This window comes from Novosphingobium sp. NDB2Meth1 (genome assembly GCF_900117425.1).
Taxonomy (GTDB): domain Bacteria; phylum Pseudomonadota; class Alphaproteobacteria; order Sphingomonadales; family Sphingomonadaceae; genus Novosphingobium.
Genome location: NZ_FPEH01000011.1, coordinates 330,237 through 386,910, shown reverse-complemented (window position 1 = coordinate 386,910; position 56,674 = coordinate 330,237). Strand labels below are relative to the sequence as shown.

Annotated in this window: 50 protein-coding genes and 1 pseudogene (1 of these 51 running past the window's edge); 31 read left to right on the top strand and 20 right to left on the bottom strand. The window is 66.4% G+C overall.

From position 1 onward, the window contains the following. Positions 1-122: 122 nt before the first annotated feature. The 6 genes from NDB2M1_RS02110 to NDB2M1_RS02085 all read right to left on the bottom strand — a co-directional run bounded on the left by NDB2M1_RS02110 (position 123) and on the right by NDB2M1_RS02085 (position 6,791). Complete coding sequence (locus NDB2M1_RS02110; RefSeq protein ID WP_054121972.1) at positions 123-380, bottom strand: ATP synthase F1 subunit epsilon; 258 nt, start codon at positions 378-380, stop codon at positions 123-125. A 50-nt stretch (positions 381-430) separates the two neighbouring features. Then, positions 431-1,888: a F0F1 ATP synthase subunit beta gene (atpD, locus tag NDB2M1_RS02105; protein ID WP_072379144.1), complete on the bottom strand. Its 1,458-nt coding sequence runs from the start codon at positions 1,886-1,888 to the stop codon at positions 431-433. Positions 1,889-1,912: 24 nt separating this feature from the next. Continuing rightward, positions 1,913-2,785, bottom strand: a complete 873-nt coding sequence (locus tag NDB2M1_RS02100; RefSeq protein ID WP_072379142.1) for a F0F1 ATP synthase subunit gamma — start codon at positions 2,783-2,785, stop codon at positions 1,913-1,915. A gap of 121 nt (positions 2,786-2,906) precedes the next feature. Next, positions 2,907-4,436, bottom strand: a complete 1,530-nt coding sequence (gene atpA, locus NDB2M1_RS02095; protein WP_072379141.1) for a F0F1 ATP synthase subunit alpha — start codon at positions 4,434-4,436, stop codon at positions 2,907-2,909. Positions 4,437-4,477: 41 nt separating this feature from the next. Further along, positions 4,478-5,032, bottom strand: a complete 555-nt coding sequence (locus tag NDB2M1_RS02090; protein WP_054121976.1) for a F0F1 ATP synthase subunit delta — start codon at positions 5,030-5,032, stop codon at positions 4,478-4,480. Positions 5,033-5,222: 190 nt separating this feature from the next. Continuing rightward, positions 5,223-6,791 (bottom strand): S1 family peptidase, encoded by a 1,569-nt coding sequence (locus NDB2M1_RS02085; protein ID WP_072379139.1) that lies wholly within the window; start codon positions 6,789-6,791, stop codon positions 5,223-5,225. Positions 6,792-6,911: 120 nt separating this feature from the next. Between NDB2M1_RS02085 and NDB2M1_RS02080 the strand changes: the two are divergent. Both NDB2M1_RS02080 and NDB2M1_RS02075 read left to right on the top strand, forming a co-directional pair. After that, positions 6,912-7,445 (top strand): annotated as a pseudogene (locus tag NDB2M1_RS02080) (methylated-DNA--[protein]-cysteine S-methyltransferase); the annotation flags it as partial. A 130-nt stretch (positions 7,446-7,575) separates the two neighbouring features. Beyond that, entirely contained in the window at positions 7,576-8,079 is a 504-nt protein-coding gene (locus NDB2M1_RS02075; RefSeq protein ID WP_072379134.1) for a ferritin family protein, read from the top strand. Between the two features lie 13 nt (positions 8,080-8,092). On the opposite strand, the gene NDB2M1_RS02070 is transcribed toward NDB2M1_RS02075, so the two are convergent. Further along, complete coding sequence (locus NDB2M1_RS02070; protein WP_072379132.1) at positions 8,093-9,724, bottom strand: family 43 glycosylhydrolase; 1,632 nt, start codon at positions 9,722-9,724, stop codon at positions 8,093-8,095. 105 nt (positions 9,725-9,829) lie between these two features. On the opposite strand from NDB2M1_RS02070, the gene NDB2M1_RS02065 reads away from it, so the two are divergent. Then, on the top strand, positions 9,830-10,735 hold the full coding sequence (locus NDB2M1_RS02065) for a kinase (protein WP_253185741.1): 906 nt from the start codon (positions 9,830-9,832) through the stop codon (positions 10,733-10,735). On the opposite strand, the gene NDB2M1_RS02060 is transcribed toward NDB2M1_RS02065, so the two are convergent. After that, complete coding sequence (locus NDB2M1_RS02060; RefSeq protein WP_072379129.1) at positions 10,720-12,885, bottom strand: primosomal protein N'; 2,166 nt, start codon at positions 12,883-12,885, stop codon at positions 10,720-10,722. The genes NDB2M1_RS02065 and NDB2M1_RS02060 overlap by 16 nt on opposite strands. A 127-nt stretch (positions 12,886-13,012) precedes the next feature. On the opposite strand from NDB2M1_RS02060, the gene fsa reads away from it, so the two are divergent. The 9 genes from fsa (at position 13,013) to cysS (ending at position 23,287) form a co-directional block, all read left to right on the top strand. After that, the gene (gene fsa / locus NDB2M1_RS02055) at positions 13,013-13,666 is read left to right on the top strand and encodes a fructose-6-phosphate aldolase (protein WP_054121688.1); all 654 of its coding nucleotides are present in this window, start codon (positions 13,013-13,015) and stop codon (positions 13,664-13,666) included. Positions 13,667-13,693: 27 nt separating this feature from the next. Continuing rightward, positions 13,694-15,511, top strand: coding sequence for a cobaltochelatase subunit CobT (gene cobT / locus NDB2M1_RS02050; protein ID WP_072379127.1), 1,818 nt, complete (start codon positions 13,694-13,696; stop codon positions 15,509-15,511). 99 nt (positions 15,512-15,610) lie between these two features. Further along, positions 15,611-16,402: a hypothetical protein gene (locus NDB2M1_RS02045; RefSeq protein WP_072379124.1), complete on the top strand. Its 792-nt coding sequence runs from the start codon at positions 15,611-15,613 to the stop codon at positions 16,400-16,402. Beyond that, positions 16,399-17,610, top strand: coding sequence for a M48 family metallopeptidase (locus NDB2M1_RS02040; RefSeq protein WP_072379122.1), 1,212 nt, complete (start codon positions 16,399-16,401; stop codon positions 17,608-17,610). The genes NDB2M1_RS02045 and NDB2M1_RS02040 overlap by 4 nt, the downstream gene beginning before the upstream one ends. Before the next feature lie 10 nt (positions 17,611-17,620). Continuing rightward, the gene (locus NDB2M1_RS02035) at positions 17,621-18,211 is read left to right on the top strand and encodes a hypothetical protein (protein WP_253185740.1); all 591 of its coding nucleotides are present in this window, start codon (positions 17,621-17,623) and stop codon (positions 18,209-18,211) included. Positions 18,212-18,265: 54 nt separating this feature from the next. Then, complete coding sequence (locus NDB2M1_RS02030; RefSeq protein WP_371328179.1) at positions 18,266-18,937, top strand: nitroreductase; 672 nt, start codon at positions 18,266-18,268, stop codon at positions 18,935-18,937. A 75-nt stretch (positions 18,938-19,012) separates the two neighbouring features. Further along, positions 19,013-21,061, top strand: coding sequence for an adenylate/guanylate cyclase domain-containing protein (locus NDB2M1_RS02025; protein WP_072379120.1), 2,049 nt, complete (start codon positions 19,013-19,015; stop codon positions 21,059-21,061). Next, positions 21,048-21,791 (top strand): hypothetical protein, encoded by a 744-nt coding sequence (locus tag NDB2M1_RS02020; RefSeq protein ID WP_054121693.1) that lies wholly within the window; start codon positions 21,048-21,050, stop codon positions 21,789-21,791. The genes NDB2M1_RS02025 and NDB2M1_RS02020 overlap by 14 nt, the downstream gene beginning before the upstream one ends. A gap of 47 nt (positions 21,792-21,838) precedes the next feature. Beyond that, a complete protein-coding gene (cysS, locus tag NDB2M1_RS02015) occupies positions 21,839-23,287 on the top strand; it encodes a cysteine--tRNA ligase (RefSeq protein ID WP_072379117.1) in 1,449 nt (482 codons plus the stop codon). Between the two features lies 1 nt (position 23,288). Here the strand turns inward: cysS and NDB2M1_RS02010 are convergent, their stop codons facing one another. Beyond that, positions 23,289-23,942 (bottom strand): TonB-dependent receptor, encoded by a 654-nt coding sequence (locus tag NDB2M1_RS02010; protein WP_253185739.1) that lies wholly within the window; start codon positions 23,940-23,942, stop codon positions 23,289-23,291. 114 nt (positions 23,943-24,056) lie between these two features. On the opposite strand from NDB2M1_RS02010, the gene NDB2M1_RS02005 reads away from it, so the two are divergent. The 7 genes from NDB2M1_RS02005 to NDB2M1_RS01975 all read left to right on the top strand — a co-directional run bounded on the left by NDB2M1_RS02005 (position 24,057) and on the right by NDB2M1_RS01975 (position 38,384). Then, on the top strand, positions 24,057-24,995 hold the full coding sequence (locus NDB2M1_RS02005) for a D-2-hydroxyacid dehydrogenase (RefSeq protein WP_072379113.1): 939 nt from the start codon (positions 24,057-24,059) through the stop codon (positions 24,993-24,995). A gap of 148 nt (positions 24,996-25,143) precedes the next feature. Next, a complete protein-coding gene (locus NDB2M1_RS02000; protein ID WP_072379111.1) occupies positions 25,144-26,805 on the top strand; it encodes an acetolactate synthase large subunit in 1,662 nt (553 codons plus the stop codon). Between the two features lie 134 nt (positions 26,806-26,939). Further along, entirely contained in the window at positions 26,940-28,376 is a 1,437-nt protein-coding gene (locus NDB2M1_RS01995) for an aldehyde dehydrogenase family protein (RefSeq protein WP_171955302.1), read from the top strand. 282 nt (positions 28,377-28,658) lie between these two features. Beyond that, a complete protein-coding gene (locus NDB2M1_RS01990) occupies positions 28,659-30,005 on the top strand; it encodes a multiheme c-type cytochrome (RefSeq protein ID WP_072379107.1) in 1,347 nt (448 codons plus the stop codon). Positions 30,006-30,058: 53 nt separating this feature from the next. After that, on the top strand, positions 30,059-31,885 hold the full coding sequence (locus NDB2M1_RS01985; protein WP_253185763.1) for a heme-binding protein: 1,827 nt from the start codon (positions 30,059-30,061) through the stop codon (positions 31,883-31,885). Between the two features lie 26 nt (positions 31,886-31,911). Next, complete coding sequence (locus NDB2M1_RS01980; protein ID WP_072379105.1) at positions 31,912-33,822, top strand: hypothetical protein; 1,911 nt, start codon at positions 31,912-31,914, stop codon at positions 33,820-33,822. Beyond that, positions 33,822-38,384: an LVIVD repeat-containing protein gene (locus tag NDB2M1_RS01975; protein ID WP_072379102.1), complete on the top strand. Its 4,563-nt coding sequence runs from the start codon at positions 33,822-33,824 to the stop codon at positions 38,382-38,384. The genes NDB2M1_RS01980 and NDB2M1_RS01975 overlap by 1 nt, the downstream gene beginning before the upstream one ends. A 135-nt stretch (positions 38,385-38,519) precedes the next feature. On the opposite strand, the gene NDB2M1_RS01970 is transcribed toward NDB2M1_RS01975, so the two are convergent. Then, positions 38,520-38,912: a hypothetical protein gene (locus NDB2M1_RS01970; protein WP_072379100.1), complete on the bottom strand. Its 393-nt coding sequence runs from the start codon at positions 38,910-38,912 to the stop codon at positions 38,520-38,522. Between NDB2M1_RS01970 and NDB2M1_RS23380 the strand changes: the two genes are divergently transcribed. The 3 genes from NDB2M1_RS23380 (at position 38,911) to NDB2M1_RS01955 (ending at position 40,790) form a co-directional block, all read left to right on the top strand. Then, the gene (locus NDB2M1_RS23380) at positions 38,911-39,240 is read left to right on the top strand and encodes a hypothetical protein (RefSeq protein WP_171955301.1); all 330 of its coding nucleotides are present in this window, start codon (positions 38,911-38,913) and stop codon (positions 39,238-39,240) included. The genes NDB2M1_RS01970 and NDB2M1_RS23380 overlap by 2 nt on opposite strands. A gap of 7 nt (positions 39,241-39,247) precedes the next feature. After that, positions 39,248-39,913, top strand: a complete 666-nt coding sequence (locus NDB2M1_RS01960) for a S24 family peptidase (protein WP_083554600.1) — start codon at positions 39,248-39,250, stop codon at positions 39,911-39,913. A 190-nt stretch (positions 39,914-40,103) separates the two neighbouring features. After that, positions 40,104-40,790: an MBL fold metallo-hydrolase gene (locus NDB2M1_RS01955; protein WP_072379096.1), complete on the top strand. Its 687-nt coding sequence runs from the start codon at positions 40,104-40,106 to the stop codon at positions 40,788-40,790. Between the two features lie 6 nt (positions 40,791-40,796). Here NDB2M1_RS01955 and NDB2M1_RS01950 read toward each other — a convergent pair whose 3' ends face one another. Further along, positions 40,797-41,195 carry an MAPEG family protein gene (locus tag NDB2M1_RS01950; protein WP_171955300.1) on the bottom strand — a complete coding sequence of 133 codons (399 nt, stop codon included), beginning with the start codon at positions 41,193-41,195 and terminating at the stop codon, positions 40,797-40,799. Between the two features lie 242 nt (positions 41,196-41,437). Here NDB2M1_RS01950 and rpmF point away from each other — a divergent pair, with 242 nt between their 5' ends. From rpmF to NDB2M1_RS01925, 5 genes are all read left to right on the top strand, one after another. Continuing rightward, entirely contained in the window at positions 41,438-41,617 is a 180-nt protein-coding gene (gene rpmF / locus NDB2M1_RS01945; RefSeq protein WP_054121704.1) for a 50S ribosomal protein L32, read from the top strand. Positions 41,618-41,646: 29 nt separating this feature from the next. After that, a complete protein-coding gene (gene plsX / locus NDB2M1_RS01940; RefSeq protein ID WP_072379094.1) occupies positions 41,647-42,723 on the top strand; it encodes a phosphate acyltransferase PlsX in 1,077 nt (358 codons plus the stop codon). Beyond that, the gene (locus NDB2M1_RS01935; RefSeq protein WP_072379092.1) at positions 42,720-43,697 is read left to right on the top strand and encodes a beta-ketoacyl-ACP synthase III; all 978 of its coding nucleotides are present in this window, start codon (positions 42,720-42,722) and stop codon (positions 43,695-43,697) included. The genes plsX and NDB2M1_RS01935 overlap by 4 nt, the downstream gene beginning before the upstream one ends. Before the next feature lie 149 nt (positions 43,698-43,846). Further along, the gene (locus NDB2M1_RS01930) at positions 43,847-44,146 is read left to right on the top strand and encodes an integration host factor subunit alpha (protein ID WP_054121707.1); all 300 of its coding nucleotides are present in this window, start codon (positions 43,847-43,849) and stop codon (positions 44,144-44,146) included. Further along, the gene (locus tag NDB2M1_RS01925) at positions 44,133-44,582 is read left to right on the top strand and encodes a MerR family transcriptional regulator (RefSeq protein WP_371328182.1); all 450 of its coding nucleotides are present in this window, start codon (positions 44,133-44,135) and stop codon (positions 44,580-44,582) included. The genes NDB2M1_RS01930 and NDB2M1_RS01925 overlap by 14 nt, the downstream gene beginning before the upstream one ends. 34 nt (positions 44,583-44,616) lie before the next feature. On the opposite strand, the gene NDB2M1_RS21915 is transcribed toward NDB2M1_RS01925, so the two are convergent. The 4 genes from NDB2M1_RS21915 to NDB2M1_RS01910 form a co-directional block, all read right to left on the bottom strand. Continuing rightward, on the bottom strand, positions 44,617-45,102 hold the full coding sequence (locus tag NDB2M1_RS21915; RefSeq protein ID WP_143146591.1) for a hypothetical protein: 486 nt from the start codon (positions 45,100-45,102) through the stop codon (positions 44,617-44,619). A 72-nt stretch (positions 45,103-45,174) separates the two neighbouring features. Beyond that, on the bottom strand, positions 45,175-45,720 hold the full coding sequence (locus tag NDB2M1_RS01920) for a SixA phosphatase family protein (RefSeq protein WP_072379091.1): 546 nt from the start codon (positions 45,718-45,720) through the stop codon (positions 45,175-45,177). Then, complete coding sequence (locus NDB2M1_RS01915) at positions 45,717-48,479, bottom strand: ATP-dependent DNA helicase (RefSeq protein ID WP_072379088.1); 2,763 nt, start codon at positions 48,477-48,479, stop codon at positions 45,717-45,719. The genes NDB2M1_RS01920 and NDB2M1_RS01915 overlap by 4 nt, the downstream gene beginning before the upstream one ends. Positions 48,480-48,535: 56 nt before the next feature. Beyond that, complete coding sequence (locus tag NDB2M1_RS01910; RefSeq protein WP_072379086.1) at positions 48,536-49,180, bottom strand: glutathione S-transferase family protein; 645 nt, start codon at positions 49,178-49,180, stop codon at positions 48,536-48,538. A 151-nt stretch (positions 49,181-49,331) separates the two neighbouring features. Between NDB2M1_RS01910 and NDB2M1_RS01905 the strand changes: the two genes are divergently transcribed. Then, entirely contained in the window at positions 49,332-50,213 is an 882-nt protein-coding gene (locus NDB2M1_RS01905; RefSeq protein WP_054121744.1) for a flagellin N-terminal helical domain-containing protein, read from the top strand. A 63-nt stretch (positions 50,214-50,276) separates the two neighbouring features. On the opposite strand, the gene NDB2M1_RS01900 is transcribed toward NDB2M1_RS01905, so the two are convergent. Together NDB2M1_RS01900 and NDB2M1_RS01895 are read right to left on the bottom strand one after the other, a co-directional pair. Then, positions 50,277-50,864 carry a hypothetical protein gene (locus NDB2M1_RS01900; protein ID WP_072379083.1) on the bottom strand — a complete coding sequence of 196 codons (588 nt, stop codon included), beginning with the start codon at positions 50,862-50,864 and terminating at the stop codon, positions 50,277-50,279. Positions 50,865-50,898: 34 nt separating this feature from the next. Beyond that, the gene (locus NDB2M1_RS01895) at positions 50,899-51,579 is read right to left on the bottom strand and encodes a nitroreductase (protein WP_072379081.1); all 681 of its coding nucleotides are present in this window, start codon (positions 51,577-51,579) and stop codon (positions 50,899-50,901) included. Positions 51,580-51,682: 103 nt separating this feature from the next. Between NDB2M1_RS01895 and NDB2M1_RS01890 the strand changes: the two genes are divergently transcribed. Then, positions 51,683-53,326, top strand: a complete 1,644-nt coding sequence (locus NDB2M1_RS01890) for a lysine--tRNA ligase (RefSeq protein WP_072379079.1) — start codon at positions 51,683-51,685, stop codon at positions 53,324-53,326. A 36-nt stretch (positions 53,327-53,362) separates the two neighbouring features. On the opposite strand, the gene NDB2M1_RS21910 is transcribed toward NDB2M1_RS01890, so the two are convergent. Continuing rightward, positions 53,363-53,554 carry a hypothetical protein gene (locus NDB2M1_RS21910; protein ID WP_143146590.1) on the bottom strand — a complete coding sequence of 64 codons (192 nt, stop codon included), beginning with the start codon at positions 53,552-53,554 and terminating at the stop codon, positions 53,363-53,365. Positions 53,555-53,659: 105 nt separating this feature from the next. Further along, the gene (locus NDB2M1_RS01885; protein ID WP_072380016.1) at positions 53,660-54,337 is read right to left on the bottom strand and encodes a prolyl hydroxylase family protein; all 678 of its coding nucleotides are present in this window, start codon (positions 54,335-54,337) and stop codon (positions 53,660-53,662) included. A 294-nt stretch (positions 54,338-54,631) separates the two neighbouring features. On the opposite strand from NDB2M1_RS01885, the gene NDB2M1_RS01880 reads away from it, so the two are divergent. Next, positions 54,632-55,033, top strand: a complete 402-nt coding sequence (locus tag NDB2M1_RS01880; RefSeq protein WP_231624963.1) for a winged helix DNA-binding protein — start codon at positions 54,632-54,634, stop codon at positions 55,031-55,033. 24 nt (positions 55,034-55,057) lie between these two features. Here NDB2M1_RS01880 and NDB2M1_RS01875 read toward each other — a convergent pair whose 3' ends face one another. After that, a complete protein-coding gene (locus tag NDB2M1_RS01875; RefSeq protein WP_072380014.1) occupies positions 55,058-56,488 on the bottom strand; it encodes a glutamate ligase domain-containing protein in 1,431 nt (476 codons plus the stop codon). A gap of 52 nt (positions 56,489-56,540) precedes the next feature. Here NDB2M1_RS01875 and NDB2M1_RS01870 point away from each other — a divergent pair, with 52 nt between their 5' ends. After that, a protein-coding gene (locus tag NDB2M1_RS01870; protein ID WP_072379077.1) for an LD-carboxypeptidase crosses the window boundary here: on the top strand, positions 56,541-56,674 show its 5' portion. Its footprint extends 691 nt past the window's final position; 134 of the gene's 825 nt are visible here — the first part of the coding sequence; its start codon is at positions 56,541-56,543; its stop codon lies off the right edge, out of view.

The window sequence follows — 56,674 nt, the reverse complement described above, 5'->3', positions numbered from 1 at the left end:
GGTGAGCGCGGCGCACCCCCACCCAGCCTCCCCCGACCGGGGGAGGGGCAGGTTGTGCGATCCCCCAAACGCAAAAGGCCGGCCCAAACGGACCGGCCCCTTGGCTAGGCTCTGGCTGGAAATCAGCCCTCGACGTGCTCGGCGAGGACCGTGAGACCCTTCTCGCTCACTTCGGCAAACCCGCCGGTGATGCGGATGTCCTCAGGCGCGGCACCATTGGTGCGGTAGACCCGAAGGGCGCCGTCCTGGATCGTCGACATGAACGGCGCGTGGCCTTCCAGCACGCCGAAGTTACCTTCGGAGCCGGGGACTTCGACCATGAAGACCTCTTCCGAACGGACGAGGCGGGCCGGGGTGACGAGTTCGAAGTGGAGCGACATGTCGGGTTCCTAAGGCCCCCTCCCGCCAGGCGGGAGAGGGCAAAGCAAAATCAGGCTTCTTCAGCCAGCTTCTTGGCCTTGGCGATCGCATCGTCGATGCCGCCGACCATGTAGAACGCGGCTTCCGGCAGGTGGTCGTACTCGCCGTCGACAACCGCCTTGAACGAGCGGACGGTGTCTTCGACCTGCACGAACTTGCCCGAGATGCCGGTGAACACTTCGGCGACGTGGAAGGGCTGCGAGAGGAAGCGCTGGATCTTGCGGGCGCGCGCGACGATCAGCTTATCCTCTTCCGAAAGCTCGTCCATGCCGAGAATGGCGATGATGTCCTGCAGCGACTTGTACTTCTGCAGGGTTTCCTGGACGCGGCGGGCGGTTTCGTAGTGCTCCTGGCCGACGACGGCCGGGGTGAGCACGCGGCTGGTCGAGTCGAGCGGGTCCACCGCCGGATAGATGCCGAGTTCGGAGATCGCGCGGTTCAGCGTGGTCGTCGCGTCAAGGTGCGCGAACGAGGTCGCCGGTGCCGGGTCGGTAAGGTCGTCCGCGGGCACGTAGATCGCCTGGACCGAGGTGATCGAACCCTTGGTGGTCGAGGTGATGCGCTCCTGCAGCGCGCCCATGTCGGTCGCGAGGGTCGGCTGGTAGCCCACCGCCGAAGGAATACGGCCGAGCAGCGCCGACACTTCCGAACCCGCCTGCGTGAAGCGGAAGATGTTGTCGACGAAGAACAGCACGTCCTGGCCTTCCTCGTCACGGAAGTATTCGGCCATGGTCAGGCCCGAAAGCGCGACGCGCGCGCGGGCGCCCGGCGGCTCGTTCATCTGGCCGAACACGAGCGCCACCTTCGACCCTTCCGGGGTCGGGTTGCCGTCGGCGTCCTTGGCGATAACGCCGGCGTCGAGGAACTCGTGGTAGAGGTCGTTGCCCTCGCGGGTGCGTTCACCGACGCCCGCGAAAACCGAAACGCCGCCGTGGCCCTTGGCGATGTTGTTGATCAGTTCCTGGATGAGCACGGTCTTGCCGACGCCCGCGCCGCCGAACAGGCCGATCTTGCCGCCGCGCGCATAGGGCGCGAGCAGATCGATCACCTTGATGCCGGTGACGAGAATGGCCGCTTCGGTCGACTGGTCGATGAACTCGGGGGCCTTGGCATGGATCGGCGCCGACTTCTCGGCATTGACCGGGCCGCGCTCGTCGATCGGCTCACCGATCACGTTGAGGATGCGCCCCAGCGTCATCGGGCCGACCGGCACCGAGATCTGCGCGCCGGTGTTGGTCACCGGCTGGCCGCGGGTCAGGCCGTCGGTCGAGTCCATCGCGATCGTGCGCACGGTGTTCTCGCCGAGGTGCTGCGCCACTTCGAGAACAAGGCGGTTGCCGTTGTTGTCGGTTTCCAGCGCAGTGAGAATCGCCGGCAGCTCGCCGGGGAAGGTCACGTCGACGACGGCGCCGATGACCTGGCTGATCTTGCCAGTGGTGGTCTGGTTGAGGACGGCTGCGGTGGCCATGTTGGTTTCCTTACCTTGAAAGTCTTACAGCGCTTCGGCGCCAGCGATGATTTCGATGAGTTCGGTCGTGATCGCGGCCTGACGGCTGCGGTTGTACTGGATGGTCAGCTTCTGGATCAGCTCGCCCGCGTTGCGCGTGGCGTTGTCCATCGCGGTCATCGAAGCGCCCTGTTCGGAAGCTTCGCGCTCGAGCAGCGCTCCAAAGATCTGCGTGGTGACATAGCGCGGCAGCAGCGCTTCGAGGATTTCCTCCTCGCCGGGTTCGTACTCGACGACCGCATCGCCGCCCGCCGTCACGACTGGCGCGGGAACGGGGATCAGCTGCTGCGTCACGGGTTCCTGCGTCAGCGCGTTCTTGAACACGGGCGAGACCAGATGGGCGACGTCGAACTTGCCGCCCTCGAACATGGCGATGAGCTCGTGCGCGATGGCGCTGGCTTCGTCGAAGCCGGGCGTGCGCACGAGGCTGGTGTCATATCCGGCGGCTGCGGCAGCCGGAAAGTCACGCCGGATCGGGGCACGGCCCTTCTTGCCGACGAGGTAGAAGCTCACCGTCTTGCCGGCCGCTTCAAGCGCGCGCGCCTGAAGCTTGGCTTCCTTGACGATGTTCGAGTTGAGACCGCCGCACAGGCCCTTGTCGGTGTTGACGACGACAAGGAGGTGGCGCTGGTCAGAGCCCGTGCCGCGCATCAGCAGCGGCGCGCTGTCCTGGCCCGCAACCTTGCTGGCAAGGCTGGCCATCACTTCGGCAAGGCGGCTGGCATAGGGACGCGCCGCTTCCGCCGCCGTCTGCGCCTTGCGCAGCTTGGCCGCCGCGACCATCTGCTTGGCCTTGGTGATCTTCTGGGTCGACTTGACCGAGTTGATCCGGCCCTTGAGTTCCTTCAGCGAAGCCATCGAATGTCCCTTGCGGGGGCCGGAAGAAAATAGGGACAGTCCCTATTTATCGCCATCCGACCCTGAGCAAACTTCCAAAACAGCGTATTCGATAAATAGGGACTGTCCCTATTTTCTTTCCTTACGCGAACTGCTTGCCGAACGCGTCGAGCGCGGCCTTCAGCTTGCCCTTGGCCTCGTCGCCCAGATCCTTGGTGTCGCGGATCAGCTTCAGCAGGTCGGCATGGCTGGAGTGCAGATAGCTCAGCAGCTCGGCCTCGTATTCGCCCACGCGGTTCACCGGAATACCGTCGAGGTAGCCGTTGGTGCCCGCGAAGATCACGCAGGTCTGCTCTTCGAAGCCCAGCGGCGAGAACTGCGGCTGCTTGAGCAGCTCGGTCAGGCGCGCACCGCGGTTCAGCAGCTTCTGGGTCGAGGCGTCGAGGTCGGAACCGAACTGCGCGAAGGCCGCCATTTCGCGGTACTGCGCAAGCTCCAGCTTGATCGAGCCGGCGACCTTCTTCATCGCCTTGGTCTGCGCCGACGAGCCCACGCGGCTCACCGAGAGGCCGACGTTGATGGCCGGACGGATGCCCTGGTAGAACAGGCCGGTTTCAAGGAAGATCTGGCCGTCGGTGATCGAGATCACGTTGGTCGGGATGTACGCCGAAACGTCGCCCGCCTGCGTCTCGATGATCGGCAGCGCGGTCAGCGAGCCGTTGCCGTTCTCGTCGTTCATCTTCGCCGCGCGCTCGAGCAGGCGGCTGTGGAGATAGAACACGTCGCCCGGGTAGGCTTCGCGGCCCGGCGGACGGCGGAGCAGCAGCGACATCTGGCGGTAGGCCACGGCCTGCTTCGAAAGGTCGTCGTACACGATCACGGCGTGCATGCCGTTGTCGCGGAAGAATTCGCCCATCGTCGCACCGGTGTAGGGCGCGAGGTACTGCAGCGGCGCGGGCTCCGAAGCGGTCGCGGCGATGACGATGGAGTATTCCATCGCGCCGTTCTCTTCGAGCTGGCGGACGATCTGCGCGACAGTCGAGCGCTTCTGGCCGACGGCGACGTAGATGCAGTAGAGCTTCTTGCTCTCGTCATCGCCTGCGTTGACGGCCTTCTGGTTGATGAAGGTGTCGATCGCGACGGCGGTCTTGCCGGTCTGGCGGTCGCCGATGATCAGTTCGCGCTGGCCGCGGCCGACGGGAACGAGCGCGTCGATCGCCTTGAGGCCGGTCTGCACGGGCTCGTGCACCGACTTGCGCGGGATGATGCCGGGCGCCTTGACTTCGACGCGGGTGCGGACGGCGTCCACGATCGGGCCCTTGCCGTCGATCGGGTTGCCCAGTGCGTCGACCACGCGGCCGAGCAGGCCCTTGCCGACGGGGACGTCCACGATGGTACCGGTGCGCTTGACCTGGTCACCTTCCTTGATCTCGGCGTCCGAGCCGAAGATCACGACGCCGACGTTGTCGGCTTCGAGGTTGAGGGCCATGCCCTTCACCCCGTTCGCAAACTCGACCATCTCGCCGGCCTGGACCTGGTCGAGGCCGTAGATGCGGGCGATACCGTCACCGACCGACAGCACGGAGCCGACTTCCGAGACCTGGGCCTCGGTGCCGAAGCTGGCGATCTGGTCCTTGATGACCTTCGAGATTTCAGCGGCGCGGATTTCCATTTTCAGCCTTTCATGAAGCCTGTTGGCTTAGCCCTGAGTCCTTAGCCCTTCATGGCCTGGGCAAGCGAATTGAGACGAGTACGGATCGAGCCGTCGATCATGCGGCTGCCGATCTGGACGACGAGGCCGCCCAGAATAGCCGGATCGACATGGGCCTTGACCGTGACGGAGCGGCCCTCGCGGGCCTTGAGCTTTTCGGCCAGCTGCGCGAGCTGCGCTTCATCGAGCGGGTGCGCGGTGGTCACTTCAGCGGTCACTTCGCCGCGGGCGGCAGCTGCGATAGCGGTGAAGGCGCGCACGACGTCGGGCAGCGAGGCGAGGCGGCGGTTGGCCGCCAGCACGCCGAGGAAGTTGCGAGTGAGGCCCGAGACCTTGAGATAATCGGCAACCGCATCGATCGTCTTCGCGGCGACATCGCGCGAAACTTCGGGGTTCTTGAGCAGCGCAGCCAGATCGGCCGATTCGCGCACTGCGGCACCAAGGGTATCGAGGTCGGTCTCGACCGCCGTCACAACCCCCTGTTCGCCCGCCAGATCATAGAGCGCGGCCGCGTACCGTCCCGCCAAGCTGGCCGTAATCCCGCCGGAAATCTCCACGCGCCTTGGTCCCCTTCATCCAGGATGGATCGCAAATGGTGTTTGCATGGGCCATGGTGCCGTGCACAAAACACAGCGGCCCGCAATGGGGGCGCGCCTAGCAACCAAGTCCCGGCCTGACAAGATGCCAGATGCCGATTCCATGGGGCATTGGGGCAGCGGGGGTGAAATCCCCCGATTCAAGCTCCGATCAGGGTGCTGGATGGCAGTTGTAGCGCAGTCGCTCGTTGGGTTCCGGGGGGAGCAGCGCGCGGATGCTGCCTTGCGCTTCGCCCAGCGCGCGGGCCGCCGCATCGTCTGCCCCGCAGGCCGGGGCCTTGAGCCTGGTGCGCGCCTCGCGCAGCGCGGTCATCGCATCGAGGCCCATCAGATAGCGCTCGACGGTATACTCGCGGCGGTCGGGATCGAAGCGCGTGATCGATACCGTCGCTTCGCCCTGCGGCACCAGCACGCGGCTCCAGCCGTCGCCGGCGAGGCCGTACTGGGTCTTGCCGTTGACGCAGCCGCCCGGCGCCCAGGTCAGCGGGACATCGGTCACATCGGAGACGGTCACCCGGCTGCGCTGCGGATCGAGCACGCAGACCAGCTTTTGCGGAGCTTCCGGCGCCGCGCTGCTGGCATCGGGCGCGGGAGCGGCCTCGTTCTTCGCCTTGGCTTCGGCAATGATGTCCTTCGCGCGTTCGTCGATCAGGCTCAGCGGCGGCCGCAGCAGCCATGTGCCCACCGCCGCCACCAAGAGCAGCCCCGCCGCGCCGCCCGCGATCTTGAGCTGGCGCTGCTTGCCGCGCTGGTAGAACACGAATGCCGCGGCCCCCGCCGCGAACGAAGCCAGCAGCAGCACGGCAGCAATGGCAAGGCCGTTGTCCCGCTCGGACAGGATCTGCAGTTCGGCATCGTGCTGCGCCTTCGCGGCAAACTCCGCCTGCGCCGCCTTGCGCGCGTCCGCCTCCGCTGCCAGCCGCGCCTGATCTTCCGCCCCGCGCGCCGCGTCCGCCCGGTCGAGATCGGCGAGCGACGTGCAGGGCGTGCCGCTGACATGCGGGGTTACGCCCGCGCCCTGCAGAAAGGCCGCAAGCTCGCGCATCGAGATCGCGAAGTAGAATGCCGAATCGGTGGTGTTCTCGCTCACGGTGCCGAAGCTGTTGACCCCGAGCACCCGCCCGCAGGCGTCGAGCAGCGGCCCGCCCGAATTGCCCGCCCCGATCGGCGCGGTGTGCAGGATCGTGTCGTATTCGCGGCTGGAGCGTCCCGCCGAGATGTAGCCGCGCGATTTCACCGCCGCTTGCGGGCTGACGAGGTCGGCCATCGAAAGCCCCTCGGCCATGTCGACATTGCCGGGATAGCCTGCCGCATAGACTTCCTGGCTGTCTGCCGGCGCGCCGGAATAGAGCGTCAGCGCGGCAAGCGACGTGCCGGGTTTGAGCTTGAGCAGGGCGAGATCGCGCTGCGGCGAATAGGCGGCAATCGTCGCGGCAAAACCGCCGCGCCCTTCGGACGGCACGACTCCCGCCACGATCCCGTCGCTGTCGCGCAAGTCTTCCACGACATGCGCGTTGGTCACCACGAGATCGGGCGCGATGGCAAAGCCGGTGCCGTGGCTGACGAGCTGCGCCGCGCCGCCATCGTAGCGGATCAGCACGACCCGCACGACGCCCCGGCTGGCGGCGGCGATATCGGCCGGGTCAGCCGTGACCGCAGCGGGCAGCGCGGCGATCAGGAATGCGGCAAGAAGGGCGAGCAGGCGGCGGAGAGTAGGCATCGACGCCGGTTCTTGCCGGGAATCGATTGGACCGCAAGCGGCGGGAAGCGTAGTCACGCCACTGCCGCTATCGCCGCCATACACCGCAGCAGGAGCAGAGGCATGAAGCAGACCGATCCCACCCCATCCGCCTGGACCGATGGCGGCCGCGGCACGGTGATCCACTGGGGCGTGGCACAAACCTCGCTCGGCCCGATGCTCGTCGCCGCGAGCGCCAAGGGCGTCGTGCGGCTTTCATTCGGTGAAGACCCCGCTGTCCTCGCCGAGCGCTTCCCGAATGCCGAACTGGTGCAAGGCGGTGCCTCGTTCGCTGCACTGCTCGCCGAAATCATCAAGGCCGCCGAAGCCCCCGGCGAGACGGACTTCGACCACATCCCCGTCGACGTCTCCGGCACGCCCTTCCAGCAAAGCGTGTGGCAGGCGCTGCGCCGCATTCCCAAGGGCGAGACGCGCACGTACGCCCAGCTCGCCGCCGAAGTGGGCCGCCCGGGCGCGGTGCGGGCAGCAGGCTCGGCCAACGGCGCCAACCACGTCTCGCTGCTGATCCCCTGCCACCGCGTGATCCGCAGCGATGGCAGCCTCGGCGGCTATGCCTGGGGCCTCGAGATCAAGGCCAAGCTGCTCCAGCGCGAGGGCGCGCTGCTCCTTCTATAGCCCTCTCCCCTTGAGGGGAGAGGGCCCGCGTGAGGGGACTACCCTTTTAGCCGAGCGATTAAATCGCCTTCCCATCGGGGGCGGGGGTGATGTATCTTCCGGTGGAATCAGAAACACCGGGAGATAGCCAATGACCACCGTCACCCTCGAGCCGGGCATGCCGCAAACCATCGGCGAGGCCTTCGCCCACATCGGCACCGTCACCGCGCCGACCGTGACGGACATCAAGGTCATGTGCCTCGTCGAAGCCGCCAGCAAGGAACTCTACCGCGCGACCGCCGCCAATGCCGAAAACCCGGCGGTGGCAGACCTGCTGCGCACCAATGGCGACGAGGAATTCCTCCACGCCCGCCGCGCTGCCGCTGTGCTCAAGGTACTGACGGGCGAGGACTTCACGCCCCCCGAGGCCGACGCCAACCCCTATCTCGCCGGCGGCGCGTTCCCCATTGGCGAACTGACGCCCGAAGCGCTCCGCAAGCTCGCCCAGACCGAATTCGATGGCGAAACGCTCTACGAAGGCTGGGCCGCCAGCATCGGCAACGATGAAGCCGCCGCCCTCCTGCGCGCCAACGGCAAGGAGGAAACCGACCACGGCAACCGCCTGCTGCAGGCGGCGGCGCTGCTGGAGGGGTAGGGGAGAGGGGAGCTCACCCCAGCGCGCGATAGCGGAAGCCGCGAAACCGCACCGCGCCGTCACCCGCCGCAAACAGTGCCGGGCGCAGGCTGAGGAGGTTGTCGACCGTATTCGCGTTATAGCCGGAAACCTCGCTGCGCACGCCGTGGCGTGTCCAGGCCTTGCCGTCGAGGCTGTAGTGGAAGGTCGCGATCTGGTCTTCGCAGGAGATGCGCAGCCACATCCGCCGCGCGGGCCGTGCGGGTTCGGGCCAGTAGGAGGCCTTGCCGCCGCGATAGCTGGTCATGCGCTGGCCATCGATGCCCATGCCGAGGAACAGGCGGTCGTCGAAGAACAGCAGCAGGCCGCCGGTCGCTGCGCCGTCCAGTTCGACCTCGACGGTGATCTCGTAGGCCCGGTCGCCCACTTGCTGGGTCAGCACGGTGCCGTCCGCCGGGCCTTTGCCCTCTGCCTCCAGCACCAGCGCACCGCCGCCCGCGTGGACCCGCTTCGCCTCACCGGGCGCGCTGCCATAGAGGTTCCACAAGGTGCCCAGCCGGTCGCTGGTGAAGTCGTCCGAATGCGGCATGCCGTGCGGTACGCCTTGCGCCAACGGCTTGGGGAGGGGCTTCGACAGATCGCCGCCTCTGGCCCGGAACCAGCCGTCCGCCGTCCATTCGATCGGCTCGAGCAAGGTCTGCCGCCCGAGTGTGAGATAGCCGTTCTCGAAGCCGTGATAGACCATGTACCACTGCCCGCCCGGCCCTTCGACGCAGGTCGCATGCCCGCGTGACCACCACATCTCGGCGCGCGACTGCGTGCGCTGGATCGGATTGTGCGGGCAATGCTCCCACGGTCCGTTGATGGATCGGGAGCGGGCGGCGACGATCATGTGCCCCGTCGGCGGGCCGCTCGTGCCGCCGACCGCGTTGACGAGGTAGAAGTACGCGCCCCGGCGGAACAGCTTGGGCCCTTCCGGCGAGTACGCCTCGGTGATCCAGTCATCGGGATAGCGCCAGGCCTCGTAGACCGTCTCGACCGGCCCTGCGGTGGCGAGCCCATCCGGTGTCAGCTTCACCCGCTTGCCATCGTTGAAGAACAGATAGCGCTGGCCATCCTCGCCCACCACGTGACCCGGATCGATCAGACCGCCGATCTTGAGGTCGATCGGCTCGCTCCACGGCCCCTCCATCGATGGCGCGCGGATCACGTAGATATTGGCAAAGCTCGGCAGGCCCTCCGACCACGGCGCCTTCATAAAGGGGATGTAGATGAAATAGCGCCCGTCGTGCTTGGCGATATCGACCGCGAAGACCGTGCCCAGCGGGCGGGGGAGGGCGGGCTTCAGCGGCTGCCAGTTCACCAGATCGCGCGAGTGCCAGATCAGCAGTCCCGGCGCGGAATCGAACGACGAATGCGTCATGTAGTAGTCGTCGCCGTCCTTGAGGACGGAGGGATCGGGGTAGTCCCCGGAGAGGACGGGATTGAGATAGGTCCCGTTGCCGAGATCGGCCCGGCGCTGCCCCTCGATGCCGCGCGCCCATTGCGGCGGCGCCGAGCAGGTCGGGGTGAGCGGCCCCGCCTTTGCGGCGCGCGGCGCGAACCCGCTGCCACTCGCAACCGCGCCGGCCAGTCCCAGTTTCATGATGTTTCTGCGCGATTCCATCCCGGCCATCCTTTTATTAGAATGTTGGTTCTATATTCAGCGGGTGACACGCTGGCAACCGACGTCAAAATGGAGTTTACCTTTCGTGGAGGAGGGACGTCATGCGTGTCGAAACCTGAGCAGGCTGGCCTGTCCGAAACGCTCGACGCGCTGGTTGCGACGGATGGACTTCCTGCCAGCTACCGCAAAACCATCGATCAGCATTGGCGCTCGCTGGCCGTTTATATCGCGGCGCGCGCGGCAGTGGCGGGTGGTCCGCTGATCGTCGGCGTCAGCGGCTCGCAGGGCAGCGGCAAGTCCACGCTGTGCCGCATGCTCGAAGTGCTGCTCCTGCAGGAACACGGACTGCACGCCGCGACGCTTTCCCTCGATGATCTCTACCTCACGCGCCGCGAACGCATGGACCTTGCGCGCGAAGTCCATCCGCTGTTTGCCACGCGCGGCGTACCGGGGACGCATGATGCCGCGCTCGGCCTCGCGCTGTTCGATCGGGTGCGCGCCGGGCAGGCAGGCCTCAAGCTGCCGCGCTTTGACAAGGCCATCGACGACCGCGCGCCGGTGCGAGAATGGCCCACCCTGACCGCTCCGGTCGATATCCTCCTGTTCGAAGGCTGGTGCGTGGCCGCGCGCCCGCAATCGGAAGACAAGCTCGGCCCGCCGATCAACTGGCTCGAAGCCGAGGAGGATACGGCGGGCATCTGGCGCCGCCATGTCAACACGGCGCTTGCCGGACCCTACCGGCCATTGCTCGATGGGACGGATCTTGTGATCATGCTGCAGGCGCCTGACTTCAGCGCCGTGCTCGGCTGGCGGCAATTGCAGGAGGCCAAGCTGCGCGCGCGCACCGGCAGCGGGATGTCGGACGCCGAAGTCGCCCGCTTTGTGCGGCACTATGAACGGTTGACGCGGCATCTGCTGGCAGACTTGCCGGACCGGGCCGATGTGGTGATCCCGCTCGGCGCGGACCACAGCATCGGCGCGGTTCGCTACGCGGCTCAGACGAACGAATAGGGGTCGATATCGACCGCCACCCGCACCCCCGGCGGGAAGCGCAGCGGGGCGAGCCAGCCCTTGATCAGCTTCTGCACTTCGGCCGTGCGGCGCGCCGCGATCAGCAGGCGGTAGCGGTGCCGGCCGCGCAGCAGGGAGAGCGGCGCCGGGGCCGGACCGAGGATGAGGACGCCCGGCTCCCTGGGCTGGGCGCCGCCGATGGCGCGGGCCGCATCGCGCGCTTCGGCCTCGTCCTCGCTCGAGACGATGATCGCCGCCCAACGCCCGAACGGCGGAGCACCCGCCTCGCGCCGCGCTTCGGTTTCGGCGGCGTAGAACGCATCGCGGTCGCCGCTCGCGAGCGCGGCGATCACGGCGGCCTTGGGATGCCGCGTCTGGATCAGCACTTCGCCCGGCTTGGCCCCGCGTCCGGCGCGGCCTGCGACTTGGGCGATCTGCTGGTAGGTGCGCTCCGCCGCGCGCAGGTCCCCGCCATCGAGCCCCATGTCCGCATCGACCACGCCGACCAAGGTCAGCTCGGGAAAGTGGAACCCCTTGGTGACGAGCTGGGTGCCGACAATCACGTCGATCGCTTTCGCCTCGGCCTGCGCGACGAACTCCGCCGCCGCCGCTGGGCTGGCAAGCGTATCGGAGGTGACCACCGCCACGCGGGCACCGGGCATCAATTCGCCCACTTCGTCGGCAATGCGCTCGACCCCCGGTCCGCAGGCGACCAGGCAATCGGGCTCGCCGCATTCCGGGCAGACCGGCGGCGGCGGCACTTCGTGCCCGCAGTGATGGCAGGCAAGCCGCTGCGAGAGCCGGTGCTCGACCAGCCATGCCGAGCAGTTGGGGCACTTGAAGCGGAAGCCGCAGTGCCGGCACAGCGTCAGCGGTGCATAGCCTCGGCGGTTGAGGAACAGCAGGCTCTGCTCGCCCTTGTCCAGCCGGTCCGCCAGCGCTTCGACCAGCGGCGGCGCCAGCCAGCGCCCGCGCGGCGGCTGCATTTCGGTGAGGTTCACCACCGCGATCTTCGGCAGCAGCGCTCCGCCGAAGCGGCTCGGCAGCACCAGCCGCGTGTAGCGTCCCGCCTCGGCCATCTGCAGGCTTTCAAGCGCGGGGGTGGCGCTTGCCAGCACCACCGGCACCGCTTCGAAGTGCCCGCGCATCACCGCGACATCGCGGGCATTGTAGCGCACCCCGTCGTCCTGCTTGAACGCGATCTCGTGCGCCTCGTCGACCACGATGAGCCCGAGATCGGCAAACGGCAGGAACAGCGCCGAGCGCGCGCCGACCACCACTCTGGCGCCGCCGAACGCCACCTGCCGCCACGCCCGCCGCCGCTCGGATGCCTTGAGCGAGGAATGCCAGGTGACCGGCTGGGTCCCGAACCGCTTTTCAAACCGGCTGAGAAAGGCTGCCGTCAGCGCGATTTCGGGGAGCAGCACCAGCACTTGCCGCCCCGCCTCCAAGGCTGCCGCCACCGCTTCGAAATAGGTCTCGGTCTTGCCCGAGCCGGTCACGCCGTCGAGCAGGAACGGCTGGAACCGGTGCGCCTTGACAGCCGCCACCATATCCGCCGCCGCAGCGGCCTGCTGCTCGGCGAGATCAGGCGCGGCGAACTGCGGATCGGGCGCGGGGTAGGGCCGGTCGCTGTCGACCAGTACCGGCTCCAGCAGGCCTTGTCCCAGCATCCCGCGCAGCACGGCTTCGGAGACCCCGGCGATTTCCGCCAGTTCGCGCATCGTCGCCTGCTCGCCCTGCAGCAGATCGAGCGCCTGCAGGCGCTGCGGTGTCATCCGCGCGGGTTCTTCGCCAGTGAGGCGGTATTCAGTGACGGTCCCGCCGCCCTTAAGCGCCGCGCTGCTGGAGAGCGCCATCCGCGCCACGGCGGACAGAGGTGCGAGGTAATAGTCCGCGCACCAGCTGATCAGCCGCCGCAGCGGGGCCGGAAGCGGCGGTACCGGCAGCACTTCGAGCACGGCGCGCAGCTTGTGTTCCGGATAGTCGTCGCCCGGCAGCTCGCCTTCGTCCCACACAAGCCCAAGGATCTGGCGCGGCCCCAGCGGCAGCACGACCACGCTTCCCGGCGGCGCGTCCATCCCGGTCGGCACCCGGTAGTCGAGCGCGCCGAGGGCGGCGTTGAAGACGATGCAGCGGACGCGGGTCATTGGCACCATCTAGGCATTCGCGCCCTTCGGGGCAAAGTCTCACCGACACCCGCTTGGGGAAGAATGACAGGTACAAAGCGCCGCCACCCGCGCTATAGGGTACGGGAATCAGCCGAGGGACAAGCCGATGAAATTCTTTGTCGATACTGCCGATACTGCCGAGATTGCCGATCTTGCCTCGACGGGCCTGCTCGACGGCGTGACCACCAATCCCTCGCTGATCGCCAAGGCGGGGCGCGACTTCATCGAAGTCACCCGCGAGATCTGCGGTCTAACGTCGGGCCCGGTCTCGGCCGAAGTCGTCGCGCTCGATCATGCCGGCATGATGCGCGAGGCGGAAATCCTGCGGAAGATCGCCGACAACGTCTGCATCAAGGTGCCGCTCACCATCGATGGCCTCAAGACCTGCAAGGCGCTCACCGGCGACGGCACGATGGTCAATGTCACGCTGTGCTTCTCGGCCAACCAGGCGCTGCTCGCCGCCAAGGCCGGGGCGACGTTCATCTCGCCCTTCGTCGGCCGGCATGACGACAACGGCTTCGATGGCATGGACCTCATTCGCGACATCCGCCTGATCTATGACAACTACGCTTTCGGCACGGAAATCCTCGTTGCCTCGATTCGCCACGGGGTCCACGTGCTTGAGAGCGCCAAGATCGGTGCCGACGTGATCACCGCGCCGCCGGCGGTCATCAAGGGTCTGTTCAAGCATGTCCTGACCGACAAGGGCATCGAAGGCTTCCTTGCGGACTGGGCCAAGACGGGGCAGAGCATCGGCTGATCGATTTTCGACGGATGAAGACAGACCTTGGCTGACGAAAGCCCCCTCGACCAGTTCCGCTCCGTTCTCGCCGGCACCGCGCGCGCCGTGGCGGATGTGCCCGAGCTCGAAGTCGCCTGGACCGCCGACGCGCCGAGCCAGACGGGGACGAACCTGCGCCTGCCGATGCCCGGGCGCGCGCTCCCGGCGGCGCAAGTGGCTGAAGCGCGCGGGTTTGCCGATGGCATGGCGCTCAAGCTGCGCCTGCACGACGAGGGCCTGCACGGCCGCGGCGCACCGGTCGAGCCGCTCGCCCGCGCGTGCTACGACGCGGTCGAGCAGGTCCGCTACGAAGCACTCGGGTCGGATGGATATGCGGGTATTCGCGGCAACCTCGATGCCGCGACGACCATGCGCCTCGCCTCCGATCCGATCACCCGCGCGATCCGCCCGGAAGACGTGCCGCTGCCCACCGCGCTCGCCATGCTGGTGCGCGAGAGGCTGACAGGCCAGCCGGTGCCGCAGGCCGCCGAAGTCGGCACCGCGATGGTGCGCAGCTGGATCGAAGCGCGCGCCGGGGCCGATATCGAGGGCCTTGCCGATCTGCTCGGCGACCAGAAGGCGTTCCAGAACCTCGCGCTCGAAATGCTCGGCCATCTCGATCTCACCAAGGCGACCGACGAGGCTGATGACGGCGGCGACGAGGACGAGGGCGAGCAGGCCGACGATCAGGCCGAGGACCAGCCCGACGCCTCCGACGACGGCGCCGAGCAGCAGCCCAGCGAAGTCGCGGGTGACACGACCGAAGGCGACGAGCAGGGCGAGGAGCAGGAGCAGACCGAGACTTCGGAAGACACCGCCGATGCCGACATGGCCGACGAAGGCGACGAGGGCATGCTCCCCACGCGCCCCAACCGGCCGTGGACCGACCTGCCGGAAAGCTGGGAATACAAGGCCTACACCACCCAGTTCGACGAGGTCGTCTCCGCCACCGAGCTGTGCGACGAGGAAGAGCTCACCCGCCTGCGCGCCTATCTCGATGCGCAGCTCAAGGGCCTGCAGGGCATTGTCACCCGCCTTGCCAACCGCCTCCAGCGCCGCCTCATGGCGCAGCAGAACCGCTCGTGGGATTTCGACCAGGAGGAAGGCCTGCTTGACGCCGCGCGGCTGGCCCGCGTCGTCATCTCGCCCGGCCATTCGCTGTCCTACAAGATCGAGCGCGACGTCGAGTTCAAGGATACTGTCGTCACGCTGCTGATCGACAATTCGGGCTCGATGCGCGGGCGCCCCATCTCGATCGCGGCGATCAGCGCGGACATCATGGCGCGCACGCTGGAGCGCTGCGGGGTCAAGACCGAAGTGCTCGGCTTCACCACCCGCGCGTGGAAGGGCGGCCAATCGCGCGAGGCATGGCTTTCGGGCGGCAAGCCGGCGCATCCCGGCCGTCTCAACGACTTGCGCCATATCGTCTACAAGAAGGCAGACGAACCCTGGCGCCGCGCGCGCAAGAACCTCGGCCTGATGATGCGCGAGGGGCTGCTCAAGGAAAACATCGACGGCGAGGCGCTGCTCTGGGCGCACACCCGCCTGCTCGCGCGGCCCGAGGATCGCCGCATCCTGATGGTCATCTCGGACGGCGCGCCGGTCGATGATTCGACGCTCTCGGTGAACTCGGCAGGCTATCTCGAACAGCACCTGCGCCGCGTGATCGACTGGATCGAGAAACAGTCCCCGGTCCAGCTTGTCGCCATCGGCATCGGGCACGACGTGACGCGCTACTACCGCCGCGCGGTGACGATCATGGATGTCGAACAACTTGGCGGCACGATGGTCGAGCAGCTGGCGGGCCTGTTCGAAGACGATTGATTTCATTCTGGCTGCAAAATCCTGCACAGCATGTTCGGTGCGCGGCTTGCAACCCGCTCCGGTCTAGGTTCTATTAACCCGACTTTGGAGGGGGATTTCATGAAGCTGGTTAGAAACCTGCTTTGGCTGGTGGCTTGTGTCATGCTTCTGGTCAGCGCGCCCGCAGCATTTGCGCAGGAGAAGACCGGCAGCAAGGCCGGGTTCACGCTGAAGCCGGGCACGGTGCGGATCGTGCTGATGCGGCCCACCATCCGCGTCGGATCGCAATCGGCGGGCGGGGTGATCACACCCAACGCTGAATGGTCCGCGAACGCGCGCGAATACATCGCCAAGGCCCTCAAGGCGCAGCAGGACAAGCTGGGCAATGTCGTCGTCGATTACGACGAAGGGGTGACCAAGGACGGCGCGGTCGTCACCCAGTATTCCAACCTGTTCGGCGCGCTGGCCGATTCGGTGATCGAATACCAGTTCTTCCCCGGCAACCGTCTGCCGACCAAGAAGCGCAAGGGCTCGTTCGAATGGAGCCTCGGCAATGGCCTTGCCAACCTCGATTCGCTCAAGGGTGCCGACTACGCCTTGTTCATCAACACCTATGACGGGTACGGGTCCGCCGGTCGCAAGATGCTGCAGCTGTTTGCAGCGATGGGCGGGATTTCGGTGATTTCCGGGGTGCACTGGGGGCATGCCGGACTGATCGACCTCAAGACCGGCGAACTGGTGTGGCTGAATGCCGACCGTCAGATGGGCGGCGACTTGCGCACCGAGGATGGCGCGGTGAAGCGGGTCGAGCAGCTGCTCAAGGGCTTCCCGGGTCAGGCCGCGCCGGCTGCTCCTGCTGCAGCACCAGCCGCTCCTGCTGCCGCATCAACCGCCACTGAAGCAAGCAAATGAGCTTCTGCCGCCGGTTCAGCGCCGTGCTGCCCGGCATTGCGGCGCTGGCGCTGGCCGGGGCTGCGCATGCGGTTGAACCTGCTGCGCCGGTCTTGCCGACCTATACCGCCGCCTATCAGCCGCAGACCAAAGACGAACGCGGCATCTGGATGGAGGCGGACGAGGACGAGCGGGTCCTGCGCGATTCGGTCCTGCTCATGCGCGATGAGGGGCTCAACGCCTATGTCCGGCAGGTGCTGTGCCGCGAAGTCGGCGAGGATCGCTGCCGCAGCGTGCGGCTCTATATCGTCGAGGTTCCGCAGTTCAATGCAAGCATGGCGCCCAACGGCACGATGCGGGTGTGGACCGGACTGCTGCTGCGCGTGCAGAACGAGGCCGAACTCGCCTCCGTGCTCGGGCACGAATTTGCCCACTTCGAGCTTCGCCACTCGCTGGCGGGCATCAAGGCCCGGCGCGATGCGGCCAGCCTTGCTGCGTGGATCGGCGTGCTAAGCGCAGGCGCGGCCAATATCGGCACCGGCGGTGCTGGCAACGGCAGCACGCTGCAGCTTGCGGTGCTGGGCAACTATTTCAAGTTCAGCCGCGAACAGGAAACCGCGGCTGATCTTCTCGGCCTGCAATACATGGCGAAGTCGCCTTATGATCCGGCGGCCGCCTCGCAGATCTGGCAGTCGATCATGGCCGAGGCCGATGCCCGGTCGGTGGCGCGCGGATTGAAGCCCGGGCGCGAATACAAGGCCGCCTTCTTCGGCACGCATCCGCCTTCGCCAGAGCGCGCCGCCTACCTCAAGGCCGAAGCCGACAAGCTGGGCAAGCGCGGCGAACTGCGCGCGCAGGAGTACCGCGAGGCGATCCGGCCCTTCCTGCCGCGCTTGCTCGCCGCCCAGATCCGCTCCAACGACTTCGGCGGAAGCGAGTACCTGCTGCAGACGCTTTCGGCGACCGAAGGCTGGACCGGCGATCTGCTGTTCGCGCGCGGCGAGCTTTTCCGCCAGCGCGGCAATCCGCGCGATCTCGTGACCGCCGCCGATCTGTTCCGCGATGCGATTGCCAAGGGCTATGCCAATCCCGAGGCGCATCGGGAACTGGGCCTTTCGCTGATGCGGGGCGGCCAGGAAGCGGATGGCAAGGCCGCGCTGCGCGAATACCTCAAGCTCAAGCCCGATGCGAATGATGGCAACGTCATCAAGATGCTGGTCGGCAGTTAGGGACATGGTGATGATGAAGAACGCTTTTGCTGCGGTATGCGCGGTGTCGTTGCTCTCTGCCGGCGCTGCCAGTGCCAACTCGCTGGTTGCCCCGGGCGCGCACAGCGGGGTGGCCAAATCCAGCATCGCCACCACCTCGACCGGCGAGTGGAACAAGCTCAGCCGCACAGATGGCCCGGGCGTCGAAGTGTGGACGCGTGATGGCGACAGCCTCAACAAGGTCTCGTTCTTCGGCGGCATCGGCGGCGGCCTGCCGATCTACCGCGAGCGCAACAAGAAGGAAGCGCCGCTGCCCAAGGTGACCGCGAACATGCTGCTGCCGGACATTCCGGTCCTGCTCGAATCGACTTATCGCAGCCAGTATCAGGTCAACAAGTTCAGCCTCGAGAGCCAGGATATCGTCACCATCGAAGGCAAGCAGGCGATCCGGTTCACCTACAGCTTCGTGCGCAGCGACGATGAGGTCGAGCGCAAGGGCGAGGCGATCGGTTCGATCGTCAAGGGCAAGCTCTTCATGGTCACCTATGAAGCCCCGGCGATCTACTTCTTCGACAAAGACTTGCAGGATTTCCGCAAGATGGCGGAGACGCTGAAGTTCTGATGTCGCCGCCCGATCCGGGTTGACGGTTCAGGTTTAACCGGGCAGTTAAAGGCTATGACCGACATGACTGTGGCAGACGCCGTCCTCACCCGCCGTTCCATCCGCGCCTTCCAGGACAAGCCCGTCCCGCTCGATGTGCTGCGCCGGGTGATGGACACCGCGCGCTGGGCGCCTTCGGGGTGCAATTTCCAGCCGTGGGAAGCGACCATCGTCACCGGCGAGCCGCTGAAGGAACTGCAGGCCAAGATGGCGGTTACGCCGCCGCAGGACCCGCGCGAATACAGCTGGGACGATCCCGAAGTGATCCCCGAATGCAAGGCGCGGCTCCACGGTGTGGGCAAGGCGATGTACGCCGCGATGGGGATCGGCCGCGAGGATGTGGAAGCGCGCACCAAGTTCATGGGCGCCAATCTCGTCTCGTTCGGCGCCCCTGCGGTCCTGCTGTGCTATTTCGACCGCCGCATGGGGCCGCCGCAGTGGTCGGATGTCGGCATGTGGCTGCAGACGATCATGCTGCTGCTGCGCGGCGAGGGGCTGGACAGCTGCCCGCAGGAATTCCTCTCGGTCTATGCCAAGCTGATCAAGGACTTCCTCGGCGTTTCGGACGAGACGCACATCTTTTTCTGCGGCATCGCCATCGGCTACCGCGTCGAAGAGAACCCGGTGAACAACTTCCCCCGCGAGCGTGAGCCGATTGACGGCAACGTGAAGTTCCTCGGTTTTTGATGGGGTTCAGTGCGCTGCGGCATAGGCAGCAGCGCACGAGGCGGCTACTCACCTGCAAAACGCTGGGAGTTGGTCATGCCTGATTCCAAGGGCAGATCGGTACAGGCGCTGCGGCAGGGACTGCGGCAGCTCGGCTGGCAGCGGCTGGCCGTGGCGGGTTTGCTCCTTGCACTGGCGCTCTTTACTGCGCTGCGCAGCTGGAACCTGCCGCTGCTCAGTGCGGCGGAGAACACGCTCTACGATGTCCGTGCCGCCGGTTTCGCGCCGCGCAGCGATACCGACAAGCGCATCGTCCTTGTCGTCTACACCGACGATACCAACCGCAAGACCGGGCAGATTTCCCCGGTCGACCGCACCGTGCTGGCGCAGGCACTCGCGCAGATCGAGGGCCTCAAGGAAACCGGGGAGGGAGCGAAGGGCATCGGCATCGACGTGCTGATGGACAGCGCGCAGGATGATGATCCCCTGCTGCAGGCCGTGCTGCGCGGCATGCGCACGCCGGTATTCCTCGCCTTCGCCAACAACCGCACCAATCCCGAGGCGATCACCTGGGAGCAGGAGCAGGACCTGCGGCGCTATCTGGCGGCTGTCACCACGGAGACGACGAAGCCTGCGAGCATTCTCCTCGTGACCGACAGCGACGGCGCCGCGCGCCGCTGGCCGCGCCATTATCCGGGATTGCCGCCACTGCTTTCAGAGGCGCTGACGCAAGGCACAAGCGATGCCGCGCCGCAGTTCTCCGGCTTCACCGGCCCGATCCGCTACCGCCTGCCGACTGCGAAAGACCGTCCGGTCTTCGAGAAGATCCCCATCGATCTCCTCGCCGATCCCGCCACCGCGCCGCTCGTCGCCGATACGATCCGCGGCCGTTATGTGCTGATCGGCGGCGATTTTGCCGATTTCGACCAGTTTGACACGCCGTTCACCCGCACCGGCCTCTCGCCCGATCCGCGCGGGGGGCAATCGCGGATGATCGGGGTGGAAATCCACGCCTCGATGCTGGCGCAGCTGCTCGATAAGGCGCTGCCGCGCAGCGTGCCGGGCTGGGCGCAGACTCTTGGCGCAGTGCTCGCGGTGCTGCTCGGCATGGCGACGGCGGCGGCGCGCGCGCGGCCCTGGCAACTGGCGTTGGGCGTTGCGGTGCAGTTGGCGGCGTTCGCGGCCTTTCCGTTTCTCGTCGCGAAGGCGGGGTTCGATACGCTGGGTTTTCCCGCAGTCGGCTGGCCTGCAGGCTGGCTCATCGCCTATGTCGCGGTCAGCGCGGCCCTGCGTGCGATCAACGCGGCGCAGCGCGAATTTGCGCAGGGCGCGCTCGGCAAGTACCTGCCGCGCTCGGTCGCAGCCGAAATCCTGCGCAATCCGGAACGGCTGCGGCTGCACGGCGAAAAGCGGGAGATTTTCTGCCTGTTCAGTGATCTCGAGGGCTTCACCAAGCTGACTCATGCGGTCGAGCCGGAGATGATCGCGCGGCTGCTCAACGAATATCTCGACAAGCTTTCGGCTGTGGTACTCGAACACGGCGGCACGCTCGACAAGTTCGTCGGCGATGCGGTCGTCGCGTTCTGGGGCGCGCCGATTGCCTATCCGGATGACGGCGAGCGCGCGGTGAAGGCCGCCATCGCGATGTACCATGCGGGTGAGGCGTTCCGCCGCAATGCGCCGCCGGGTGTCCCGCCGATCGGGCGGACGCGCGTCGGTGTCCATTTCGGCGAGGCGATTGTCGGCAACTTCGGCGGTGACGGGCGAATCCAGTACACCGCGCTCGGCGATGCGATGAACACCGCGGCGCGGCTGGAGGCGGCCAACAAGCCGCTCGACACGACGGTACTGGTCAGCCGCGAGGTGCTGGAGCGTTGCGGATTGGACGGTTTCCGGCCGATGGGCAAAGTGGGCCTGCGCGGGCGGGCGACTCCGGTCGAGGTGTTCGAGCCGGTACCGGAGGGCGCACCCGAGGCCCTGACGCTTGCGGAGGACCTCCTTGCCGCGCATGCTGCAGGAAACCGCTCCGGTGTGCAGGCGCTCACAGCGCGAATCGCGGCGGAGGGCCACAAGGATCCCGCGCTGGCCAATCTGGCGCGCCGCCTTGCGGAACTGGATGATGGAGAGAGCTATGTCCTTGGCTAGTCGCACGCTTGCTGCTGTTGCCCTTGTTGGCGCCAGCTTCGGCTGGAGCGTCGCCGCGCACGCGCAGGCGGTGGTGATCCGCTCGACCGGCCCTTCCGCCGCCGCCTATCCGGCGGGGCGCAAGCTGCCGGCAGGCGCTGCGGTGACGCTCAAGGCGGGCGATCAGGTGACCGTGATCGACCAGGCCGGCTCGCGCGTGCTGTCCGGTCCCGGCGCGTTCCGCATCGACAATGCCGTGAACCGCGACGCAGCGGGCGGCGCCAACACCGCGCTTGCAGCCCTCATCGCCCGGGGCGGCGCCCGCACCCGCACCGGGGCCGTGCGCGGCGATACCGAAGTGCCGACCGAAGCAGTGCGGCCCGACAACGTGTGGTACGTCGATGTCAGCCGCGGCGGCACTGTCTGCATCGCCGATCCCGCGCAAGTCGTGCTGTGGCGCCCCAACCGCGCGGAGACCGGCAACGGCACCCTCTACGGCGCGGACAACACCCCCGCCGAAGTCACCTTCCGCGCCGGCAGCGCGATCAAGCTCTGGCCGGTGGCCAGCCTGCCGGTGGTCGATGGGCAGACCTACCGCTTCACCAGCCCGCTCGGCCAGACCGTGAAGATCACCACGCGGCTGCTGGTCGATGTGCCGGAAGACCCGGTGGCGGTCGCGGCGCTGCTTGCGGAAAAGGGCTGCTCGGCGCAGATCGACGTCCTCGCGAGCGCTCCGGCCGCGGCGGAGTGATCGCGCGCGCTTGACCGGCAGGCGCGCGGGCTGGCAGAGCGCGAGGCATGGAACTGACCCTGTTCAACAGCCTGACCCGCCGCGCCGAGCCCTTCGTACCCGTCCATGAAGGGGAAGCGCGCGTCTATACCTGCGGGCCGACGGTCTACAATTATCCGCACATCGGCAACATGCGCGCCTATGTCTTTGCCGACGTGCTGGGGCGGGCGCTGAGCTTCAAGGGCTACAAGCTCACCCACGTCATCAACATCACCGATGTCGGTCACCTGACCGACGACGCGGATGAGGGCGAGGACAAGATGGAGCGGATGGCCGCCGCCCAGAAGCAGTCGATCTGGGACATCGCCGAGCACTACAAGCAGGCCTACTGGGCCGATGTCCGCGCGCTCAACATCCGTCAGCCGGCGCAGTGGACGGTGGCGACCGACTACGTTCCGCAGATGATCGACTTTGCGAAGGGCATCGCTGGGAAGCACTGCTACGAACTCGACAGCGGGCTCTATTTCGACGTCTCGACTGTCGCCGACTACGGCCGTCTCGCCCGTGCCCAGACCGAGGACGGAGAGGGCCGGATCGAAGCGGTGGAAGGCAAGCGCAATGCCGCCGACTTCGCGATCTGGCGCAAGACCCCGCCGGGCGAGACACGCCAGATGGAATGGGATTCGCCCTGGGGCAAGGGCGCGCCGGGCTGGCACCTTGAATGCTCGGTCATGTCGGGCGCGGTGCTGGGCTTTCCGTTCGACATCCACACCGGCGGCATCGACCACCGCGAAATCCACCACCCCAACGAGATCGCCCAGAACCAGGCGCATTGCTGCACGAATGGCCTCGACGACGCGGCCAATTCGGGCGCCAAGGTGTGGATGCACAACAACTTCCTCGTCGAGCGCAGCGGCAAGATGTCGAAGTCGTCGGGCGAGTTCCTGCGGCTCCAGCTCCTCATCGACAAGGGCTATCACCCGCTCGCCTACCGGCTGCTCTGCCTGCAGGCGCATTACCGCAGCGAGCTGGAGTTCAGCTGGGAAGGGCTGGGAGCGGCGCTCACGCGGTTGAAGCGGCTGGTGATGGCGGTCGAGCAGCTCAAGACGCGCGCCGAGCAGACTGCACCCGCTGCGCCTGGCCCTCGCTTCCAGCCGTTCCTCGAACGCTTTGATGCGGCAGTTTCGGACGACCTCAACACGTCTGTCGCGCTGACGGTGCTCGAAGACGTCGCGGCACTCAAGAAGGTCGATCCGGCGGAGAAGCTGGCGACGCTTGCCGCCATGGACGCCGTTCTCGGCCTCGACCTCCTCAACCTCACCCGCGCCGACCTCCGCCTCCGCCCCAAGTCCGCCGAGATCACCGAAACCGAAATCGAAGCCACCCTCGCCGCCCGCAAGGAAGCCCGCGCCGCCAAGGACTTCGCCCGCTCCGATGCCCTGCGCGACGAACTCGCAGCAAAGGGCGTCGAGGTGATGGACGGCGATCCGCTCGGCTGGGAGTGGAAGCTGGGGTGACCTAACGCTTGGGCACCACCACCAGCTTGTAGGGAATGTAGAGCAGGACCTCGGAGAGGCTCGCACGGGTCCATTCGACCGGACGGTTGAGGCCTTCGATTTCTACCCCGTAGTCGGGGCCGAGTTTGGCCGCCATTGTGCGCGCATCGGCGGCAATCGCATCCGCCACGGCGCCGCGGTACTGGTCCGGCGCCACGACCGAGAGCGTCAGGTCATCGGCGCTGCCGAATTCCGCGCGCCCCACCGGCTCCACTGCCTTGATGAATTCGGCAATTTTCTTCTCGGCGACCACTCCGGACATCGTCCCGCCCAGCGGCACCTTGATCAGGAACACGGCGCGTGAGGTATCGGGACGGCCCGCTCCTGACAACGCGAGGGTCTTGTAGTTCTGCAAGGTCAAGGGCTCGACCGTGCGCTGCCCATAGGCCAGCTGGACGCCATGCTTCGGCGCGAGGCGGATCGCATTTTCGATCATCTGATAGACCTCGGCGATACGCTTGCCCGCATCGCGCGTATCGCCGGTGATCGAGACTTCCTGCACCGCGAAATCAGCAATGCGCTTGAGCCCGACAGCCGGCACCCGTTCGTCGAAGCCATCGGAATCGCGGCGCGTCGCCGTCACGATGACTTCCGCCATGCCATCGTCCTCAGCCATCGCAGCTGCCGGCCACCCCGCGCAGGCGAGGCAAACTGACAAGAAAATCCGTTTCATTGGCATGCCTCTCTCCGCTATCCCGCTTGAACGAAACAGTGCGGGAGAGCCTTGTCAATGACGGTCCTTGTGATGAACGCGCTCGCCGCGCCGCTGGTGCAGCCGCACTTGCCGGACTGGATCGAGCCGCGCTTCTTCCGCCATACCGCCGAACTGATGGAAATGGCGCCCGAGGCCGAGATCGGCTGGTTCGACCTTGAAGACACGGCGCCGATGGCCGAGGCGGTCAAGCTGGCCACCAAGCTCAAGTGGCTCACCAGCATCTATGCCGGGGTCGACGGCCTGCCTCTGTCGCTGATGGCCGAGCGCGGCGTCGTCATGACCAACGGCGCGGGGATCAACGCCATCACCATCGCCGAATATGTCGTGATGGGCATGCTCACCGTCGCCAAGGGCTACCGCGAGGTGGTGCGCGCACAGGATCGGCACGAGTGGCTGACCGATTCGCCCGGCAAGCTGGAGCTGGCGGACAGCAAGGCGCTGATCCTCGGCTATGGCGAAATCGGCCAGCGCGTCGACCGGGCTCTCACGGGCTTCGGCGTCGAGGTGACCAAAGTGCGCCGCTCGGCAGGGGAGGGCACGCTGCTCCCCGACCAGTGGCGCGCGCGGCTCGCTGAGTTCGACTGGGTGATCCTCGCGGTGCCGGGCACGGCGGAGACCGAAGGCATGATCGGCGCGGCCGAGCTCGCGGCGATGAAGCCCTCGGCGGTGCTGGTCAACGTCGCGCGCGGCAGCGTGGTCGACCAGGAGGCGCTGGTCGCGGCGCTCACCGCGCAGAAGCTGGGCGGCGCTTTCCTTGACGTCACCACGCCCGAGCCGCTGCCGGCGGATCACCCGCTCTGGGCCATGCCCAATGTCCACATTACCATGCACCTCTCGGGCCGCGCGCAGGGCAAGATGTTCAAGCGCGCGGTGGAGCGCTTCCTCGGCAATCTCGAGCGCTTCCGGCGCGGCGAGCCGCTCACCCATCAGGTCGATCTCGCGCTCGGCTACTGACCCTTCGCGCGGGGCGTGACTCCCGCGCACGGCTTTGTTACCCCTAGGGGCAGGGCGGCAGCGCACAGGCTGTAACCGCCAGTTGGTCGCGACCGTATTGGGATGAGGGAGCAGCGAGGCGCGCGCTCCCCGTGGGGAGCGAACACACATGACCGAAGGTTCCGGTAAGAAAGCCTCTGACCTGTTCATCGAATGCCTCGAGGAGGAAGGCTGCGAATATATCTTCGGCGTGCCCGGGGAAGAGAATCTCGATTTCCTCGATTCGCTCTCGCGCTCGAAGAAGATCAAGCTCGTGCTCACCCGGCACGAGCAGGGCGCGGGCTTCATGGCCGCGACTTATGGCCGCCATACCGGCAAGACCGGCGTCTGCATCGCCACCTTGGGGCCGGGCGCGACCAATTTCGTGACCGCGGCGGCCTATGCCACGCTCGGCGGCATGCCGATGCTGATGATCACCGGCCAGAAGCCGATCAAGAAATCGAAGCAGGGCCGCTTCCAGATCCTCGATGTCGTCTCGATGATGGGGCCGATCACCAAGTTCACCCACCAGATGGCAAGCTCGGACAACATCCCGAGCCGCGTGCGCGAGGCCTATCGCCTGGCCGAGGAAGAGAAGCCGGGCGCCACGCACATCGAGCTGCCCGAGGACATCGCCGACGAGCACACCGATTCGCGCCCCCTCAAGCGCAGCCAGGTCCGCCGCCCCAGCGCCGATCCCAAGTCGGTGCGCCAGGCGGTCAACGCGCTGGAAAAGGCCAAGGCGCCGTTGCTGGTGATCGGCGCGGGCGCCAATCGCACGATGACCGGGCGCATGCTGCTTCAGTTCGTCGAGAAGACGGGCATTCCCTTCCTCACCACCCAGCTCGGCAAGGGCGTGATCGACGAGCGGCACCCCAAGTTCCTCGGCTGCGCCGCGCTGTCCGCCGGAGATTTCGTCCACCGCGCGATCGAGGACTCCGACTGTATTGTCAACATCGGCCACGATGTGATTGAAAAACCGCCGTTCTTCATGCGCGATGGCGGACCGACGGTGATCCACGTCTCGTCCAAGACCGCCGAAGTCGATCCGGTCTATTTCCCGCATATCGAGGTGATCGGCGATATCGCCAACGCGATCTGGCAGATGAAGGAGGACATCGTCCCCAACGGCAGCTGGACCTGCGGCAAGATGCTCGAATATCGCGCCGCCGAAGTCGCCCACACCGCGCCGCTCGCGGCCGACGCGCGCTTCCCGATCTTCCCGCCGCACCTCGTGCAGCAAATCCGCGATGCGATGCCGGACGACGGGATCATCTGCCTCGACAACGGCGTCTACAAGATCTGGTTCGCACGCGGCTACACCGCCTACCGGCCCAATACCGTGCTGCTCGACAATGCGCTCGCGACGATGGGAGCGGGGCTGCCTTCTGCGATGATGAGCGCGATGCTCTACCCCGAGCGCAAGGTCATGGCGATCTGCGGCGACGGCGGGTTCATGATGAACAGCCAGGAGATGGAAACCGCGGTGCGCCTCGGCCTCAATCTCACCGTGCTGATCCTCAACGACAGCAGCTATGGCATGATCCGCTGGAAGCAGGCCAACATGGGCTTCGCCGACTTCGGCCTGACCTATGGCAACCCGGACTTCGTGAAATACGCTGAAAGCTACGGCGCGCATGGCCACCGCGTCGAAAGTTCGGCGCACCTCAAGGAACTCCTCGCGCATTGCCGTGATACCCCGGGGGTGCACCTGATCGATTGCCCGGTCGATTATTCGGAGAACGACCAGATCCTGAACAAGGACATCAAGGACCTCTCGAAGGCGCTCTAGGCATACCCTTTCGTCATTGCGAGGAGCGCAGCGACGAAGCAATCCAGAGCCGAAGCGCGCATCCGCTCTGGATTGCTTCGCTCCGCTCGCAATGACGAACCGAGGGGCGGGCTTGCCCCCACCAGAGGCTGACCATGGTTCAACTCAAAGACGTCTACCCGCTCTATCTCAACAACAAGGCGGTGCAGCCCAACACCGATCTTGTCGTGACCGACAAGTTCACCGGCGAGGTCGCCTTCCGCACCGCGCTGGCGACGCCGGACGTGATCGACGAGGCGATTGCCGGCGCCGTCCGCGCCGCCGAACCGATGGCGCGGCTGGCAAGCTACGAGAAGCGCGATGTGCTCGCCCACTGCGTGCGCCGCTTCATCGAGCGGTTCGACGAACTCGCCTATGCGCTCTGCGTCGAGGCGGGCAAGCCGATCGCCGACGCGGAGGGTGAGGTCACCCGCCTGATCGATACCTTCCGCATCGCCAGCGAAGAAGCGACGCGCAACTACGGTGAAGTCCAGCCGCTCGATATCTCGGCGCGCGCAAAGGGTTACATGGGGATGTGGAAGCGCGTTCCGATCGGGCCGTGCAGCTTCATCTCGCCGTTCAACTTCCCCTTGAACCTCGCCGCGCACAAGATCGCCCCGGCCATCGCGGTCGGCTGCCCGTTCGTGATGAAGCCCGCGAGCCTGACGCCATTGGGCGCGATCATCATGGGCGAAGTGCTGGCGGAATGCGATGTCCTCCCCGAGGGCGCCTTCTCGATCCTGCCGGCCAGCCGCGCCGGGGCCGATCTGTTCACCACCGACGAGCGGCTGAAGCTGCTGTCGTTCACCGGCTCGCCGGGCGTGGGCTGGGATCTCAAGGCCAAGGCGGGCAAGAAGAAGGTCGTGCTGGAGCTCGGCGGCAACGCGGCGGTGATCGTCGACGCCGATGCCGATCTCGACCACGCGCTCGCGCGCATCGTATTTGGCGGGTATTACCAGTCGGGCCAGTCGTGCATCCATGTGCAGCGCGTGATCATCCACGAAAGCATCTACGATACCTTCCGCAACATGCTGGCAGCCAAGGTGAAAACGCTGATCTCCGGCGATCCCAAGGCACGCGATACCTTCATCGGCCCGATGATCTCGGCCAAGGAAGCGCAGCGCCTCAAGGGCTGGATCGACGCGGCAGTGGCCGGCGGCGCCACCCTGCTCGCCGGCGGCGGCTGCGCGGGCGCGATGCTTGAGGCGACCCTGCTCGAAGGCTGCAGCCGCGACATGGACGTCTACACCGAGGAAGCGTTCGGTCCGGTCGTCATCCTCTCGAGGTTCAGCGACTGGAACGAGGCGCTCGAAGAGGTCAATGACAGCAAATTCGGCTTGCAGGCCGGTATCTTCACGCGTGATATTCACAAGGTGCTTGAAGCCTGGGATCACCTCGAGGTCGGCGGCGTGGTCGTCAACGACGTCTCCAGCTACCGGGTCGACAACATGCCCTATGGCGGGGTCAAGGACTCCGGCCTTGGCCGTGAAGGCGTGCGCTTCGCGATGGAGGACATGAGCGAGATCCGCAATCTCGTCATCCGGCGGGTTTGACGCACCGATCTGGATGGAACTCCGGGCTGCGATGAATCGAGCAGCTTGATACGAATACGCGCTTGAACGGGGTGTGTCGTCTGGCGTAACCAATGCTTTAAGGGTCGCCCTGTTAGGTCTCGTCCTGCGCGCGGTGAGGGCCGGAATGGTTCCTCCGCACTCTGCGCCGGACGTAGGGAACGAGGGGCAATGCGGGGCATATCGACACTGGCGCGGCCGCTCGGGGCTGCCCTTCGCGATGGAGCAGGGACTCCGCTTCTGGCAGGCCTTGCGTGTCTGGCCATGGCGCTGCTCGCACTTGGCACAGCGCTGGCGCTGCACCCGACGCCGCTTTCTGCCCAATCCGCCGATGCCAGCGAGGTTCGCCGCGCGCACATGGGGGTCGCCAGTTGCGCCGGTTCGACCTGCCACGGCCGCAGCGTCGCCAGCGGCACACCGATCCGGCAGGACGAGCTGCTGCGCTGGCAGGAGGAAAGCTCCCCCACCGGCGCACACAGCCGCGCCTGGCGGGTGATCGGTGAGCCGCGCGGCCAGGCCATTGCCCGCCGCCTCGGGCTCGACAGTGCAGGTCTGGTCCGCGAATGCGCCGGATGTCATGCTTCCAAGGGTGCCGAGAAGCTGGCGGACGGCGTCGATTGCGAGGCCTGCCACGGCAATGCTGGCGCAGGCCCGAGCGGCGGCTGGCTCGCCACGCACTACACCGTCGGCACCAGCCACGCCCGCAGCGTGGCGCAGGGCATGACCGACCTTACGATCCCGCGCGTCCGTGCCGGGGTCTGCCTCGATTGCCACCTCTCGGGCGACGGGCAGGGCCAGTTCATCGCGCATCGCATCATGGCGGCGGGCCATCCGCGCATTGCGTTCGAGATGGATCTGTTCAGCACCTTGCAGCAGCACCACGACGAGGACGCCGATTACGTCACGCGCAAGGGCCACAAGACCAATTCGATGCAGATGTGGGCGATCGGGCAGGCCGAGGCGGTCTCGCGCGGGCTCTCGCTCTACATGCAGCCGGCCAAGGCGAACGACGGCGTGTTCCCCGAGTTCACGTTCTACGATTGCCATTCGTGCCACCGCCGGATCTACGACAGCGACGAGGCGAATGTCAGCGCGGTGCCCAATCCGGGCCGACCGATCCATGCGGGCATGCCGCCCTGGAACGACGAGAACATGATCCTGCTGCTGGCCGCCGCCCGCGTCGTCGCGCCGGGTGAAGCCGCCACGTTCGACGCGCGCAGCAAGGCTTTCCACCGCGCGATGGGCGTGGGCCGCAGCGAAACCGTGGCCGCCGCGCAGGCGCTGCGCCAATCCGCCGAGGCGCTGTCCGCGCGCTTTGCGGGCACCGCGTTCAGTCGCGATCAGGCGTTCACCGTGATCGATACCATCGCCAGCGACGCGATTTCCGAGCGCTTCACCGACTACGAGGGCTCGGTCCAGTCGGTCATGGCGCTCGACACCTTGCTCAATGGCATGGTCAACGCCGGGATGGTCACCTCGGGCAGCGCGGGCAACCTGCGCATCCAGATCAACCAGGCCTATGCCGCGGTGCGCGATCCCAATGGGTTCCAGCCGATCGCCTTCCGCCGCGCGCTGGGCGGTGCCGTCCGTTCTATCCGGAGTCTTCGCTGATGGGCTTTCGCAAGCTGTGCGGGCAATTTGCTGCCTCGCTCGCCCTTGTCGGCATGGTGCTGTCGGGCTTTGCACCCCTGGCCGCGACCACCGCCAGTGCAGCCGTCTACCGGGCGCCCGCGCTCGAGGCGCTGACGGTCGCGGATGTTCAGCGCATCATCGCGCAGGCCGCGGGTGAGGCGAAGGCGCGCGGCGCCAAGGCGACCATCGCCGTGGTCGACCGCGTGGGCAACGTGCTCGCCGTCTACCGCATGACCGGCGCGGGCACGACGATGCGCATCAACGCGCCGACCCAGCTCCCCGCCAACGTGTTCCCCTCCGAGCTGGGCGCGATCGCCAAGGCCATTACCGGGGCCTACCTCTCCTCCGGCGGCAATGCTTTCTCCACCCGCACCGCCAGCATGATCGTCCAGCAGCATTTCCCGCCCGCGCCGAGCACGCCGGGGCTGGAAAGCGGGCCGCTGTTCGGGGTGCAGTTCAGCCAGCTGCCGTGCTCCGATCTCAACACGCGTTTTCCCGGTTCCGCAGTGCCGGTCGATGCGATGATCGGGCCAAAGCGCTCGCCGCTGGGGCTGGCCGCAGACCCGGGCGGCTTCCCGCTCTACAAGAACGGCGTGGTGGTCGGCGGGGTCGGTGTGCTGGCGGACGGAGTCTACGGCTTCGATCCCAATGTGCTCGATTTCGACAACGACCTTGACGAGCTCATCGCCTTCGCCGCGCTGCAGGGCTTCTCTCCGCTGCTCACGATCCGCGCTGATCGCATTCCTGTCGACGGGACGACACTGCGCTTCTCCGACGCGACCGCCAGCAAGCTTCACCCGCTCCAGTCCAGCTTTGCCGCGCTGGGCTCCGCTGCAGGCGCGCTGATCCCGGTTGCGGGATACTACGCCGGCAGTTCCATCCTTCCCGGCGTCGCTTATGGCACCGAGCGCAGCGGGGTGCGCTTCGCGACGGCGGCCGATTTCAGCAACCCCGAAGCCTTCGTGCTCAGCGACGGCAAGGGCGCCAACCGCTACCCGATCCGGGGCGGGGCTGATGCTGCCGAAGTGGGCACGGCGCTCAAGCCCGCCGAAGTGCGCGCGGTGCTCGAAGAAGCCTTCAAGATCATGAGCCGCGCGCGCGCGCAGATCCGCCGCCCGCTCAACAGTCCGGCGCAGGTGACGATCTCGGTCGTCGACAGCTGGGGCACGCCGCTGGGGCTGGTGCGCAGCCCCGATGCGCCGATCTTCGGCACTGATGTTTCGCTCCAGAAGGCGCGGACGGCGGCGTTCTTCTCCAATCGCCGGGCGGGCGAACTGCTGTTCGCGAATCCTGATCCGGGCGTGGCACCGACGGTTGCCGCCATGCGCTCGTTTCTGGCCGATCCCGCCGCACTCACCGGCAAGACGGCCTTTGCGGATCGGGCGATCGGCAATCTGGCGCGTCCTTATTTCCCCGATGGGGAGGTAGGCCGCCCCAATGGCCCGCTCTCGGTGCCTATCACCCGGTTCAGCCCGTTTGCCACCGGCCTCCAGACCGCGCTGATCGCGCGGACGCTGGGCGCGAACCGCTGCACCAACATCCCCCTCGCGCCGAGCGGCCAGCAGCGCCTTGCCAATGGCATCCAGATCTTTCCGGGCTCCGTGCCGATCTACCGTGGCAACACGCTGGTGGGGGCCATCGGTGTTTCGGGTGACGGCATCGATCAGGACGACATGATCAGTTTCCTCGGCCTCAACAATGGCGGCCTTCGGGTCGGCGGGATCGGCAATGCCCCCAAGGCCATCCGTTCGGACCGCATCGTGGTGAAAGTCGGCGCCGGTGTGCGGCTGCGCTATGTGAGCTGCCCGTTCGCGCCGTTCCTCGATACCTCGATCCAGAATGTCTGCGAGGGCCTGTGAGCTTTTTCGCGTCCCTCGTTGCACCCATGCTTGCCCTCGCCGCCCCGGCAGCGGGGGAGGCTGCGCCGCCTGCACCCACCACAGCGGCACCGGAACCTGCGCCGACAGTTGATCCGACAACGGCAGACGGTGCGCTCATCGATGGCCGCCGCCGCCCGGGCTACCAGAAGACGCTGCCGGACAAAGTCGAGCAGGACAATCCCGGCGCGGTGAATGCTCCGCCGCCCGAGGCCTTCTACGACAAGTGGGATGGGGAAGGCTCGCCCTCCGATCTCGTGCTCGATACCGGCTTGCCCGATCGCTGGCGCATTGTCTCCTCGCTCTGCCCGGCTGCCAAGGGCGCTGATACTTTCGGCAGGCTGCTGGCCTCACGCTTCCGTTCGGCCTGCCACTCGCAGCGCGATCCGTTCCACCACAACACCTTGAAGGGCGACCGCCCGCTCGCCGCCGGCAAGAAGCCGGGCTTCCTGAAGGGCGACGACTGGTACTTCATCGCCAATGCCGTGTCGGATACGGTGGTCGAACCGCGCAGCTTCCCGATCCCGGTGGGCAACCAGACGACGACCGATCCCGATTCCAACGACACCTTCGGCCGCAGCAACAGCCTCGTCCTCTCGCAGACTTTCATCGCCGGGTTCTCGCTGCTCAAGGGCGAGACCGCGTTCAAGCCGCCGGTCGTCGAATACCGCGTCGCCATCGCGGGCAATATCAACCACGTCGAAGTGCCTGAACGCCGCGTGCTCTTTGTCGAGCCGTCCAAGGGCACCAAGCGCACCGACGGGTTCGTCGGCCTGCAGGAAGCCTTCATCGACTACCACCTCGGCGCGTTCGATACGAAGCGGTTCGACTTCGTCTCGCTGCGCGTGGGCATCCAGCCGTTCCAGGCGGACTTCCGCGGCTTCCTGTTCAACGACAACCAGCTCGGCGTGCGCCTCTTCGGCAACCGCGACAACAACCGGCTGCAGTTCAATCTCGCCTATTTCTGGCGGATCGAGAAGGATACCAATTCCGGGCTCAACGATGTCACCGCGCCGCTGCGCAAGGACTGGGTCTTTGCCGCCAACGTCTACCGGCAGGATTTCCCCGTCGTTGGCCTGACCAGCCAGCTCTCGCTGACTTACAACGTCAACCGCGAGACCCGGCTGTTCTCGGATGCCAACGGCTTCCCGGTCCGCCCGGCGCTGCTCGGCGATCTGCGGCCACGCCAGTACCGCGTGTTCTACGTGGGCTATGGCGTCGACGGGCATATCGGCCGCCTCAACCTGACCGGACAGTTCTACGGCGCCTTCGGCAAGGACCGGAACAACTTCCTCACCGGCGAGCCCGCCCGCATCCAGTCCTTCTTCGGCGCGGCAGAGCTGAGCTATGATCGCAACTGGGCCCGTTTCCGGGCCTCCGCGCTCTACGCCACCGGCGACAGCGATCCCTACGACAATACCGAAACCGGCTTCGACGCGATCTTCGAGAACCCGCAGTTCGCCGGGGCCGATACGTCCTACTGGATCCGCCAGTCGATCCCGTTCGCCGGCGGCGGGCGCGTGATCGGCGTCAACGGGCGCAACGGCATCCTCAATTCGCTGCGCTCCTCCAAGGAACAGGGGCAGTCGAACTTCCTCAACCCGGGCACCGCGCTGGCCGGGTTCGGGGCCGATTTCGATCTGACGCCCAACTTCCGCCTCACTGCCAATGCCAACCATTTGTGGTTCGCCAACACCGCCGTGCTGCAGGAACTGCGCAACGAAGGCTCTATCCCCAAGTCGATCGGCTGGGACCTCTCGATGGCGACGACGTGGCGTCCGAAAGCGGCGCAGAACGTGGTGTTCCGCCTGTCGGGCGCGGTGCTGGAGGCAGGCAAGGGCTTCCGTGACCTGTTCGACCAGCGCGGCCACGGCAAGCAGTTCTACTCCGTCCTCGCCAACCTGACGCTGGCTTTCTGATGGGCAAGACGATGCATTCCGCGAGGCGCAAGACCCTCCTGATCTGGCTGGCGCTGCTCATCGGCGCGCTGGGCGTGCCGACCGCGCTCTGGGCTTCGGGCGAGGAAGTGGCACAAAAGATCACCTACACCCGCGCTCCGCCCGCGCCGCGCGGCCAGCCGGGCGACACGGCGGCCGAGCAATGGGCCTACGTCGACAAGCAGAATGCAGGCTGCGTCAGCTGCCACACCAGGAGCGACCACCGCACGATGCACGCGAGCCCGGCGGTCGTGCTCTCCTGCGCCGATTGCCACGGCGGCAACACCCGCATCATGGCAGACCACCGCTGGCCGAAGGGCTCGATGGACTATGTCGCGGCGATGAAGGACGCGCATGTCCTGCCGAAATATCCGGTCGCGTGGAGCTGGCCCAGCTCGGCCAATCCCAAGCGCTCCTACGCGCTGCTCGCCAAGGAAAGCCCCGAATTCATCCGCTTCGTGAACCCCTCGGACTACCGCGTCGCGCGCGATTCCTGCGGCGCCTGCCACATGTCGATCATCGAAGCCTCGGAGCGCTCGCTGATGGCGACGGGCGCGATGCTGTGGGGCGGGGCCGCCTACAACAACGGCATCGTGCCCTTCAAGAACTACCTGTTCGGCGAGAGCTTCACGCGGCAAGGCGAACCGGCGCTGCTCAAGTCGGCCTCGAAGCAGATCGGCGCCGATGGCAAGCCGATGTGGGGCACGGTGACACCGGCGGAGAAAGCGCGCGGCGCACTGCCGATCCTCTATCCGCTGCCCAAGTGGCACACGATCCCGCCGGGCGACATCTTCCGCGTATTCGAGGATGGCGGCCGCACGATCAACCCGCAATTCCCGGAAATCGGCCTGCCCAACTCGACCGGCTCGATCCAGCGGCTGGAGGAGCCGGGCCGTCCCGATCTCAAGCAGTCCAACCGCGGCCCCGCCACCGGCCTGCGCGTCGCGATCCCGGTGCTCAACATCCACAAGACGCGCCTCAACGATCCGTTCCTGTTCCAGATGGGCACCAACGACCAGCCGGGCGACTACCGCTCCTCGGGCTGCGCTTCGTGCCACGTGATCTACGCCAACGACCGCGAGCCGCGCCACAGCCTGAACTACGCCAAATGCGGGCGCGACGGGCAGACGATCACGGCGGACCCGACGATCAACTCCCTGCGCGAAGGCGAACACCGCAGCGGCGGCTATGGCTCCTACAACGCAGCCAATGCCGAGCATCATGACCGCGTGCGCGGCACCGTGCTGGGCGGCCACGGCAAATACATGGGCGGCGATGCGACCGACCCCGAGGAATCGTCCGACCGCGAAGGCGATTGCGCCCGTGCTATCGCCAGCGCCGAGCAGCTGGTCTATTCGCCCGCACAAGGCGCCGCGCCGCACGGCACGATGGACGAGCACCGCATGAGCCAGGCCCAGGCCCATGCCGTTGCCGGCCTTGACCACGCTGGTCATGCCAATGGGGGCCACGCCGCCGGTCCGGTCGCCATGGAGGACCGCGAACGCGGCCACCCGCTCGTCCACGCCTTCACCCGCGCGATCCCCACCGCGCAGTGCATGAACTGCCACATGCACCAGCCCAACATCTTCCTGAACTCGTTCCTCGGCTACACGATGTGGGACTATGAGTCCGATGCGCCGCGCATGTGGCCCGGGCCGGAAAACACTGCGCCCAAGCCCCCCGGCGTGACCGATGCGGACTGGGAAAAGGCGTTCAAGAAGCAGTTCCACCCCAACATGGCCGAGCAGCGCGAGGTGCTCGATCGCAACCCCGAGGGCGCGAGCACGCACGGCCTTTGGCGCGATGTGGAATTCCTGCGCAACGTCTACGATCTCAACAAGGACAACAAGGACACCCAGTTCGCCGACTACCACGGCCACGGCTGGAACTTCCGCGCGATCCTCAAGCGCGACCGGCGCGGCAACCTGCTCGATGATGATGGCGACATGTCGAGCTACGGCACCGACAAAGCGCACATCGTCTCGCCCGATGATCCCGAGAAGTGGCGCAAGAACGGCGAAGGCAAGTTCGTCGATGTCGGGCCGGACAATCCCGGCAAGTCGGTCCACATGATGGACATCCACGCGCAGCTCGGCATGCAGTGTGCCGATTGCCACTTCGCGCAGGACAGCCACGGCAACGGGCTGATCTATGGCGAAGTCGCCAATGCCGTCTCGATCGGCTGCAAGGATTGCCACGGCACGCCCGATGCCTTCCCCACGCTGATGACCTCGAACCTCGCCGCGCCGGAGAAGGGCGAGAACCTCGCGCTGTTGCGCAATGCCGATGGCCAGCGCCGCTTCGAATGGAGCATGGAAAACGGCCGCCGCGTCCTGATCCAGCGCTCGATCATCGATCCCAAGCTGTGGTGGCGCGTCAGCCTCGTGAAGGAATCGGTCGATCCCCAGTATCAGGGCGTGACCGAGCCCTCAGGCAAGCCGGTGTTCAATCCCAAGGCCGCGCGCGCCAAGCTCATGGCGAAGTCGGGCGCGGAGGACGGGATGTTCCGCTTCGGCCTCGGCGTGCCACGCGCCGAGCGTGCGCATGGCGACGACGACATGGCCTGCTTCACCTGCCACTTGTCGTGGACCACGTCGTGCGCGGGCTGCCACCTCCCCATCGAGGCCAACTGGAAGTCCGCCACGCACAAGTACGAGGAAGACTACACCCGCAACTACGCGACCTATAACCCGCAGGTCGCGCGCGACGACATGTTCCAGCTCGGCAAGCACCAGCGTAACAAGTCGTCGGGCTCCGATCCGGTGCGGTTCGATGCGTCAGGCAATCCGATAAGCGGCAAGGCCATCACCGCGCCCATCCGCTCGACCTCCGCGCTGATCCTCTCCTCGACCAACATCAACCGCGAGCGGATCTATGTGCAGCAGCCGCCGATCTCCTCGGCGGGCTATTCCTCGCAGGCTTTTGCACCGCACTTCCCGCACACCGTGCGCACCAAGGAAACCAAGCAGTGCACCGATTGCCACCTCAGCAAGGATGACGACAACAACGCGATCATGGCGCAGCTGCTCCTGCTCGGCACGAACTACGTCAACTTCGTCGGCATGAACGCGTGGTTCGGGCTCGATGGCGGGTTCGAGGCGGTGCGCGTCACCGAGTGGGACGAGCCGCAGGCGGTCATCGGCAGCTATCTCCACCGCTATGCCTACCCCGATTTCTACAGACAGCACGTCGAGAAGAACGGCCGCGAGCTCAAGAACTGGACCCGCGGGGCGATCTTCGACAAGAAGCTGGCGGGCGAGACCACCGGCCGCGAGGAATTCACCAACATCACGAAGGGCACCTCGGACGCGGTGCGCTGCCTGCAGATGCGCGGCGAATACATGTACGTCGCCGAAGGGAAGGGCGGCTTCCGCGCCTATGATATCGCTGCCATCGGCGACAAGGGCTTCTCCGAGCGCATCGTGACCGCGCCGTTCTCGCCGCTCGGCCACAACACGCACATCGATACGACCAACGCGACCTGCATGGCGCTGCCGACCAACCAGTCGATCGCGCCCACCCGCAACACGCCCGACATGCGCGAGGCCAATCAGGAGCAGCCGTTCTCGCCGATCTATCACTACGCCTTCATCACCGATGCGGTGGAGGGCCTGATCGCGGTCAATGTTGATACGCTGGCCGATGGCGAGTTCCGCAACAACTTCTTCCACCGCGCGCTCACCTTCAATCCGGACGGCGTGCTGAAGGGCGCGCGGCATATCACGCTTGCCGGGGACTATGCCTATATCGTCACCGACAAGGCGCTGGTGACGGTGCACCTGACCAAGCCGTGGTCGCCTGCCGCGCCCTGCGAGGTGTCGGACAAGAAGGGCGGCGAGACCTGTCTCGATCCGAAGATCACCTCGGTCGTGCCCTTGCGCGATCCGCGTGCCACCGCCGTGCAGTTCCGCTACCTCTGGGTGACGACCGCGAACGGCCTCGAACTGATGGACGTGACCAGCCTCGCCAAGCCCCAGCCAGTGCCTTCCGCCACCGTTCCGTTTGAAGACGCGCGCCGCGTCTATCTCGCCCGCACTTACGCCTATGTCGCGGCCAAGAAGCAGGGCCTTGTCATCGTCGACATCACCGCGCCGACACGCCCGTCGATCTATCAGGCCTTCACCGCGGGCGGGCAACTGACCGATGCGGAAGACGTCATCGTCGCCTCCACCAACGCCTCGCTGTTCGCCTACGTGGCGGACGGCATAAACGGGGTGAAAGTGCTCCAGCTGACCTCGCCCGCCAGCCAGCCCAATTTCTACGGCTTCTCGCCCGAACCCAAGCCCGAACTCATCGCCTGGGCGCACACGCCAAGCCCGGCACTTGCGCTCTCCAAGGGCCTCGACCGTGATCGCGGGGTGGACGAGACCGGCGGCCAGATCGCGATCTTCGGCCGCCTCGGCTCGCGCCCGTTCAACCGGCAGGAAATGGAGGAACTGTTCCTCAACAAGGCGGGCCAGCCGTTCAAGGTGAGCAACGCGGTGGACATGTCGCTATGGGTGGGCGCCAGGACCGCGCCGCAACTGATGGCGGCGCGGCCCTGAGGGGGCGGAAGGCGAATCCCCTTCAATTCCCCAAACCCGCTCGTGCTGAGCTTGTCGAAGCACCAACCGCAAACCTCGCGCCGGCACCCTTCGACAGGCTCAGGGTGAGCGGGCATGTGGAAGGATTGACGGCCCTCACGCATCATCCAGCAGCAGCAGCGCCAGTTCCATCGTCATCTCGGGCTCCGGCAGCAGGCTCTGCTCCAGCCGCACCACCGCCGCATCGGCCACCAGCGTGCGGGGAATCGTGAACTCGTGCTCGGGCAGCGCCGCCATCAGCTCCTCGGCGGCATCGCAGGCTTCCCAGCCCTGAAAGTGCAGCACGATGGTGTGGCGCGTCCCGGCAAAAGTCACGCTCGCCCAGGGGGCCTCGCTGTGCTGCATCAGCTCCGCGTGCGGGCCGGCCAGCGCCACCACCGCGCGCAGCAGCCGCTCTCCGGGGCTGATCCGCACGCGCGGATGAGGCGTGCCAGCGGCTTCCGATTTGCGCTCGATGGTGGAGGCGGGGAGAAAAAGATCAAGCCACATGGCTGGCGCTCCGGTATGTGTTCATGAAATGTTCCACGCGTGCTTGCGTTGCGGGACGGGGTTCGCGGCCATTGCGCAGATCGTCGACGAGGCGCGGATCATGCGCGGCAAGGCGGCCGAACTTCGTGCGCGGCATGGCGTGTTGCGAAAGGAACCGCTCGATCTTGCGTATCAGCATGGCCTGACCTCCGAAGGTAAAAATTATGGCGGGGTGAGTCGTTATAAGATTTTTCTTGTGTTGACGGATTATTCCTACAGGTCTAGGAAAAATCCTTCGAATATGGAGCAAGGCCATGAATTCCCGATTCGAGACGCAACAATACGGTGAACAACCTATGGACTCGGCGCTCGATCCCACCCGCGCGCGGCTCGTCGCGCTGGCGGCGGAACGAGGGGTCAGCCTTTCCGCGCTGTCAGGCCTGCTCGGGCGCAATGCCGCCTATCTCCAGCAATTCGTGCGCAAGGGCAGTCCCCGCAAGCTGGAGGAGAACGACCGCCGCACGCTCGCCGAATTCTTCGGGGTGGACGAAGCCGAACTCGGCGCCCCCCCGCGCGATACGATCTTGACCGTTGGGGCAGGGACGCCCGCCCGCGCCGCCGATTGGGCCGATATTCCGCGTCTTCCGCTTGGCGCCTCCGCCGGACCCGGCACCTTGGCGCAGGATTCCGCGCCGACCGACCGCCTGCGCTTCTCCGGCCGCTGGCTCCGCCAGCAGGGGCTCGAACCCGCCATGCTCAGCGTGATCGAGGTCGAGGGCGATTCGATGGAACCGACCCTGCGCGATGGCGACGAGATCCTTGTCGACCGCTCGCCGCGCCCCTTGCGCAGCGGCCTTCACGTGATCCGGCTCGATGATGTGCTGCTGGTCAAGCGGCTCGAACCAGGTTCCGCCGGCACACTCCTCGTGATCAGCGACAACCCTGCCTACCCGCGCATGGAGCGACCCCGCGCCGAAGTCGCCATTATTGGCCGTGTCGTCTGGAAAGGCGGGCGCGTCTAGGATTTTTACCCCTCGATCTGCCTGCGGCAGGTCGCCTCCCGATTTGCACTTCGTGAAAATGGAGAGGATCAAAATGGTCCTCCCCATTTTTGCCCTGAGCTTGTCGAAGGGCACAAATGGGGAGGTGGCGCGCGCGAAGCGCGTGACGGAGGGGTTGCCTTGCACGCCTCCACGCGCCACCTAGAACATCATGACCGAAACCGCGCCCCAACAGCCGCTCGCCCCCCAGTCTCTTAGGGCCGCCATCATCCCAGTCACCCCGCTGCAGCAGAACTGCACGCTGATCTGGTGCACCAGGACCATGCGTGGCGCCTTCATCGACGCCGGCGGCGATATCGAGCGCCTGCGCGCGGCGATCGCAAAGTCGGGCGTCACCATCGAGAAGCTGCTCGTCACCCACGGCCATATCGACCACTGCGGGATCACCGGCGTGCTCGCCAAGGAACTCGGCGTGCCGATCGAAGGCCCGCACGAGGCAGACCGCTTCTGGATTTCGCGCCTCGATGAAGACGGCAAGCGCTGGGGCATCCGCGGCGAAGTCTTCGAACCCGACCGCTGGCTCACCGACGGCGACACGGTAACCGTCGGCGAAGTCGAACTCGACGTGATCCACTGCCCCGGCCACACCCCCGGACATGTCGTCTTTGTCCACAAGCCGTCGCGCTTTGCGGTGGTCGGCGATGTGATCTTCCAGGGCTCTATCGGGCGCACCGATTTCCCGATGGGCAACCACGCCGAATTGATTGCATCCATTACCGAGAAGCTTTGGCCGCTCGGCAACGACATCATGTTCGTTCCCGGCCATGGGCCGAACAGCACCTTCGGCCGGGAACGTCAGACCAACAGCTTCGTCAGCGATTACAATCTGATGCAGTGAGGATCGTTACGCCATCGCGCTCATGATCGCCCAGATGGCGAGGCCAAGCTGGGTGACGAGCGTGATCAGCGTGCCGATCATGCGGCCGATGCCGAAGCTGCCGCCGTCCATGCCGATGCCGTGCGCCACGCGGCCCGCCATGAACACGCCGGCCACTGCCGCCAGCGCGGTGCTGCCGGGATGCGCAAATTCCAGCGCGGCGATCAGGACCAGCACGATCGGAGCGTTTTCATTGAAGTTGGCATGCGCCCGCATCCTGCGGATCACCTTGTCGTTGCCGCCGTCGCCGACCGAGACCTTCTCGGACGTGCGAGCCTGACCGCAGCGGATCGAGAGCCAGATGTTGATCAGTGCGGCCGCCGCCACCGCGCCCAAAGTGATCGGCAAAGTAATAGGCAGTGTCATATTCAGGTTATCCCCATTGGTTTTGTTGTCACACCCTGCAGCCCTCGTAGCGCCCCCGCGCTTGCAAAGCATCCAGAAATCCGTATAGGCGCGCCTTCGCCCGCGATTGGCGACTCCAGCTTGGCTGCCGTATTCCCGTCGGGGCGCTCATATCGGGCTTCCGCACGGGGGTTGTGCATCCGGCGGGTTTTGCCTATCGCGCTAGCCCGTAGACGACTTCAAGATCAGGAACAGGTGCCGAGATGGCCGTCCCCAAAAGAAAGACCTCGCCCTCCCGCCGGGGCATGCGTCGCAGCCACGACGCGCTGAAGGCCGAAGCCTTCCACGAGTGCTCCAACTGTGGTGAGCTCAAGCGCCCGCACATGCTGTGCGGTGCCTGCGGGCACTACAACGGCCGCGAGATCATCGCCGTCGGCCTCTGATTTCGGCTGAGGGGGGAGACAGCCGGGTTATGGCTTTGCCGCGTATCGCCGTAGATGCGATGGGCGGCGATGTGGGCGTGCGCGTCATGGTCGAAGGCGCGGCGCTCGCGCGTCGCCAGCACGATCAGTTCAAGTTCCTGCTTGTCGGTGATGAAACCGCGATCAAGCAGGCGCTCGATGCTCACCCGAACCTGCGCGCTGCCTCCGAAATCCTGCATGCACCGGATGTCGTCGCGGGGGATGAAAAGCCCACCCAGGCGCTCCGCCGTGCCCGCACGACCTCGATGGGTCTTGCCATCGACGCGGTGAAGAGCGGCGCTGCCGGTGCTGCGGTCAGCGCGGGCAACACCGGCGCGCTCATGGCCATGTCCAAAGTCGCGCTGCGCACGATGCCGGGCATCGACCGTCCCGCGCTCGCGGCGCTGGTGCCCACGCTGGGCGACCACGATCTCGTCATGCTCGATCTCGGTGCCAACACCGAATGCGATGCGCGCAATCTCGTGCAGTTCGCGATCATGGGCGCGGCCTATGCCCGCATCGTCCATGGCCAGTCCGAACCGCGCGTGCGCCTGCTCAACATCGGCACCGAGGAAATCAAGGGCACCGATGAACTGCGCGACGCCGCCGCCATGCTCAAGCAGGCGCAGGAAGCGCTCGCCTTCCGGTTCGATGGTTTCACCGAGGCGGACAAGCTCTCGCGCGGCGATGTCGACGTCGTCGTCACCGATGGCTTCACCGGCAATATCGCGCTCAAGGCCATGGAAGGCGCCGCGCGCTTCGTCGCCGATCTTCTGCGCCGCAGCTTTTCCAGCTCGCTGCGCTCGAAGTTCGGCTTCCTCATTTCCAAACCGGCGACCGAGCTCTTGAAGCATCATCTCGATCCCAACAATCACAACGGTGCGGTGTTCCTTGGCCTCAATGGTGTTGTCGTGAAAAGCCACGGGAGTGCATCCGCGCTCGGTGTCGCCCATGCCGTCGCGGTCACCGCGCGCCTGCTGTCCGAGCGCCTGACCGAACGCATCGCCGCCGACCTCGCGCAGGCCGGGCAGGACGTCATGCGCAGCGCCGCCACCCGCGTGCGTCCGGCGCCGGAGACCCCGGCATGACCTTGCGCTCCGTCATTCGCGGCAGCGGTTCCGCCCTGCCAGCCCGCGCCGTCTCCAATGCCGAGATGTCGACCATGGTCGATACGACCGACGAGTGGATCGTCGAGCGCACCGGCATCCGCAACCGCTACATCGCGGGCGAGGGGGAAACGACCGCCACGCTGGCGAGTGAAGCCGCGCGCAAGGCGCTCGAAGCCGCCGGGATCGAGGCCGCGTCGATCGATCTCATCGTGCTTGGCACCTGCAGTCCGGACCAGACCTTCCCGGCGACCGCCACCATCGTCCAGAACGCGCTCGGCTGCCGCGGCGGCATCGCGTTCGATGTCGCGGCGGTCTGTTCGGGCTTCCTCTATGCTTTCGCCACTGCCGATGCGCTGCTGCGCACGGGCGCGGCCAAGCGCGCGCTGGTGATCGGCGCCGAGACAATGAGCCGCCTGCTTGACTGGGAGGACCGCACGACGTGCGTGCTCTTCGGCGACGGCGCGGGTGCTGTCGTGCTCGAAGCGGTCGATGTCGACGAGAGCGATCCGGCCGCCCCCGGCGTGCTCGCCACCCGGCTCCACGCCGACGGCGCTCACAACGACCTGCTCCATGTCGATGGCGGGCCTTCCACCACCGGCACAGTCGGCAAGCTGCGCATGAAGGGCCGCGAAGTGTTCCGCCACGCGGTGGTGAACCTGGCCGCGGTGCTTGAGGAAACGCTCGCCGCCGCCGGCCTCACCGCTGCGGATATTGACTGGGTCGTGCCGCACCAGGCCAACGCGCGCATCCTCGATGCGACCGCGCGCAAGCTCGATCTGCCGGCCGAAAAGGTCGTCGTCACCGTCGGCGAGCATGCCAATACCAGCGCCGCCTCGGTCCCGCTCGCCTACGATACGGCGGTGCGCGATGGCCGGATCAAGCCCGGTGACCTCGTGATGTTCGAGGCAATGGGCGGCGGATTCACCTGGGGCGCGAGCCTCATCCGCGTCTGATTTTGCCGAAACGGAAACTTTGTACCCACAGTTTTCGTTGCAGACCAATGCATTGGCCGATAAAATAATCCTGAAAGACGATTGTAAAGCTTGCCGGACACTGTATGGTGTCAAGCCAGCTTGTCGGTTTTTTATCGGGGGAATCGAGGATGCGTTCGGTAGGGACTCTTACTCGCGCTGATCTTGCAGAGAGCATCAATCGCCGCGTCGGGCTGTCGCGTGCAGATTCACTGACCTTGGTCGAGTCGATCCTCGATCACATGTGCGAAGCGCTGTCCGAGGGCGAAAACGTAAAGATTTCCGGTTTCGGAACCTTTCTGCTACGGGACAAGGCCGAACGCATCGGTCGCAATCCCAAGACCGGTGTGGAAGTGCCCATCACCCCGCGCCGCGTCATGACGTTCCGCGCGAGCCAGATGCTGAAGGACCGGATTGCTGCCAGCAGTTGATACCGTAGGGTCTGCGCCGATTGCCGCTCCTGCCTTTGAAGATGGCAAGGAGCCGGATGCCCTGCGCACGATCGGCGAAGTCGCCAAGGCGCTCGGCGTCAAGCAGCACGTCCTGCGCTACTGGGAAGAGCAGTTCCCGATGCTGAAGCCGCTCACCCGCGCGGGCGGCCGTCGCTACTACCGGCCCGAAGACATCGCGCTCGTCACTCGCATCGACCAGCTGCTCCACCGCGAAGGCTACACGATCCGCGGCGCACGGCAGGCGCTTTCGGGGAAGGGCACTCCCAAGGCTGCTCCCGCATCAGCGCCCGCCCCGCAGGCCACCACGCCCGCCGCGCCGATGCCGGCGGAAGACGAAATCATCGCCGCCATCCGCATCCTGCGCCGCCATCTCGAGAGCGTCCGGGGCAGGCTGGCGGGGGCGCTGGAGGAGTAAGGGTAGTGCCTATCGTTCGGCGGATGACGAAGAGCTAGCGCTTCTTCGCAGACTGTGAGCGCTGATACGCTGCTCGTGCCGCAGCATAAACTGACTCGTCGATCACCATGGAATACTTGCCGTTCCGCGCTGCCCAGTCTTCGAGGCATGACCAGCTCCGGTCCGTTGTTCCCGGAGCGTGCAGTGTTACCGTTGCAAAACCGGATGGGCTTTTGCCGAGCCGATAGTGCGATGGATTTGCCCGGCAACTGGCGATCGCCTCAGGCAAGGTTTGTGCCGCACACTTCTTCTGCCGAGCAGTTTCAAGCGGTTCCGTAGCCTCATACGCGCATGCGGCGAGGACAGGAAGGAGCAGCGCGATAATCCCGGTTCTCCTCCCACCTCGGAAAATCAGGCTGAAAAAGATGATTGATGAAGCCACGAAAGATGCGGGCACGACAAATAACCGAAACTCGCTCGGCCGCGTGCAAGGGGGATCAGCAAAGTTGATGAACACGAAACCGTAAGACAGGATGCCCATGATAAGCATCCAGATGCCAAACGATGGTGCAACTGAGGCCCAATTGAGTCGCCGCATCCTTAGCCTCTCTGATCAATCGTTCAGCGTCGGCCCCAGCGCCGGGTCAAGGTCCCTCGGCCGCTTCATCGCCACAAGCTTGGCGCAGCGCTCGTCGATGTCCGCCCAGCGCTCGATGGCGAGTTCCATCACTGCGAAGGTCGCGGTCGGAAACTTCACTTCCACTTCCTCGCGCAGCGGACTGGTTCCATCGTCTGGCACGAGGTCGAAGATCAGGTCCTCCAGCCCCGGATTGTGCCCGATCATCAGCACGCTCGCGGGCTCGCCCGATAGCTCGCGCAGCAAGTCGATGAGCGTCGCCGAACTCGCAAGGTAGATGCGCCGGTCCCACTCGACCGGAAACGTGTGCCCCCAGGCCTTGCTCGCTTCCTCGATCGTCTCGGCCACGCGCACGGCGGGGGAGGCGAGAATGCGTTCGACGCGCAGGCACGTGCTCTTGATATATTCGCCCATCGCCCGCGCGCCGCGCACGCCGCGGTCGTTCAAGGGCCGGTCGAAATCGCGCGCCCGTGCGTCGGACCAGTCGGACTTCGCGTGGCGCAGCAGAGCGAGCGTTTTCAAGGGCGAGTCTCGGACGGCAGGGGCGTGACGGACCCCTCTGAAACACGCCCCGCCACGCTTTGTAAAGCCGCATCGAGCGTAACGCGGCGCACCGGCGTCCCCGGCGGAAAAGCACTCAGCAGGCGCGAGGGGAAGGCGGACGAAAGCACCACGAAATGCCCCTTGTCGGTGCCGGTGCGGATCAACCGCCCGAACGCCTGCGCCAGCCGCGCGCGGATGATGCGGTCGTCATGCGCTTGCCCGCCACCACCGAACTTCTCCGCATGGGCCAGCCGCCGCGCGCGGTGGAGGATCGAAGGCTTGGGCCACGGCACTTGCTCCATCACCACCAGCCGCAGCGAATGGCCCGGCACGTCCACCCCGTCGCGCAAGGCATCGGTGCCGAGCAGCGAGGCGCGCGGATCGTCGCGGAAGATATCGACCAGCGTGCCCGTATCGATCGGATCGACATGCTGGGCAAACAGCGGCAGCCCCCCGCGCGCCAGCCGGTCGGCAATCCGGCCATAGACCGCGCGCAGCCGCCGGATCGCGGTGAACAGCCCCAGCGCACCGCCGCCCGATGCCTCGATCAGGCGGCCATAAGCGTTCGCCAGCGCGGGGATATCGCCCTTGGGCACATCGGTCACGATCAGCACTTCGGCATTCTTCGCATAGTCGAACGGGCTGGGCGCCGCGAAGACTTCAGGCCTCACCCCCAGCTGCGGCGCCCCGCTGCGCTCGACCGCGCCGGACCAGTCCCCCTGCTGCGTTTCGGCGCCATCGGTCAGCGTCGCGGAGGTCATCATCACCCCATGCGCGCCTGCCAGCACCGCCTCGGCAAAGGGCTTCATCGGATCGAGATAGCGCCGGTGCAGCCCGATATCCCACTCGCGCCCCTCCGAGCGTTCCAGCGCCAGCCAGTCGACGAATTCCGGATCGCCCGGCCCGCCCAGCCGCGCCAGCAAGGCGACCCATCCGGAAAGCAGATCGGTCCGCCAGCCGATCGCGCCGCGCGCACCCTCGATGCGCGCCCGCGCCGGGCCGTCGAGCCAGTCCGGCCCTTCCTCGATCAGCGCTTCCAGCCGCAGCGCCAGCCGCAGCAAAGGCTGACGCAGCGCCTCAAGCGCCTCCTGCGCGCGGCCCGCCACCTCGATGAACGCGCCGCCCAGCTGCGCCGCCTCGGTCTCCAGCCCATAGCCCGCTTCCTGCCCGCCGCTCTCGTCGCGCGCGAGCACCAGTTCGCGTGTCTCCGCCAGCAGGTCTTCGATGGGGCCGAACGGCGCGCCCTCGACAATCCGCGCCAGCCAGCCATCGCCGGGCAGCGCCGTCGCCGCCTCGCGCGCATCGGCAATCGCCCGCGCGCCATCGGCGTCATAGCTCGCCACATCCGCCAGCCGCGCCGCAAGCCCCCGGCGCCGCCCGCGCTGGCTACCTTCAGGGCCAATCACCCAGCGCCGCAGTTCCACCGTTTCCGCGCCCGTCAGCGCGGCGGCAAAGGTGCTGTCCGCCGCCTCGAACACGTGGTGCCCTTCGTCGAACACGATCCGCGTCGGCCGCTGCGCCACTTCGCGCGCGCGGGCGGCATTGATCATCACCAAGGCATGGTTGGCGATCACCAGCTCCGCCCCGGCCGAAGCCCGCGCCGCGCGCTCGATGAAGCACTTCCGGAAATGCGGGCACCCGGCATAGACGCATTCGCCGCGCTGGTCGGTCAGCGCGGTGATCCCGCGCTTCCTGAACAACGTGCCGAGCCAGCCGGGCAGATCGCCGCCGATCATGTCGCCGTCCTGCGAATAGGCCGCCCAGCGCGCCACCAGCTGCGCCATGATCGCGGGCCGCCCGGTAAACCCGCCCTGCAGCGCATCCTCGAGGTTCAGCAGGCAGAGGTAATTCTCGCGGCCTTTGCGCACCACCACCGGCGGCCCCGTCCGTCCCCCCTGACCATTGGCCCGCTCAGGCGGAAACGCAGCCTGGCTTTCCCGCCGCAGTTGGCGTTGCAGCGCCTTGGTATAGGTCGAAACCCACACCGTCCCGCCCGACTGCTCGGCCCAGAGCGAGGCGGGCGCGAGATAGCCGAAGGTCTTGCCGGTGCCCGTCCCCGCCTGCGCCAGCACCATATGCGGCTGGCGCTGCCCGGCGCGCGGCGCAAACATCGCCCCCGCCGCCCGCGCATAAGCCTGCTGCGCCGGACGTTGCTCGGCCCTGCTGCCGGTCAGTTCGGCAAGCCGCGCGGTGATCGCATCGTCGTCCAGCACGATCTGCGCAGGCTGAGGCCGCTCGGGTGCCTCCTCCCACTCCGGCAGGCGGGCAAACAGCCAGCGCTCGGCGCGCTGCGGCTGGGCGATCCGCGGCGCCAGCAGTCCCGCCCAGGGCCAGCGCAGCCGCACCAGCGATTGCAGCGCGCTCCATGCGCCTTCGCGCTCGGGCCAGGCCGGGTCTTCGCAGGTCGCCAGCAAGGCCTCTGCCGCCGCCTGCAGCAGCACCGGCACCCCATCATCGCTGCGCGGTTCGGCGAGGCCCAGCGCCTGCGCCAGCCCCTTGGGCGTCGGCACCATGAACCGCGCCGGATGCACGAACGCGAACAGCTCCAGCAGATCGAGCCCCGAAAGGTCCGGATAGCCCAGCCGGCTCGCGATCAGCGGCGCGTTGAGCAGCAGCAGCGGCGTATCGGCCGCCGCCATGATTGCCTCACCCTTGCCGACCGGGCGCGTGCCGAGCGGTCCGCGCAGCCAGCACCCGCTGTGGCTGGCGTGGATTGCAGGGAGAGATGAGGCGGCCATGGTCCGGCCACTAGAGAGCAAAGCCGGGAGCGCCGCAAGCGCCCGCCGGGCCGCATTCACGCCTTAGCGTCAAGCAGCGCGCGCTGTGCGGCAAAGGCGCGCTGGAACGCGGGTCGCGCCTCTCCTCGCCGGATATAGGCTGCCAGCGCCGGATAGTCCGCCATCAGCGGCGCGTCCTCGATCCGCCGCAGCACGCAGATCATCATGAGGTCGCCCGCCGTGAACGTACCTTCCAGCCACTCCGCATCTCCCAGATGCTGCGCCAGTTGGCCAAGACGCGTGCGCAGGGCCGCCTCCAGCACAGCCGCGCGCTCGTGCTGCCACGGTCTGCCCCGATCGAAGAAGCCCGCCATGTCGTAGTCCCACACCGGCGGCTCGACCGTGTTCACCGCGGCGAACACCCAGGTGATCGCACGCGCCCGGGCTGCGCGATCGGTGGGCAGGAGGGTGGGGCAGCCCTCCGCCACATGCAGCACGATCGCCCCGGACTCGAACAGCACGAGGCCGTCCTCCTCGTAGGCGGGGATCTGGCCGAAAGGCTGCCGGGCAAGATGCTCCGGTTCCTTCAGTGCGGCAAAGCTCAGCCGCCGCACCTGATAGGGCCGCCCGGCTTCCTCGAGCGCCCAGCGGACCGGCATGTCCCGCGCCAGGCCCCGCCCGCCATCGGGCGAACTGTCGAACACGCTGAGGAACGGCTCCATCGTCACACTCCGTCTGCCTACGCAGTCCCCCGCATGGGCTTCACACCGCATGGCAGGGCGCTTGCCTTAAACCCGGCAAGGTTCGGCCGTTCTGGCCTTGCGGGACATGAACGGGGCCTCACGCCCCATCCCATAGTGGAGAATGGGCATCATGGCAGTCATCAATACCAATATCAGCGCGATCCGTGCCTCGAATGCGTCCAACAGCGCCTCGAAGATGGCCGGCGTCGCGATGGAACGCCTTTCGACCGGCAGGCGCATCAACGGCGCCAAGGACGACGCCGCCGGTCTTGCGATCACCACCACCATGACCTCGCAGATCAAGGGCATGGGCCAGGGGATCCGCAACGCCAACGACGGCATCAGCTTCGCGCAGACCGCCGATGGCGCTCTGAACGAAGTCACCGCCATGCTGCAGCGCATCCGCGAACTGGCGATCCAGGCGAAGTCGGCGACGTATACCGATACCGACCGCACTTCGATGCAGTCCGAAGTCGCCAACCTCACGGCGCAGGTCAGCGAAGTGCTGGAGAAGACCACCTTCAACGGCACCAAGCTGTTCACCGTGGTCGGCGCCGCGCCTGCTGCGGACGGCTCCGACGATGCGACCTTCTCGATCCAGACCGGCAGCAACACCACCGATACGGTGGACCTGCGCAGCAAGGCGATCGACGGCACCAAGCTCTTCGGCGGCACCAACACCACCTACGATCCGGCGACCACCCCGCAGGCGATCGACGTCAGCACGGCAACGCTCGCCGGCACGACGATGGACAATGTCGACGCCGCGCTCACCGCGATCAACGTCGCGCGTGCCGAATTCGGCTCGGGCCAGAACCGCCTCGAATCGGTGATCAACAACCTCACCGACAACGTGACGAACCTCTCGGACGCGCGCAGCCGCATTCTCGATACCGACTATTCGGCCGAGACGACCGCGATGGCCAAGGCCCAGATCCTGAGCCAGGCTTCGACCGCGATGATCGCGCAGGCCAACCAGGCCCAGCAGAACGTCCTCTCGCTGCTCAAGTAACCTGCTCCCCCTCCCGCCCATCCTGAGCTTGTCGAAGGGGGGAGGGGTCGGGGGAGGGCGTGTTCAGAGCTGAACTGCCGCCCGCCGCTCCAGCAGCAAGCTTTCCAGCCGCGCCACATCGGGCACGGCGAGGACTTCGAAACGCTCGGTCACCCGGTCGCCGTCGCTGTCGCGGACGGTGCCGGTCTGGACGCGCAAGGTGCCGCAGCCGTCGGCATCCGCGCTGACATCGATGGGGCCCATCTGACCGAGCATCACGCTGGCGCTCTCGCGCTTCCTGCCGGCGGAAATGCGGATCAGGCGGCGGTCGGTGAGGCCATAGATTGTCTGCGCGGCCTTGCGTCGGGCACCGAAGGGCATCCACAGCATGCCAAGGCCCACGCCGATGAATGGCAGCCCGAACAGCGGGAAAATGATCCCGAAGCTCCACTGGATGCCGGATGGCGTGTGCGTGCTCGCCACCCACGGCAGAAACGCCATCGCTTCCCAGAACAGCGCGAAGGCGGTCCATGGTATCGCGAAAAACCAGATCGCAAACGCCGCGTTCAGTTTGCCGGGTTGAGGCCTGCCGCTCCACAGCAGGTGCTCGCCCGGCAGCAACTCGCGCCGCAGGATCGAATCGAGGTCTTGCGCTTGGTCCGGCATCATCATGCGGTGATGATGCCACAAGCCGGTTATCGCCGCGTTACGTGTCGCCAAAACCCACGAACGTCGCTGCCTCCGCGACGGACTTGCGTTCGGAGACCACCGCATTGGCGGGGAAGCTCTCGTCCGGCCATCCCAGCGCGATGCTTTTCATGATCACCTGATCGTCGGCGATCCCGGCATGTTCGCGCACCACCGGGCTCTGCATGATGCCCTGGCTGTTGATCACCGTGCCGAGCCCGCGCGACCATGCCGCGTTGACCAGCGCATTGACCACGCCGCCGCAATCGAAGGGGGTGTCGTCGCTGCCTTCCAGCACCTTGTCATAGGTCACGATCACGCAGACCGGCGCGTCGAACTGGCGGAAACCGCGCAGCACCCAGTCCTGCCGCATCTCCGCGTCGTCGCGGGCGATGCCCATGGCGGCAAACAGCTGCTTGGCCACGCCGATCTGCCGCTCGCGGTGCACGCCCGCAAACGGCTGGCCCTTGCGGAACTCGCGGCTGTCCGGAACGCCTGCCAGAATGCGTTCGGTATTGCCCTGCCGGATGCGCTGCAGCGGCTCGCCGGTGATCACGTAGAAATTCCACGGCTGCGTGTTCATCGAAGTCGGCGCGCGCATCGCGATATGGAGGATCTCCTCGATCAGCTTGCGCGGCACCGGATCGGGCTTGTAGCCCCGGATGCTGCGCCGCCCGAGCATGACCTCATCGTATTCCATAGTGTCTCCCAAACCCTGTTTGCCTGCTGGGTAGCGATTGCGGCGGGCAGCACACAAGCTTTTCCTTGCGCTGAAGGGGGCCATCCGCAAAAGGGAGCGCGCTATGGAAAACGCCGAAAACCCCGCCCCGCTTGATGTCTTCACTGCCAGCCAGACTTCCAAGGCATGGCCGTTCGAGGAAGCGCGCAAGCTGGTCAAACGCTTCCCTGGCGGCAAGCGCGATGCGGCGGGCAATCTCGTCCCCGTGCTGTTCGAGACGGGCTACGGCCCCTCGGGCCTTCCGCATATCGGCACCTTCCAGGAAGTGCTGCGCACCACGCTCGTCCGCCGCGCCTATGAGACGCTCACCGGCGGCCACCCCACGCGCCTCGTCGCCTTCTCGGACGACATGGACGGCCTGCGCAAAGTGCCCGATAACGTGCCGAACAAGCAGGTGCTCGCCGAAAAGCTCGGCCACCCGCTGACGCGCATTCCCGATCCCTTCGGCAAGTTCGAAAGCTTCGCGCACCACAACAACGCGATGCTGTGCGACTTTCTCGACCGCTTCGGCTTCGAGTACGAATTCGTCTCGGCGAGCGATCGCTACAATTCGGGCGCCTTCGACGATGCGCTGAAGAACGTGCTGCGCAAGTATGATGCGATCATGGACATCATGCTCCCGACCTTGCGCGAGGAACGCCGCCGCACCTATTCGCCGGTCCTTCCGATCAGCGAGAAGAACGGCGAAGTCCTGCAGGTGCCGGTCGAAGTCGTCGATGCCGAGGCGGGCCTCGTGCGGTTCGAGGATCAGGGCGAGACGGTCGTCCAGTCGATCCTCGGCGGCAAGTCCAAGCTGCAGTGGAAGGTCGATTGGGCGATGCGCTGGTGCGCGCTCGGCGTCGATTACGAGATGTGCGGCAAGGACCTGACCGACAGCGTCACTCAGTCGGGCCGCATCACGCAGGTCCTCGGCGGCAGGCGCCCCGAAGGCCTGATCTACGAGCTGTTCCTCGACGAGAACGGCGAGAAGATCTCCAAGTCCAAGGGCAACGGCCTCACCATCGAGCAGTGGCTCGAATACGGCAGCGAGGAAAGCCTTGGCTTCTACCTGTTCCGCGAGCCCAAGAGCGCCAAATCGCTCCACGCCGGCGTGATCCCCCGCGCGGTCGACGAATACTGGCAGTTCCGCGAAAAGCTGCCCAGCCAGCCGATCGAGCAGCAGCTCGGCAACCCCGTCTGGCACCTGCTGCGCGCCAACGGCTACCACGGCGGGGACGGCGATACGCTGCCCGTCACTTACGGCCTGCTGCTCAACCTCGTCGGCGTGCTCGGCGCAGCTGCGACGCGGGCGCAAGTCTGGTCCTACCTCGGCAACTATGTCGAAAACGCCGACCCCGCCGCGCATCCCGCGCTCGATACGCTGGTTACGTCAGCCTTGGCTTACAACCGCGATTTCGTCGCCCCGACGCTCAAGCGCCGCAAGCCCGAACCGAACGAGGCCGCCGCGCTCGCCGCGCTCGACGCCGAACTCGCCGCCACCGACGACAGCGCCAGCGCCGAAGACCTCCAGACCCTCGTCTATGAAATCGGCAAGGACCCGCACTACGGCATCGGCGCGCTGCGCGATTGGTTCAAGGCGCTTTACGAAACCCTGCTCGGCTCCAGCCAGGGCCCCCGCATGGGCAGCTTCATCGCGCTCTACGGCATCGCGGGGACGCGGCGGCTGATCGCCGAGGCGCTGGAAGGGGTGGACCTGCCGGCGCAATGAGCACGGGCCGCAGCGGGCTGCGGCGCCGGGGCATCGTCAGCCAAACATCGTTTCCAGGCTCTTTGCCCGATGCCGCACGGCATGTGCCAGCTTGTGAACTTCAATGGTCACAAGGTGCCGGTCATGCGTGGGTATTTCATGCAGCGCGACGAAGCCAATGCCGCACCAGAGCAGCAGCGACAGTGGAGCTCCGATCATCAGACCCTTGAGAAAGCTCTGGTTATGCACGGCGTGCCCTCAAATCTTACCACAAGGTTATAGCGGCGCAGCCTTTCAGCGAGATGAACGCACTGCTGCCGGCGCTGAAAGACGGCCATTCCCACGCTGTCCCTCCTAATACCACGGCCGCGCGCGGTACCACTTCGTCACGATATACTTGACGCCGCGCTCCACCGGCCGACCGGCGTGCATCGTCAGCGGGTTGGGCTTCCCGTCGCGCCCCATGTTGTTCCACACCAAGAGCGCGCCCTTCTGCGGCGGGACCGAGACCGGCGCCTTGGGAAACTCGGTTTCGCCGCCGGCCTCCACATCCGAGAGGTAGCCCATGGCGGTCCACGTCCGCTGCCCGCCGCGGCCTTCCTCGGTCGGCCAGTAACTCGCTGATGTATCGAAGTAATCGAAGTGCGCGCGGAATTGCTGGCCCGGCTCATAGCGCTGGCCCTGGATCACTTCGCCATGTGCGTGTTCGATGCCGAGCAGATCATCGATCCGCCGCTCCAGCATCTTGATGAACGGATCGTCCGGATCGACATCGCCGCTGTAGCTCGTCCGTCCGCTGTCGGCGTTGTTGTGGTAAGTGGGCGAGGGCCGCGCCACCGCGTCGACCATCCTGATCAGCCGCGCGCATTCCTCGGCGGTGAAAAAATCGGCCACCCCGTAGATCTCGATCGTATCGAGCGGCAGGCGATAGGCGCTGGGATCGGCATCAAGCCGCGCCCGCACCCGCTCGCCCACTTTGGCCAGTACTGCGGCGTCCTTGGCGGCGGGTGCATTACGGCGAAATCCGATCATCGCGCGCTCATGCCGCAGCACCGCGGCTCTGCCAAGTGGCAGGTAGCAAGCCACCGTCGTTCTAATGTGTCTTCATGCTCACGTCATTGAGTTATTAATGAAAACTAAAGTTTAATCCGATCCGGACTAGATTTCTCCCCGCCGGGCCTACCTAAATTGCGTCTTATGGTTACATATATAGCCGGATCGAAGGTTTATTGATCGCAAGAAATTCAAGGTCGCGTAACGATATAACTGGCCGTTTAACCAGTCAGGCCCACAGCACCGAATGCCCAGCGGCGGAGGCGGAAGTGCTTGGAAGCGAACGCGTCCTTGCGATACGAGGAGTTGGCTTTGGACGGTCATGTCGACTTGGATGCGGAAACCCTTCGCATCGCCAAGATGTTGTATGAAGCGCGTCGCCGCCGCGACGCCGCGAGCCCGATCAAGGGCCTGTTCGGCGAACCGGGCTGGGATATCCTGCTGGACCTGTTCATCGCGCGCAGAACCCGCACGGCTCTGCAAGTCTCCAGCGTCTGCGCGGGTGCGGGCCTGCCGTCCACCACCGTTCTGCGCTGGATCGCGCGGCTGGAGCGTGAAGGGCTCATCGTGCGCGTGGCCGATCAGGAAGATGCCCGCCGCCGCTATGTGAACCTCACGGCGCGGGGCCTCAGGCTCACCACATCCTTGCTTGATGCCATCGGTTCAATCGGTTGAACCTTCCGGCTGGCCTGTCTGAACTCAAGCCAGGCGGGCCAGCAGATCACGGGCGAAGGCGGACAAGGTGTCGTCGCGCGCGCCCATGATCACGATGCGGTCCCCAGACCGGGCAAGTTCCACGATCCGCGCGGCGCAATCGGCGCGGGCCGGGATATGCTCGGCGATCCCGCCATGCGCGCGGATCAGGCTCACTATGCGCTCGCTGCCCACCGAGCGGTCGACCGTTCCGCCGAAGTAAACCGGATCGCACAGGATCGTTTGGTCCTCGGCGCCAAGCCGCGTTGCCAGCACTTCGGCCAGTTCCGCACCCATCTGCCGCAGTGGGCCATAGCCGTGCGGCTGGAAGAACGCGATCACGCGGCCCGGGTGCGCCTTCAGCGTTGCCAATGTCGCGGCGACCTTTTCCGGATTGTGCCCGAAATCGTCGATCACCGTCACGCCGCCCGGGCTCGTCCCCACCACATCGAATCGCCGCGCGAGGCCGGCGTAGTCGCCCAGCGCGCGCACCGCGTCGGGCAGCGGCACCCCGGCAGCATGGGCCGCTGCCAGCGCCGCCAGCGCATTGGACAGATTGTGCCGTCCCGGTACTTTCAGCGAGAGGACATGCCGCTCGCCGGTGCGGCCCAGTTCGATCGTGGCGCCGATGCCCAGCGGCGATTCGGCCACGCTGCCCTTGACTACCCTTATATCGGCCCTGCTCGACTCTATGCCGAAAGTGAGCGGACCGCCTAACGCCCGGCTGGCGAGCGCGGCGCTTTCCGGATCGTCGAGATTGACCACGGCTGTTCCCGCCCGGGCCAGAAAATCACCAAACAGGCCGCGCAGTTCCTCCATGCTCTTGTGATCGAGACTGACGTTGTTGAGCACGGCAATCGTGGGGCGATAGGCGGCGATGGAACCATCGCTCTCGTCCACTTCCGAAACGAACGGCGCATCACCCCCGCCGACCCGCGCGCTGGCGAAGGGCGCATCCGGCCCTGCGAAATTCTTCATCACCGCGCCGTTCATGATCGTCGGATCGCGCCCGCAGGCGGTCAGGATCCAGCCGAGCATGCCCGTCACGGTCGATTTGCCGCTGGTGCCGCCCACCGCGATGCTCACCGGCGCGGCGTTGAACAGCGTGGAGAGCAATTCGGCGCGGCGCATCTTGCGGCACCCCAGCTGCGCGGCGCGCACCATTTCCGGCACGGTGTCCTCGACCGCAGCCGAGGCGACAAGGATCTGCTCGGCCGAAGCAATCCCGCTGCCGTCCTGCGGGTGAAGATCAAGACCAAGGCTTTCCAGCCACGCGAACTTTTCGGGCGTTCGCCCCTGATCGCGGCTGCGGTCCGACCCGGCAATGCGCGCGCCCTTGCCCTTGAGGATCAGCGCCAGCGGCAACATGCCCGAGCCGCCGATGCCGCAGAAGAACCAGGGCCGGTCGATCAGGCTTGCGGTGAGGTCCATACTCATGCCCGTGCGGTATGCGCCCTTGCGGCGATGCGCAACCGGGTTAGGAAGGCGCATGCCAAGGATCGCCATCTGCGCGCCCGCCCGTCCTATCACGCCCGACGACGCCGCGGCGGTCACGGCGCTTGCGGCGAATGTTCCGGGCATCGAACTCCTATTCCACCCCCAGTGTTTCCTGCAGGCGGGCCA

Excerpts from the sequence above, each read along its gene's own strand:
- NDB2M1_RS01935 (WP_072379092.1), top strand. The coding sequence starts at position 42,720 with ATGACCTTGCGCTCCGTCATTCGCGGCAGCGGTTCCGCCCTGCCAGCC.
- NDB2M1_RS01990 (WP_072379107.1), top strand. The coding sequence starts at position 28,659 with ATGGCGCTGCTCGCACTTGGCACAGCGCTGGCGCTGCACCCGACGCCG.
- atpD (WP_072379144.1), bottom strand. The coding sequence starts at position 1,888 with ATGGCCACCGCAGCCGTCCTCAACCAGACCACCACTGGCAAGATCAGC.
- NDB2M1_RS01895 (WP_072379081.1), bottom strand. The coding sequence starts at position 51,579 with ATGGAATACGATGAGGTCATGCTCGGGCGGCGCAGCATCCGGGGCTAC.
- NDB2M1_RS02085 (WP_072379139.1), bottom strand. The coding sequence starts at position 6,791 with ATGCCTACTCTCCGCCGCCTGCTCGCCCTTCTTGCCGCATTCCTGATC.
- NDB2M1_RS02060 (WP_072379129.1), bottom strand. The coding sequence starts at position 12,885 with ATGACCCGCGTCCGCTGCATCGTCTTCAACGCCGCCCTCGGCGCGCTC.
- NDB2M1_RS02025 (WP_072379120.1), top strand. The coding sequence starts at position 19,013 with ATGCCTGATTCCAAGGGCAGATCGGTACAGGCGCTGCGGCAGGGACTG.
- NDB2M1_RS01910 (WP_072379086.1), bottom strand. The coding sequence starts at position 49,180 with ATGGAGCCGTTCCTCAGCGTGTTCGACAGTTCGCCCGATGGCGGGCGG.
- NDB2M1_RS01930 (WP_054121707.1), top strand. The coding sequence starts at position 43,847 with ATGCGTTCGGTAGGGACTCTTACTCGCGCTGATCTTGCAGAGAGCATC.
- NDB2M1_RS02045 (WP_072379124.1), top strand. The coding sequence starts at position 15,611 with ATGAAGCTGGTTAGAAACCTGCTTTGGCTGGTGGCTTGTGTCATGCTT.
- NDB2M1_RS21915 (WP_143146591.1), bottom strand. The coding sequence starts at position 45,102 with ATGGGCATCCTGTCTTACGGTTTCGTGTTCATCAACTTTGCTGATCCC.
- NDB2M1_RS02040 (WP_072379122.1), top strand. The coding sequence starts at position 16,399 with ATGAGCTTCTGCCGCCGGTTCAGCGCCGTGCTGCCCGGCATTGCGGCG.
- NDB2M1_RS01980 (WP_072379105.1), top strand. The coding sequence starts at position 31,912 with ATGCTTGCCCTCGCCGCCCCGGCAGCGGGGGAGGCTGCGCCGCCTGCA.
- NDB2M1_RS01890 (WP_072379079.1), top strand. The coding sequence starts at position 51,683 with ATGGAAAACGCCGAAAACCCCGCCCCGCTTGATGTCTTCACTGCCAGC.
- NDB2M1_RS02110 (WP_054121972.1), bottom strand. The coding sequence starts at position 380 with ATGTCGCTCCACTTCGAACTCGTCACCCCGGCCCGCCTCGTCCGTTCG.
- plsX (WP_072379094.1), top strand. The coding sequence starts at position 41,647 with ATGGCTTTGCCGCGTATCGCCGTAGATGCGATGGGCGGCGATGTGGGC.
- cysS (WP_072379117.1), top strand. The coding sequence starts at position 21,839 with ATGGAACTGACCCTGTTCAACAGCCTGACCCGCCGCGCCGAGCCCTTC.
- NDB2M1_RS01995 (WP_171955302.1), top strand. The coding sequence starts at position 26,940 with ATGGTTCAACTCAAAGACGTCTACCCGCTCTATCTCAACAACAAGGCG.
- NDB2M1_RS01905 (WP_054121744.1), top strand. The coding sequence starts at position 49,332 with ATGGCAGTCATCAATACCAATATCAGCGCGATCCGTGCCTCGAATGCG.
- NDB2M1_RS02010 (WP_253185739.1), bottom strand. The coding sequence starts at position 23,942 with ATGGCTGAGGACGATGGCATGGCGGAAGTCATCGTGACGGCGACGCGC.
- NDB2M1_RS01885 (WP_072380016.1), bottom strand. The coding sequence starts at position 54,337 with ATGATCGGATTTCGCCGTAATGCACCCGCCGCCAAGGACGCCGCAGTA.
- rpmF (WP_054121704.1), top strand. The coding sequence starts at position 41,438 with ATGGCCGTCCCCAAAAGAAAGACCTCGCCCTCCCGCCGGGGCATGCGT.
- NDB2M1_RS01970 (WP_072379100.1), bottom strand. The coding sequence starts at position 38,912 with ATGTGGCTTGATCTTTTTCTCCCCGCCTCCACCATCGAGCGCAAATCG.
- fsa (WP_054121688.1), top strand. The coding sequence starts at position 13,013 with ATGAAATTCTTTGTCGATACTGCCGATACTGCCGAGATTGCCGATCTT.
- NDB2M1_RS02035 (WP_253185740.1), top strand. The coding sequence starts at position 17,621 with ATGATGAAGAACGCTTTTGCTGCGGTATGCGCGGTGTCGTTGCTCTCT.
- NDB2M1_RS02070 (WP_072379132.1), bottom strand. The coding sequence starts at position 9,724 with ATGGAATCGCGCAGAAACATCATGAAACTGGGACTGGCCGGCGCGGTT.
- NDB2M1_RS02075 (WP_072379134.1), top strand. The coding sequence starts at position 7,576 with ATGACCACCGTCACCCTCGAGCCGGGCATGCCGCAAACCATCGGCGAG.
- NDB2M1_RS01985 (WP_253185763.1), top strand. The coding sequence starts at position 30,059 with ATGGTGCTGTCGGGCTTTGCACCCCTGGCCGCGACCACCGCCAGTGCA.
- NDB2M1_RS01975 (WP_072379102.1), top strand. The coding sequence starts at position 33,822 with ATGGGCAAGACGATGCATTCCGCGAGGCGCAAGACCCTCCTGATCTGG.
- NDB2M1_RS01960 (WP_083554600.1), top strand. The coding sequence starts at position 39,248 with ATGGACTCGGCGCTCGATCCCACCCGCGCGCGGCTCGTCGCGCTGGCG.
- NDB2M1_RS02100 (WP_072379142.1), bottom strand. The coding sequence starts at position 2,785 with ATGGCTTCGCTGAAGGAACTCAAGGGCCGGATCAACTCGGTCAAGTCG.
- NDB2M1_RS01950 (WP_171955300.1), bottom strand. The coding sequence starts at position 41,195 with ATGACACTGCCTATTACTTTGCCGATCACTTTGGGCGCGGTGGCGGCG.
- NDB2M1_RS01955 (WP_072379096.1), top strand. The coding sequence starts at position 40,104 with ATGACCGAAACCGCGCCCCAACAGCCGCTCGCCCCCCAGTCTCTTAGG.
- NDB2M1_RS02000 (WP_072379111.1), top strand. The coding sequence starts at position 25,144 with ATGACCGAAGGTTCCGGTAAGAAAGCCTCTGACCTGTTCATCGAATGC.
- NDB2M1_RS01915 (WP_072379088.1), bottom strand. The coding sequence starts at position 48,479 with ATGGCCGCCTCATCTCTCCCTGCAATCCACGCCAGCCACAGCGGGTGC.
- atpA (WP_072379141.1), bottom strand. The coding sequence starts at position 4,436 with ATGGAAATCCGCGCCGCTGAAATCTCGAAGGTCATCAAGGACCAGATC.
- NDB2M1_RS02005 (WP_072379113.1), top strand. The coding sequence starts at position 24,057 with ATGACGGTCCTTGTGATGAACGCGCTCGCCGCGCCGCTGGTGCAGCCG.
- NDB2M1_RS02020 (WP_054121693.1), top strand. The coding sequence starts at position 21,048 with ATGTCCTTGGCTAGTCGCACGCTTGCTGCTGTTGCCCTTGTTGGCGCC.
- NDB2M1_RS01875 (WP_072380014.1), bottom strand. The coding sequence starts at position 56,488 with ATGAGTATGGACCTCACCGCAAGCCTGATCGACCGGCCCTGGTTCTTC.
- NDB2M1_RS01900 (WP_072379083.1), bottom strand. The coding sequence starts at position 50,864 with ATGATGATGCCGGACCAAGCGCAAGACCTCGATTCGATCCTGCGGCGC.
- NDB2M1_RS23380 (WP_171955301.1), top strand. The coding sequence starts at position 38,911 with ATGGCTGGCGCTCCGGTATGTGTTCATGAAATGTTCCACGCGTGCTTG.
- NDB2M1_RS02030 (WP_371328179.1), top strand. The coding sequence starts at position 18,266 with ATGACCGACATGACTGTGGCAGACGCCGTCCTCACCCGCCGTTCCATC.